Below are 57,671 nucleotides of genomic sequence, written 5' to 3' on the forward strand. Positions count from 1 at the left end.
AATGCGCATGAAGCAGCATCTTTCAGTACGCTGACGCTTTCTATGTCTGCCGGATTAAGATCGGTGATCCATCCCGTATAGGGCATACCGTCTACCACGTAAAGCGGCTTATTGCTTCCGTTCACCGAACTGTATCCCCGGATACGAACTTCCGCTTCGATACCAGGCTGCCCCACTCCGTCAATTATCTGTAGCCCCGGTACCGCTCCGTTGAGCACGGAGATAACAGAACCGACCGGACGCATTTCGATTTGCTTACTGTCCACTACGGAAACAGCCCCGGTAATTGATCTTTTGAGGGCAGTGCCATACGCCACCTGCACTACTACTTCATCCAGTTCGTTCACGTTCGGACGCAACCGGATTTCCATCATATTATGCCGGGCAGACACTTCGATAGTTTGGTATCCTATGTAAGAAATAACCAGCATTTGCTGTCCGGGGAGGGTTTGTTGGAGGGTAAACTTTCCATCCAGATCTGAAATACAGCCTTGCCGACTGCCTTTCACTGTGACGAAAGCACCTGTCAATGGTTCCCGGCTTTCCTCATCAATGATGATTCCTGTTATATTTTTTGTTTGGGCAAAAGCTAGGTTAATGGATAGAAGCATGTAAATACATATCACTCCTATCTTTATTAAAGTATCTTCTGTCCGTCCTTTAATAATTGTCATAAGTTGTATATCTTGACGTATTTGTTGATTTTGCTTGCTTATTTAAACATTTACAAAACTAATATATTATAATTAGTGTTATAATACATTGCCTCCATTTATGCAATTTTAACGGTGTAGACTGCTAATTATTAGCTGAATTGACAAATTAGATGCTTTTTCTTGTTCCATATTTTATATTATTTGCTCTTGCGGCTCGAGAGATAGAGGCTTCTTTCTTTTTTTCATTGCATTAAGTAGAAATCTCTCCCAAAACGTATTATAGTTCGTTAAAAAAGTATACATTGCACGGATTCTGGACATTTTTGGTGGATAATTGGAACAAAATTGCAAGGTAAACCCGTTTTCTTTTGCTATTTTTGCATCGTGTACGTAAACGAAGTGCACGTAGAATAGAGAACTTATTCAATAACTATAAATAAATAAGGTATGAAAACGAACTATGAAATTCGCTATGCTGCGCATCCGGAAGATGCAAAAAGTTATGATACAACAAGAATTCGCAGAGATTTCTTAATCGAAAAGATATTTGTCCCCAATGAAGTAAATATGGTATATTCCATGTACGACCGTATGGTGGTAGGTGGTGCGCTTCCGGTAGGAGAGGTGCTGACGCTCGAAGCGATTGATCCGCTGAAAGCTCCGTTCTTCCTCACCCGTCGCGAAATGGGTATCTACAATGTTGGCGGTCCCGGTATTGTGAAAGCAGGCGACGCAGAGTTCGAACTGGACTATAAAGAAGCTCTTTATCTGGGTTCGGGCGACCGCGTAGTGACTTTCGAAAGCAAAGACACTGCTCATCCTGCTAAATTCTACTTCAACTCACTGACTGCACACCGCAACTATCCCGACCGCAAGGTGACGAAAGCCGATGCCGTAGTAGCTGAAATGGGTTCTTTGGAAGGTTCCAATCACCGCAACATCAATAAGATGCTGGTGAATCAGGTGTTGCCTACCTGCCAGTTGCAGATGGGTATGACGGAACTCGCTCCGGGAAGTGTGTGGAACACGATGCCGGCACACGTACACAGCCGTCGTATGGAAGCCTACTTCTATTTCGAAATTCCCGAAGATCATGCTATCTGCCACTTCATGGGTGAGGTAGGCGAGACGCGTCACGTATGGATGAAAGGCGATCAGGCCGTTCTTTCACCCGAATGGTCAATCCACTCGGCTGCTGCTACCCACAACTATACCTTTATCTGGGGAATGGGTGGCGAGAACCTCGACTACGGCGATCAGGACTTCTCGTTAATTACAGATTTGAAATAACAACTACAATAGTTTTCCTAATTTAATAACAAAAAGAATTATGAATCAGTTTTTGAATTTTTCTTTGGAAGGTAAAGTAGCTCTCGTTACAGGTGCTTCTTATGGTATCGGATTTGCTATTGCTTCTGCATTTGCAGAACAAGGTGCTAAAGTTTGTTTTAACGACATCAATCAAGAGTTGGTAGACAAAGGTATGGCTGCTTATGCTGCAAAAGGTATCAAAGCTCACGGTTACGTATGCGACGTGACAGACGAACCGGCTGTTCAGGCGATGGTTGCTACGATTGCAAAAGAAGTAGGTACAATTGATATCCTTGTAAATAACGCAGGTATTATCCGTCGTGTTCCTATGCACGAGATGGATGCTGCTGATTTCCGTCGTGTAATTGACATCGACTTGAATGCTCCGTTCATCGTTGCTAAGGCTGTTTTGCCGGCTATGATGGAAAAACGTGCAGGTAAGATCATCAACATCTGTTCTATGATGTCTGAATTGGGTCGTGAAACTGTATCTGCTTACGCTGCCGCTAAGGGTGGTTTGAAGATGCTGACTCGCAATATCTGTTCTGAATATGGTGAATACAACATCCAGTGTAATGGTATCGGCCCGGGTTACATCGCTACTCCGCAAACTGCTCCTCTTCGTGAGAAACAAGCAGACGGAAGCCGCCACCCATTCGATTCATTCATCTGCGCTAAGACTCCTGCCGGTCGTTGGTTGGATCCTGAAGAACTGACAGGTCCTGCCGTGTTCCTTGCTTCTGAAGCTTCTAACGCTGTTAACGGTCACATTCTCTACGTAGATGGTGGTATTCTTGCTTATATCGGAAAACAACCGAAATAATAGCTGATAGAAGAAATTCCGGTAAGGTGATAGAATGGCAAAGAGCATCCTCTTTTCATCTGTCACCTTATTTTTTATTATTCCCTTTGCAGGAGCTATATGGCCGATTTATTGGACATATATGCCCAACGTGTTGAACATATAGCTCCAACATGCCGAATATAATAGCCTCTGATTTGCAAAGTATATGTTATTCATTCAATGTAGACTAATTATGAGAAAGATATTAATTCTGTTTGCTGTAGCCTTGATTGGTTTTGCTTCTTGTGCCGACAGCAAGCAGTCAATGACAGTCACAGTGACCAATTCTTTGGCTCTTGAACGGGCAGGGGAGATGGTTGAAGTGCCGATGAGCGATGTGGTCGCTAAATTGAAACTGGCGGATACGGCACAGATTGTGGTGCTTGACGTCGACGGTCAGCAAGTGCCTTATCAGGTGACGTATGATGAGAAGGTGGTCTTCCCCGTTACGGTAGGGGCAAACAGTGCGGTTACTTATACCATTCAACCGGGCACACCGGCACCTTTTGATGTCATTGCTTGCGGTAAATACTACCCCGAACGTCTGGACGACGTAGCCTGGGAGAATGATCTTGGCGGATTCCGTGCTTATGGTCCTGCTTTGCAGGCTCGTGGAGAACGTGGTTTTGGCTATGATCTTTTTACGAAGTATAATACTACGGAGCCGATTTTGGAATCTCTGTATGCTGAAGAACTTAATCCTGAAAAGCGTGCCAAGATAGCCGAACTGAAAAAGACAGATCCGAAAGCCGCTTCCGAATTGCAGAATGCCATCTCTTACCATATCGATCATGGATACGGTATGGATTGCTATGCCGTAGGTCCCACGTTGGGCGCCGGCGTTGCCGCTTTGATGGCAGGTGACACTATTATCTATCCTTATTGCTATCGCACACAGGAAATCCTTGATAATGGTCCGCTGCGTTTCACGGTGAAGCTGGAGTTTAATCCGTTGGTGGTCCGTGGAGATTCTAATGTGGTGGAAACACGTGTCATCTCTTTGGATGCAGGTTCTTATCTCAATAAAACTGTTGTTTCATATACCAATTTGAAAGAAGCAATGCCGGTAACTACGGGACTTGTGTTGCGTGAACCGGATGGTGCGGTTGTGGCAGATGCTGCAAATGGCTATATCACTTACGTAGATCCTACAACTGACCGTAGTGGTGCAAACGGTAAGATATTTGTGGGTGCTGCATTCCCTGCACAGGTGAAAGAGGCGAAAGTGGTTCTTCTTTCCGAAAAGGAAAAGAAAGATCGTGGTGGAGCCGACGGTCATGTGCTGGCTATCAGCGAATATGAGCCTGGTTCTGAATATACTTATTACTGGGGATCTGCCTGGGATAAGGCGGCTATCAAGACTCCGGATGCCTGGAATAAATATATGGCTGAATATGCGCAGAAATTGCGTACTCCGTTGGCGGTGGCATATTAATTAATGTGCTGAATTGCTTATACAGTCAAAAAAGAAGGATTGTCGAGGTGTGACGAAACGCCCTCTTTAATTTCTTTTACTCACTGAATACGCGATTCATTATTGAATATCATGCGTCTTTTCTAATAGATGAAGCAAAGGTTTCTTTTTATCAAAGGAACCTTTGCTTATTTTTATCTTTCTGAAAAAGAAAGAGAATTAAGAATGTGTCTTTCTGGAAAAGAAAGATAATGTCCTTGAGCTATCTTGTAAAAGCGTGTTGTTCGTAATATTCGTATGTCGTTCCGTCTTCTTTCTCTTTCTCACGAAGTTCATAGACTAATTCATTCTCTGTCATTGTGGTCACTGTCCACACTTCTGTGTAATTATCCTCTTCAGTGTCGATGAGAGTCAGCTTATTACCGGAGTAGCTCCATGTACCGTGATAATAATTAGTACTTCTGGAGGAGTTGTAGACATCTTTTTCTACATACGTACCATCTTCCTTTAACTCTATGGAATAACGGTTGGTTCCATTTACAAAATCTTCTTTAGAGTCACTTACCTTTTCACCATCTTCCCATTCTTGTGAAAGATAATACACTCCATTCCATGTTCCTAACAATAAATCGCGTGAACCGACAGCGTCATCGTCGTCATCGCCACAGGAATAAATGCTGAACGACAGTAATACTGCAACTATGCAAACGGTTGCTTTCCAGATTGTTTTCATAATAAATTGTTTTAATTGTTTGATTTTGAGATGATTTGTTTTTATGGGATTATTTGATAATCGTTTCCACATGTCCATTCTTGAAGAATAGGTAGAACGAGCTGGAATACATCCATTGCACTTCTCCATTTGATTCTTGAATAGTCTGCGGTTTGCCGAAGGCCAGCAGACATTCATCTTCCGTCATGCCTTTCACCGGCTTGTTGATACTGATTTCATTCCAGTGAGTGATTGGTGAAAGTTGGTTCGTTACGATGAAGTCGAACATTTTATTCAATACTTGCGATTCCACCTGTACGAAGTCATCCATGATTTCTTTGTGAGATGCTTTCTTGTCCGGTTGCAGCTTCTCCATGGGAGTGATTTTTTTCATTATCACTGCTGATGATTCTATCCGTATATTGGAAAGATAGTAGACCAGCTTGCCGTCTTTTACTTGAAACAGGGCTTTGCAATAGTAAGTATTCTTCTGATTTGAATCTGCTTGCGAGGCAAGTATCAGATCGCAACTGAAGTTTTTAGCCCGTACGTTTACCTCTGTGATCCCTTCCCGTAGCTGCGGACAGACATTTTTGACGGTCCATAACAGTGCATTAGCGTAGATGTTCTCGTCATGCATGCTGCTGAAAGGGGTAAATCCGCTGACCACATATTTATTGCCGTCTGCACTGACGGGATAGCTCTTTTTCTGTTCGGTGAAAGTCTGTGCTATCAGCGGGATAACTCCCGTCAGCAGATACATGATTGCCAGAAATTGTCGTTTGGTCATCATATTCCGTTATTTTTAAGAAAACAGCATCCACGGCCCTTTTTGCGAAGAGAAAAGATCGTGGACGCTGAATAAATAATATGGTTTATTGAGGTTTGGTTGTCCTTAGAAGGTAATACCTAGACGAATCATAAAGTTACTGGTCTTGAATCCGTCGGCATCGCTGAATGTATCTATGAATCCGCGCTGATAGGTGAGATCCAGGTTGAAACGGTCGTACCAGACTCCTACACCGATATTCATACCGGCATCGAAATGATTGTAGTCAACTTCCATGTAATCTGCGTAATCTCCCCAACTGATGCTCTCTCCGTCTGCTTTCATTTTGCTCGTGTAATCGTAGCTGGCAAAGACTCCTACATGCGGGTCGATATGAACATTGTCCGCCACTGCAAATTTCCATCCGAATGTGAACGGAGAGTATTGTATATTATGAGCCATGCACTTCGTGTCTTCCACTTTGAAACCACGGGAGCCGAGTCCAAATTCCATTCCCCAGTATCCTCCTGTGCTGCCTAAAGGCTTCTGGTAGCCAAATGTTGCGTTATATCCGATGTTTGAGTCAGCTCCTTCGGCTCCGTCACCGGAGAAGTTCATGATATTCAAACCTGCACGCAAGAACCATTGTGTGCTGCTGGCTTGCTTCTCTGTTTTGACGATTGCACTTCTGGATGATACGATTTGCGCTTGAGTTCCTACGCACAATAAGAGTGCGGCAATCATTGATAGTACTTTTTTCATTGTTATTTATGTTTTAGTGATTAATTCTTATTCTTAACGACAGGTGCTATCTGGCTTTTTCCATCCGTGGGTGATAACTTCTGCAGACGTATCCATTCATAATCGTCCTGGGTGGCAGGATGCCAGTTGACAAAGATGCCGGGATAACCTACTACTGTAACCGTGTATCCCCCTGTTTTTTCATTATCTTCCACTTTGAAAGTGGCTCCCATGATGACATCGCAGTTGTATTTGATGGTGGACAGATACGTCCCCCATGCACGGATGTTGTCAAGTTCTCCTTTCATGGCGATCTCCACTTCCTCTTTGCTTAGTGTCCATTCATCCTTGATTCGTCCCTTATCTTCCAGTATTTTCACCTCGACAACTGTGGGTTTGACACAAACTTCAGTAACTGCATCGCCTGCACGTGCCTGTGCATCACGAAACTTGAAGACCGTCTTTTGCGCATGGGCTCCGACGGCACAACCGACAACCAGAGCAATAATCAGAAATAGTTTTTTCGTTTTCATGTCCTTTTGTGATTATATGTTAATATGCCTGCAAAGGTATGCGAAAGGAGTATACTACCGGGTGAAAGCATAGTTCCAAGAACGATACGGAATTGTATCCTATTTGGATACACTGGGGAAGTTTCCGGTATTGATGCTGTCGGAAAGATCGCGGAAAAAATCATGGCCGAGGATGCAGGAGATGCGCCAGAGCAGGTGGATGTCGATATTCTCTTTTCGGAATATCTTGTAAACATTGGGGCGTGTGCAGCATAGTTGGGTAGCGAACCAGGTGACGGTGCGTCCCTGTTCGTGAAGCGTGCGTTCAATAAGTTGTCCCGCATGAATCATGTGCCTATTCTGCTTATGTGTGTCCCCCAGACTCCCGTTGGGCGGACAATTCAATCTATTGTTGACAGGAATATATAGAAAAGGCGTGGGAATCTCTCACCTTCGTCCGTTCCGTGTTCAAGGCCTTCGCAATGCCAACTATCGGGAACGAACAACGCAGAAAGCCCACGCCGATATGTACAACACCCGTAGCCTCCCTTTGTTTTCCAAAGTGAGGCACGGATGTATATAAATACACATCAGGAGGACGTCTTTGTTGCTGTTAGTCATTCCGATAGGTCAAAGTTTGCGAAGTTCTGAACACAAATGACAAACGCTTGTAAACGTCTTCTCAATATAAACGTCTCTCCCTCGCCACCCGGAGGCTTTCTGCGGAAGAGACCGTTGCAAATGTATAAAAAAATACGGTTGGAAATGGTAATGTGAATCAGAAACTTTTTGAATGCAGGTTGTTTTGCCCTCTTTTTGCCCTTTACCAGGCGAAATGCGGTTGCACTGGCATCTTGTAAGAAAGAGGAGGGATCTTTCAATTTTGGGCACGAAACGGGCTTTAAACTACAAAAGCCGGGGCATAATACCTCGGCTTATATTTTTTTTCTTATCAGGGAGCTTTTTTATTCATCAGAAACCTTTTCTTTCTTATCAGGAAGCTCTGCTCTTTTCGAAGTTTCTGTTTTTTCAAAGATTATAACACCTTGAATTCATAACCTTCCTCTTTCAGGAACTCGATGGCACGGGGAAGTGCGTATTGCAGGTTACCGTTGTTCCATGACTTCAGCGAATCGTGGAAAGTGATGATAGAACCGTTTCGCGCATAGCGTTTCACGTTGTTCAGCACTTGTTCCGGGCGCATCCGCTTACTGTAATCGCGGGTCACGAGATCCCACATAATGATGCGGTAATGATAGCGCAACGTATAATACTGCCTGAATCCCATGTGTCCGTGTGGTGGACGGAAGAGATCGGAATGAATAATATCATCTACCTTTCTGGCATTTGCCAGGTAATCCGGATTGGAATATTCAAATCCACGGATGTGGTTGAAAGTATGGTTACCGATGCGGTGTCCGTGCTCTACCACCATCCGGTATTCATCCGGGTGTTTGCGTATATTGTCGCCTACCATGAAAAAGGTAGCTTTAATATGATGCTTTTCCAGTATTTCCAGTACCCAGGGAGTTACTTCGGGGATGGGGCCGTCGTCGAAAGTCAGATAGACTGCCCGCTCATTCGGGTCCATCCGGAAGATAGCTTGTGGATACAACGCCCGGAAAAGCCAAGGTGGTTGTTCTATAAACATGAGAGTCTGTGTTTTGAAGTATTAGGAAATAAGTATTAAGTATTATACCTTACGGAAAACATGCCGGAAGCTACGTTAATACTTAATACTTATTACTTCATACCTAAATTATTTCCCTTTCATTCTCGTCACGTACTCGTTGTATAGCTGATCGAGTTGCGTAGAGTAATGTTTTGCGAGTTCTTCTGATTTGTATTTTTCCATTAGGCGGACTTCCGCGTCAAGCAAACTGGCGTTGTACACGAAGTTTTCGCTGGCAATGGCAAGCTGGTTATCGTTCAGGCTAAGATACCAGATCATGTATTCGAGCGACTTGTTGGCAAGCTCGTCGATAATCTTGTTGGCTTTCTCGTTCTGTCCCAGTTGATAATAAGACTCTGCCATTTGGAAGGCGCCATTTGCCCAGTCATACGGTACGTTGATTGCCGGAATCATCTTTTCGGCGTAATCGAGTGCAGCGAGTGCCTTGTCCTTCTTACCTTCTTTGATAAGCTGTCCTACGAGCTGCGTGAAGATACGGCGGTGCGTGTAGCACATACGCATCACGTTCTCGTCGATGTAGATACCCGGCTTGTCGATACCGCCGAACTTGAACTTGTTCATCAGGTTGTCGTACATCTTTTCACTGTCGATCTTGCTGTCCAGTTTGTCCGTATCGAACGGAGTGAAGCGGTAGGCGAGACCCTCCTGTGTGAAGTGGTTGCCCATGCCCAGATGGTTTTCGCTTCCTACGGTGATTGCCATATAGATAGGACGTTCCCAGTTAGCGTTGGCAAGCATTTCGAGCATCATCAGCTCACTCTTGTAGAGGGCGCGTTTCGGGTTGCCGTTGGCGTCTCTAAGGGTGATTGTCATGTATTCGGGGATAGAGTCGCCCAGAGCTTCCGGTATTTTCATGCCGGAGCGGCGTACGGCTTCCTTATCTATCTTCATGACGATGCTGTCCGTAGGGATGAGCGGAAGCTGTATCTCTTTTCCTGTCTTCTTGAGAAGTTCTTTCAATTGGTCGTTCTTGCCAAGCATCCAGCGGTTGATGATTTCCTTCAGTTCATAAGGATTCTCACCGAAGATGGAGTGAACGAGCGACAATATGGTAGTGTCTCCCTGTGCAGCCAGTTCGTTTGCCTGTTTGAAATAGCTGTCGATAAGAGCTTTCATTTCCGGACGGATAGAGATATATTCGTTTTGTCCTTCCACGTATTCCACACGGTCCCAAGTGATAGAGAGTGACGGAGAATCGTAGGCCGGACGTTTCATCTGGTCTATATACCAGTCTGTTTGCAGGTAACTTAAGTTACAGGTGCGGGCATCCGTACGGAAACCTTCCGTTTCCTGATTGTACCACAATGGGAAGGTATCGTTATCACCATTGGTGTAGATAATCGGGTTGCCTTCTTCCTGCAAAGTCATCAGGTAGTTCTGTCCGAAGTCGCGGGCAACGAAGCGTCCGCTGCGGTCGTGGTCATCCCATGTCTGTCCCGCCATCTGGATGGGGACGAACAAACAGAGCACTGAAGCCAGAACGGCTGCCGGAAGTTCCTGCATCTTGGCATAATCTCGCAACATGCGGATGATACCTGCCACTCCCATACCTACCCAGATGGCAAAGGCATAGAACGAACCGGCATACGCATAGTCTCGTTCACGGGGTTGTGCAGGAGTTTGGTTGAGGTAGAGCACGATAGCGATACCTGTCATAAAGAACAGGAAGAATACCACCCAGAATTGCTGGATACCTCGCTGGCTATGGTAAGCCTGCCAGAAGAGTCCGATTAAGCCGAGAATCAGCGGCAGACAGTAGAATACGTTGTGTCCTTTATTGTTTTTGAGATCTTGCGGAAGCAATTCCTGGTTACCTACCAGTAGGTTGTCGATAAACGGAATACCGGTGATCCAGTTGCCGTGCTCAATTTCTCCGCTACCCTGTATGTCATTCTGCCGTCCAGCAAAGTTCCACATGAAGTAACGCCAGTACATGAAGTTTAGCTGGTAGGAGAAGAAGAATTTGATATTTTCCCATTGGGTAGGCATGTTTACCATCACCATCTCTCCACACTGGTCGTAAGGAACGTCATATCCCTTGATGTCTACCCATTGTTTGTAGAGCGGTGCGTGTGACGAACTGTACATACGCGGGAAAAGCATATTCTGTGCATATTCGTATTCCACACGTCCGGGAAGTTCGATATAAGAGTCTTTTTCGTCGGGCGAAGTCTTTTCCTTGCGGACAAACTTACTTCCTGCTTCCGATTGGCGCGGAATACAATAGCCGTCTTTTATGTCAAGTGCCACTTTCGAAGAGAAAGCAGGGCCGTAGAAGAGCGGACGGGTTCCGTATTGTTCACGGCCGAGGTATTCGCCCAGGGTGAATATATCCTCCGGTGAGTTTTGGTCCATCGGAGTGTTGGCAGTAGAACGGATAACGATCAGTGCGTAAGAAGAATACCCGATTACGATCATCATGGTGCACAGTAATGCTGTGTTCATGGTGCGGGCGGTGATACGCCATCTCTCTTTGATTTTAGCCTGTACACTCGGAGCAAGATAAAGTCCCAATGCGGCGATAACCAAAATACCGATGATGATACTGCTGGCTCCGTGTCCGTAGAATGGGATACCCAGCAAAGCGATCGTCAGGATAAAGGAGATAGCCATGCGCGCTTTGTTTTTTTCGGTGTAACTTTCGTATACACCCCAAATCAGAGCGGCCGCAAGCAGAATGATATAAACCACTACGCCCGAATTGAATGACATTCCGAGTCCGTTGACGAACAACAACTCGAACCAGCCGCCTACTTTCACAATACCCGGTACGATGCCGTAAAGCACGGCTGCAACGAGTACCATTGAGCCGAATAACGCAATTAACGAACCTTTGGCGGTAGCGTTTGGAGTTTTCTTGTAATAGTATACCAGTACGATGGCGGGCAGACAAAGCAAGTTCAGCAAGTGAACACCGATACTCAATCCCGTCAGATAGGCGATGAGGATAATCCAACGGTCGCTGTGCGGCTGGTCGGCTACGTCTTCCCATTTCAGAATCAACCAGAAAACAACAGCGGTAAACAGGGAGGAGAAGGCATATACTTCACCTTCCACGGCCGAGAACCAGAATGTGTCACTGAATGTATAAACCAGTGCACCGATCAGTCCGCTACCCATCACTGTGATAAGCTGTCCTTTGGTGATATTGTTTTCGTCAGTGATAATCAGTTTGCGTACCAGGTGGGTGATGCTCCAGAAAAGGAACAGGATACAGGCGCCACTCATGAGGGCACTCATGTAATTCACCATTTTAGCAACAGTTGTTACGTCGGAAGCAAATTGAGAAAACAGATTCGCCACTAGCATGAAGAAAGGCGCGCCGGGCGGGTGTCCGACTTCCAGTTTATAGCCGGTGGTTATGAACTCCGGGCAATCCCAGAAACTTGCGGTCGGTTCTATTGTCAGGCAGTAGACGGTTGCCGCAATGATGAATGTAAGCCAACCCATAAGGTTGTTTACGGTTCTGTACTGTTTCATTAGCACTATCGTAGTTTATTCGTTAAAAACAAATTATGAGGTCGCAAAGATAGTGATTTGTAAGGATAATGAGGAAGAAAGTAAGAAATATTAAGTAACAAAGGGGTGATTTACTATCTCTTTCACTCTTCCGGAAGGCAGCAGAGAGGGAAGATACATTTTAAAACAAGGAAGCCGTATATCTATATAGAGTCTATGGCAACTTTAATGATGGTGATTATGCTCTCCTAAAACCCGGTGAGGCAATGTACCGTGTCCCAATAGCTCGATAGGGCAGTTGAAGTTCCTTTCCAGCCATTCGGTAGTAACGCCTGTATCCGGATGGTAATCCAGCGTTTCGTTGACACAGGCGATGGATTTTACCTGTTGCAATACAGTGCCGATGTCGTGACTGACAAGGATAATGGCACATTCTTTATTGATTTCAGCCAATAACTCATAAAGGCGTGCTTCGAAACGCTTGTCGATATACGTGCTGGGTTCATCGAGAATCAATACCGCAGGGTCGGAGATGATGGCACGTCCCAACAGGGCACGTTGCAGCTGCCCGCCGCTTAATTGCCCGATAGAACGGTGTTCGAGTCCTTCAAGCCCCATGCGGGAAATAATCTGTTTACCTTTCTCTTTCTGTTCGGGAGTAAATCGTGAAGTGAGCGATTTTTGTATGCTTAATCCGGATAGGATCACTTCTTCCACGGAAATAGGGAACTTCCGGTCTATACTGTTGTATTGAGGCAGATAACCCAGGAAAGTAGAAGTGGTTTTAGTAGATGCTTTTTCAGGAGTATGGAATATAATTTCCCCTCCGGTTGGCTTCAACAGACCGAGGATGCACTTTATAAGCGTCGTTTTGCCGCCTCCGTTCGGACCTATAATACCTAGAAAATCCCGTTCGTAGATGCTTAGATTAACATCGTGGAGAACAGTGCGACCGTCATATCCGGCGGAAAGATTCTTTATTTCGATTATTGGTTTCATCGTTGGAAATGGCTTGATGGGTTCTTTCTTTATACATTTATTTTGTTGCAGCCTGTGGCGCGAGGGCTTTGGCTACATTCAGCATTTCTTCTTCCCAGTCGTAACTTAGCGGATTGATAGGGATCACTTTCGTTCCGGTTTGCTGCGCGATGGTTTCCGCATTGCGTTTGTCAAATTCCGGTTGAACAAAGATTACACGTACATCTTCTGCCTGACACAGGTCTATCAAGGCTTTCAGATGGGCGGGAGAAGGTTCTTTGCCCCCTTCTTCGATGGAAATCTGATGCAATCCGTAGTCGCGGGCGAAGTAGGAGAGAGCCGGATGATAAATCATGAAGGCTTTGGCTGCTTCGGGAGCGGAGAGTTGACGGCGAATCAGGCTGTCGGTGTGCTGGATACGCTGGCAGAGCGAATCGTAGCGGTTTCTATAGTATACCTCATTTGTCTTATCCAGTTGGCTAAGGGCTTTGTAGGTGTTTCCTGCAATGATTAAAGCATTACCGGTGGAATTCCATACGTGCGGCTCTACAGCATGGATATGCCCGTCGTGGCTGTTATGTCCGTGGTCGTGGTCATCATTGTTGAGTATGAGGTCGATTCCTTTGGAGGTGTCGAACACTTGAATATGGGGGGTATTGTTCATTAAGCGATCCATCCAGGTCTGTTCGAAGCCGATGTATCCGATGCGGAAATAGGCTTTGCTGTCTCCCAGAGACACGAGTTGTTGGGGGACAGGATCATAGGTTTCCGGGCTGGAACCTTTGGGGACCATGCTGACTACTTTAAATTTATCTCCGGCAATAGCTTCCGTGAAATAACGTTGCGGTTCCAGGGTGACGGTAATCACCGGTTTTGCTTCGTCATCGTTGCTTGCTTGGGAAGAGCGTCCTGTGCAGGCTGCCATTAGGAGGCAGGCACTAAGGAGGAAGAGGGTTCTCATATCTTTTAGTTGTTTTTTCATGACTTCTTCTATTTCGGGGGTTCTTTTTTATCTTGTTTCTATTCTTATTTTCGGGCCCGTAATATTTCCCGTTTACCACCCGGAGGTCCGGGCAGACGTTCTACTGTGAATCCGGCTGTCTGTAACATCCGGCGGACGACACCTTTGGCGCAGTAAGTGGTCAGGATGCCGTCTCTATCTAATAAAACGTAGAGGCGGTTGAATAGTTCTTGCGACCACATTTCCGGTTGCTTTTCCGGTGCAAAGGCATCGAAGTAAATGAGGTTAAATGAAAGATTCAGGGCAGGTGATTCGGCGTTGGTTACGCTATCATTGATATTGCTCATTGTTCGTTCTCTGTTCTCAACCCATTTGTTTACGTCTGTCTCTACTTTCCGTAGGGTGAAGTGTGGAGTGAGTTGCACGTCTTTCTCCCAAGGTGATGTATGAAGTTGCTTAAACAATTCGATAGCCGGTTGCTGCCGGGCGGTCGTCGTTAATTGTTCATCATTGGAGATATATCCTAATTGCTCTATCGTCTGCCATTCCAGTGGATAGAGTTCCAATCCTGTATAGTGTATATTCCGTCTGCTTCTTTCTGCTTCTTCAAGGGTGAGCCAGGCGTTTAGCCCTGTCCCGAAGCCGATCTCAAGAATATGTGGAGTAGTGGCGGAAGAGGCTTTAAGTCCCATATCGATGAAAATATGTTGAGACTCCGTGCGTGCCCCTTTCGTTGAATGATAATGTTCATTCAATTCCGGAACAAACAGGGTAGCGCTCCCGTCGTCGGTTTTCTCAATAATCCTTTCCATCATACAATCTCTAATGCTTACTGTCTAACGTCTAATACTTTTTACCTGATATTTAAAATCCTTATCCTGCTATAGCGTCCCAGGCACTTTCGAGTGCATACAGGAGAAGAATATAACGTATCAGTTTGCCGACAAACATGGAAACTATGGTGAGCCATGTGTTGCTTCGCATAAATCCCAGTGCAATGGCTATCACTTCCCCAATGGCGGGAAGAAAGGTGAAGAAGGCCATCAATGCTCCTTTCCCTTGCAGGAATTTCACCATTTTGTCTACTTTCTCTTTCTTTACCTTGAAATATTTCTCGATCCAACTGATTTTGCCCAGACGTCCCATGTAGTAGCAAGTCATTCCGCCTACTGTGTTGCCCAGAGTGGCGGAGATCAGACAGGCTATCGGGGGCAGACCGAGTTTCACCAGTGCCACCAGTACCAGTTCGGAACTGAAAGGCACGATGCTCCCAGCCAGTAAAGCCGAGATGAATAATCCCGGGAGTCCCCATTCTATGAGGAGTTGTATCGTTGAATCTATAAAAGCGTCCATATATTAAAAGCGAATAAGAGGATGAGACCGACCAATGAAATGATGAAAAACACATTCGAACTTTTACTATTGGTCAGTACAAAGAAATGTCCGATCAGGATGCTGTTGCTTATGATAAGCAAAGGCAATAGGGCACTGCAATATATCGGTTGCAGGGCAATCAGCAGGAACAGGAAAATCGTCAGGTCTATCAGGAATTGGAGATAGGCGCGTGTGCGTATCTTATCCTCAAATCCGGCGGCGATGCAATGGACGGCACTGACGATGAACATCACCAACAGATAGCCGAGTATTGCCAGTTCCCAAGGCTGGAGGATTTGCAGGTTGAAGAATTCCCCGATAGTCAGTAGCTGATTGAAAGGGCGATAGAACAACTCCATCTCATTGTAGAAGAAGGCGTGTCCGAACAGCATCCAGTATGGCAGCATCCATCCGAGCAGCGCACCGCAGAAACTACGCGGAGTGAGCGACTGGAAACGGTAGGCTTCGAGCAACCAAAGCACCGAGAGGATGGTGAACTGTGGGAACAGAATACTTCCCGCTCCGATAAAGAAGAAGGAGTAGAATAAATAACCCGCAGCTTGTGTTTGCTGATAGCTTTTAAACAGAAAATAAATGGAAATGAGAAAGCCCAGGGCAACAATATCTCCTGTATATAGGTAATGCATTTTCGGGCAGACGGTGACCAGCAGGAAATAGATAGCCGTCTGCATGGAAGCCCTCATACGGATAATGCTGAACTGATTGTTCAGCTCTATCAGAAAGTAACCGATGGTTGCATAAATCAGGAAGCTGACAATCCGGTCTGCCCACCCCGGAAGCAGAAAATCGCGGGCGGGTTGCCAAGCAGAAGGGCTGCCTTCGAGTACGGTTGAGGCTATGGAACCGGGAAATAAAAAGTAAGTCAACACCCAGCATAGGGCGCAGATAAAGATAACGGCAGGCAGGGTCCACCGTCCTGCCGTCACTTGACTTTGTAGTCTTTTATTTCTCATGAGTTTATTACTTGTTATCTCTTGATACTATAGGTACATTCGGTTGATATTCCGGATATTAATATCCTGCATGCTTGATGTTAACAACCATCCTGTCAGCTGTTAATACCTGATTCCTTAAGTATTAACAATTGTCGTCTAAACTATTAATACTTGATAACTCAACTATTAATGCTTGACAAGTCAATGATGTTCAACGCTATGCGGAATAGGGCTACTTGCGTGCGAAACTTGAATTACAAATCGAATCCGATATCGCGGCGGAAATACTTCTTGTCGAAGTCGATCATGTCTGCCACTTTGTAGCTCTGTGCCAGTGCCTCTTCTTTCGTTGCACCGTAAGAGCAAACGGCAATCACACGTCCTCCGTTCGTCACTACTTGTCCGTCTTTCATGGCTGTTCCGGCATGGAAAATGATGCTGTCGGTAGCGGCAGCCTGTTCCAGTCCGCTGATAGGGAATCCTTTTTCGTAGGCTTCGGGATAACCACCGCTGACAAGGATGACACAGCCGGCTGAACGTGGGTCCATCACCAGTGTTTTTTCGTTCAGGTTGCCTGCGGCAGTACCTTCAAGCAGTTCTACGAAGTCGCTCTGGATACGGAGCATCACGCTTTCTGTTTCCGGGTCGCCCATGCGGACGTTGTATTCGATCACCATCGGTTCACCTTTCACCTTGATAAGGCCGAGGAAGATGAAGCCTTTGTAAGTGATGTTTTCTTCTTTCAGGCCGTTGATGGTCGGTTCGATGATGCGTGTGCGTACTTTCTCCATAAATACTTCATCGGCAAACGGAACGGGGGTTACGCTACCCATACCGCCTGTATTTAGTCCTTTATCGCCTTCACCGATGCGTTTGTAGTCTTTGGCTACGGGGAGGACTTTATAGTGTTCTCCGTCTGTCAGTACGAATACAGAGCACTCGATACCGCTTAGGAACTCTTCGATTACAACGGTTGCCGATGCAGAGCCGAACATGCCACCCAGCATTTCTTTCAGTTCTACTTTAGCTTCGTCCAGTGTAGGGAGGATAAGTACTCCTTTTCCGGCACAAAGACCATCAGCCTTCAATACGTATGGAGCTTCCAGCGTTTCGAGGAAAGCGAGACCTTCTTCGAGGTTTGCCGAAGTGATGCTTTTGTAGCGGGCTGTCGGGATGTTGTGGCGCATCATGAAGCCTTTGGCAAACTCCTTGCTTCCTTCCAGTTCTGCTCCTTGAGCCGAAGGACCGATAACGGCAATATGCTTTAGCTCCGGACGGTTCTGGAAGTAGTCGTAGATTCCTTCTACCAACGGATCTTCGGGGCCTACTACTACCATTTGAATGTTCTCTTTCAGAGCGAAAGCGCTGATGGCTTCAAAATCGGTTGCTTTGATGTTGACATTCTCGCCTACGGCAGTTGTTCCGGCATTTCCCGGAGCAATGTACAGTTTTTCAACTTTCGGACTTTGGGCAATTTTCCATGCCAGTGCATGTTCGCGGCCGCCCGAGCCAAGTAATAATATCTTCATCTTTGTGCTATTATAAGTTATACTGTTATATATGATTCGTATAGATGCGGTGGACTTCACAGGTTTTATAAGTTCTGCTCAAAGTACCGGGTGATTTTCTCGTGCAGATGTACACGGTCGCGGCCTGCTACGTTGTGCTTGTGGCACGGGTAGATAAACAGGTCGGGATAAGTGCGGGCATCTACACAGGCTTTCATGAACGACAGGGTGTGTTGTGGCACGCAGGTGTCGTCGTGGTCGTCGTGAATAATCAATAGGTGACCTTTCAGTTGGCCGGCAAGGTTTTTCAGATTACATTCTTTGTAGCCTTCCGGATTGCTTTTTGGTGTATCCATATAGCGTTCGCCGTACATCACTTCATAATAACCCCAGTCGATTACCGGACCTCCGGCAACGCCTACTTTGAATATCTCCGGGTAACGGAGCATCAGGGCGGTAGTCATGTGACCTCCAAAACTCCATCCGTGTACGCCGATGCGCTCGCTGTCTACGTAGGGGAGGGATTTCAGGAATTCAACGCCTTTCACCTGATCTTTGCCTTCTTCGATACCGAGATGGCGGAAGGTGGCATTTTCAAATGTTAGTCCGCGGTTGCTGCTACCGCGATTGTCGATGGTGAACATGATATAGCCTTTGCTTGCCATGTATGTGTCCCATCCGCGTGCGCCGTTCTGCCATCCTCCGGTGACGCATTGCGCGTGAGGGCCTCCGTAGACATATACGATTACGGGATATTTCTTAGCCGGATCGAAGTTTGCCGGCTTCATCAGGCGGTAATGCAGGTCGGTAGTGCCGTCTGCCGCTTTGATTGTTCCGGTTTCGATGCTTGGCATCTGGTATCCGTCGTAAGGATTTTCGGCTGTCAGCAAGTTGGCTGTTTCTTTGAAGTTTTTGGTGTCTACCAGGTTGATGACGCGGGGTTGGTCTTTGGTGGAATAACGGTCGATAAGGTATGTACCAGAGGCGCTAAGTGTTCCGCTATGTTCGCTTTCCTTGCAGTTCTCAAACGGCTGGCTTATCTTTCCATTACTTACGTTTACTGCAAAATGGCCGCTTCTCAAGCCTTCTACGGCAGTGAAGATGACCTCTTTACGCTTTGTGTTGAATCCCAGGATTTCGCTGACCAGCCAGTTGCCTTTGGTTAGCTGTTTTACTTTACCGGCCTGGAAATAACTACCGCCGTTGGCACTATTATAGGTTTCACCTTTCATGTTTGCTGCATTTGTCTCAAAGAGATAAAGGTGATTGTAGCCGTCACGCTGACTTTGATAGATGAACTTGGTAGGGTCCCATGGCAAAAATACGATGGGGTTTTGCGGTTCAACGTATTTAGGGTGCATTTCTTCATAGAGAACTCCCATGGGTTCTCCTGTCTCTGCGTTGTACTGGCAGAGTTTGGCATGATTCTGGTCGCGGTTTACTTCGATCAGGTAGAGGCTCTTTTCATCCGGTGCCCAGCTGATGTTAGTGAAATAACGGTCTGTCGGATCGCCTGCATTCAGATAAATGCTTTTACCGGTAGCAGGGTTGTAAATGCCTACTTTTACCTGATGGCTCGTCATTCCTGCCATCGGATAGCGTACGTTATTTACTTCGCCTACACGTGCAGTGATGTCTACAAGCGGGTATTGTGTCACCATGCTTTCATCCATACGGTAGAAAGCGAGCAGGTTGCCTTTCGGACTCCAGAAAGTTCCTTTGTTGATACCGAATTCATTGCGGTGCACTGTTTGTCCGCAAACGATGCCTTCGGGTTCATTGGTTACTGCTTTCTCATTCACATATAGATTGTTATCTATCGTGTAAGCCACATTTCCACTGGCTGCGCAATAGTCTTCATTATTTGCCCCGTCCTTTGGTTTGAAAGTGCTGACAACCTGATTGTTCTTGAAATCATATACAATGAACTTTCCTGCTATCGTGAATAGCATTTGTGGCTTGTCTGTCCATGGAAAACGGACGGAATACAGGTGTGATAATTTTCCTGCCTTGTTTTCTTCAAGCACTTTGTTGATTTGCTCGCGAGTGATAACCATTGTTTCTTTCCCGGTTTTGGGTTGAATTGAATAAAGGGTATCTACTCCTGGCTTGATACATTCGTCGCCCCACCATTGCAGCCCGTACAGGTTTTCTGCATAGAGGTAACTCTCGCCGCCCGGAATCAGTTCTTCCAGCGTCGGTTTTTTGGTTTCTTGTGCCATAACATTGAATCCGATTGGTAGTGCCAACAATAACAGAATGGCTCTTTTTCCAATTTTACTCATTGCTCTTTTCTTTATTATTTGTTTTTAAATCCTTCTATTTTTACTCTGTCCAAAGGAGTCTGCTTTATTTGAATGGCAGCACTCAATTTGGCGAAAGCGGTGAATAGGTCGTCAAATTGCTTCTCGTAGCTTTCTCTGTCGGAGGATATGTCCTCTTCCAAATATTCAATCCTTTTCCTCAATTCTTCCAATTCCTGTTTTGGAGCGTGGGAGAGCAGGTATTGGCGCATGTGGACAAAGGCTCGCATGATGTTGATGTTGACTTCGATGGCTTTAGGGCTTCGAAGTACTCCGGAGAGCATGGCGACACCTTGTTCGGTAAAAGCAAAAGGTGCATATCGGTTACCGCCCTTGTTTGAGGTTGCAATTTGCAACCTCAAACTGATTTCCAGATAGTTAACTTCCTCGTTTGATAATTGGAACATGAAATCGGCTGGAAATCGTTCTATATTTCTTCTTACCATTTGCTTGAGATATTTTGTTTCAATCTCATACATTTCCGCCAAATCAAAGTCAAGCATAACTTTCTGCCCTCTGATCTCATATATCTTGTTTTCTACTATGATTAAATCATTCATATTTCGTTTAACTGGCAGCTTACTGTCTATGACTGTTGATTAATATGGTTATTTTTGGGTTCAAGATCGCAATTTGCGACCTTGAACTATTTATTCTGTGAGTTAATGATTGCTGAAATAAGTCATTAACTATTGAATCTTAGCCTATTCCCCTTCCTTCTTCGGAATCCTCGGCTCCCGGTTCCCTTTAAACTCTCTCGGGCCTCTCGAATCTCTTCCTCCGCGGAATTCTCCCTGTGGCTTTCTATCTCTGTCGCCACCTTTGAAGTCGCCACCTTCTCTGCGCGGCTTGTATTCTCCTTCTCTGCGTGGCTTGTATTCTCCCTCTCTGCGAGGTCTGGACTCACCATCCCGGCGTGGTTTTAATTCACCTTCGCGACGTGGCTTAAACTCTTTTCTTTCTCTGAATCTTGGAGCCTGTTCACTTTCACCCTCTTTCTTCTCTTCGCCCTCTTCCTGGCTCTTGAACTCTTTATATTTTCCGTCAAAAATCTCATATTTGCGGAATTCACACTCCAACGGTCCATTGAACAAAGGAACCTTCTGGCTTGCCTTCAAGCCAATCTGGTCGAAACACTCTTCCCGATAAGAAAGCACCCATGCTTCGTTTCCTACAAATGCATGTTTCAGACGTTCGCCGATCATCTGGTAAAGACCGAGCAAATCATTCGTAGAGATACGTTCCCCATAAGGAGGATTGGTGATGATGATTGATTTCTCTTTCGGCTGTTCGAACTGCTGGAACGGTTGCAATTTTAGCACGATATCTTTCGATACACCGGCAGCTTTTATATTGTGAGTTGCAATCTCATTCGCTTTCGGATTGTTGTCATACCCATAAATCTTATGAGTAAACTCACGCTCCTGACTGTCGTCATTGTAAATCTCATCAAACATATCCGCATCGAAATCCACCCATTTCTCGAAAGCAAACCCTTTACGGAATACTCCCGGAGCGATATTTTTAGCAATCAGTGCGGCTTCTACAGGGATAGTACCCGAACCACACATCGGATCGATCAGATCACATTCTCCACGCCATCCGGTCATTAAAATCATGCCGGCAGCCAATACCTCATTCAACGGAGCTTCTACCGCTTCCTGGCGATAACCGCGACGGTGAAGTGATTCTCCGGACGAGTCCAACGACAAGGTACAGGTAGTCTGTGCAATATGAATGTTCAGAAGTACATCCGGGTTGTTGATGCGTACCGACGGACGTTTACCCGTTTTCTCGCGGAAGTAGTCCACAATCGCATCTTTCACCTTGTACGAAACGAATTTCGAATGGCGGAACTCCTCACTGAATACTACTGCATCGATAGCAAATGTCTTGTTCACATCGAGATATTCTTCCCATGGAATAGCCTGTATTTGATTGTAAACCTCGTCAGCATCTTTGGCCGTAAAGTTCTTGATGGGTTTCAGGATACGGATGGCGGTACGTAGACAGAAATTAGCCTTGTACATCATACGTTTATCTCCTGTAAATGAAACCATACGACGTCCTATTTGAATGTCGTTGGCTCCTAATGCTGTCAGTTCTTCTGCAAGTATCTCTTCCAGTCCCTGGAAAGTCTTGGCTATCATCTCGAATTGTTCGCTCATATAGATTCTTTTGATTTTATTTTTTTGCTTTAGTTTGTACGATTCTTGCTCCTGCGGGCACGTTTTCCGTTACCCAGATATTACCGCCTACGGTTGCATCACGCCCGATGGTGATTCTTCCCAGAATAGTGGCGTTGGAATAAACAATTACATTGTCTTCCAGGATCGGATGGCGGGGGATTCCCTTGATAGGTTTTCCGTCGGCATCCAGCGGGAAACTCTTGGCTCCCAGCGTGACACCCTGATATAGTTTGACGTTGTTTCCGATGATACTCGTGGCGCCGATTACGACACCCGTACCATGGTCGATGGTGAAGTGAGTGCCAATCTTTGCGGCCGGATGGATATCAATTCCCGTTTCGCTATGCGCCATCTCCGTGATGATACGGGGAATCAGAGGAACACCCAGTTCCAGCAATTCATGCGCGATACGGTAATTGCTGATCGCTTTAATGGCCGGATAACAGAATATGACCTCTCCATAGCTTTCGGCAGCCGGGTCACCGTTGTAGGCGGCTTCCACATCCGTTGCCAGTATCCTCCTCATGGCGGGTAACTTACTGATGAATTTAGCAGCAAGACGTGCAGCTTCTTCTCGTTTGGAGTCGGAGCAGACGTTGCATTTCCCCTCTATGGAAGTGCTAAAACATAATCCGGCCAGGATTTGCTCACAAAGTAAATCAAACAATTTTTCAATGTTTACACCGATGTGATAATTGATGGTCCGGCTGTTAATAGTAGAATTTCCGTAATATCCGGGGAAAAGAATGGAGCGTGAAAGCTCAATAATTTCATACAAGACTTTTGCAGAGGGCAGTGGTTCGCCATCTTTGTGCTGATGAAACAGTCCTTTATAAGATTCGCTTTCCGATAGCTCATCGACTGCCTGTGTCAAAATGTGGGTGAAGTTCAGTGGACTCATTAGGTCAGTTGCTCATATTTATATGGGCACAAAGGTATTAAAAAAATAATAAAATTCGCTGGGATTCAGGATAAATAATGTATTTTTGTCACATTCAAAACATGACATGAATAAGGGGACTGATGAATCAGAAGACTGCTATGAAACTATTTGGACTGTTGGGGCTGTTGATGTTGTTGAGTTGCGGATATGCTGATAGACACCGCAATAGCTCTTCATGCGAACAGGCGTTGGTTGATTCTCTGGAAGTTCGTGTACAGGATTCTTTGTTTTCCAATGTGCATTATTCCCGCTCACAACTGCTTGAGGCACTGACGCAGACGCAAGATTCCCTGGTTTATTATCGTCTGCTCGCCCTTTACGGGAAAACATTTTTTGTCTCTTCCGATTTTGATTCTATACTCTATTACAACCGCCGGGTAAAAGAATTTTCCCGCAATGCTTCCCAATCTTCTGAATCTCTCCAGTCTCCACGATGGAATGATGTATTGTCCGATGTCTATAATATCGAAGGCAACGTATGGATGCAACTGAACCGCCCTGATTCTGCAATTATCGACTATAAGAAAGCCTATGGATATCGCCTGAAAGGAAAAAAACTACACCTGCTTCCGGATATTTGTATCAATATAGCTGATGCCTATCTGCATCGCAGTGACTTGGCGCACACTGCTTCGTATTACCGGCGCGCCCTGTTTCTCTGTGATTCTTTGAACTTGTCTGAGCACACGAAATTTCCTGTCTACTACGGATTGGGGCAGACTTACATGGAACTGCGCGATTTCGATTTATCCAATCATTACTATGAATTGGCCGGGCAGTTCTTCGATGAAATGAACGTGAGCGAGCAATGGACCTATCTCAACAATCGCGGCAACCATTATTATTACCGGAAAAACTATCAGGAGGCTTTGAAATATATGCGCAGGGCCAATGCACTCGTATCTTCTTATCCGCAGATGGTGTTTGAACAGAACTTTATCAAAGTAAACCTGGGAGAATTGTACTTGCTGACTGACAAACTGGACTCCGCACAGATCTGCCTGGACGAAAGTTATCGTTTCTTCTCCGATATACAGCATAACTCGGCTGTTCATTACATTGAAACCCAGATGATTGAACTGGCATTGAAGAAAGGTAATATAGCCCAAGCGAAGACTATGATCGCCCGGACTGCTCCTGTGGGGCATCTTGACGCCAATATGTTGACTATACGCAATCAGTATCTGCAACATTATTTTGAGCATACCGGTGATTATCGCCGTGCCTATGAATACCTGAAACGTGATTGCCATCTGGACGATTCCATCCGGAGCGAACGGATACAGATGCGTGTTGCCGAATTGGATATGCGTTACCGGCAGGATACGATAGTGCTTCGTAAGGAAATGAAGATTCAGCGACAGGCGGCAGAGATGAGAGTGCTCAAGTTGAACGTATCTATCTGGGTACTTGTCTGCGTGTTGCTTGTGGCAGGGGTAGTGGTAGTTGTCTGGTATATGCGTAAAAAGAGGGAGTTTCTTCGCCAGCGTTTCTTCCAGCAAATCAACCGTGTCCGCATGGAGAATTTGAGAAGCCGGATTTCTCCTCATTTTACTTTTAATGTACTGGGACGTGAGATCAATCAGTTTAACGGCTCGGAAGAGGTGAAACATAATCTGATGGAACTGGTGAAATATCTCCGTCGTAGCCTCGAACTTACCGAGAAATTGAGCGTATCTTTGCAAGACGAACTGGATTTCGTCCGTACATACATCGAACTGGAACGTGGGCGTGTCGGAGAAGATTTTGTCGCAACAATCACGGTGGAGGACGGTTTAGATGCAACCCGCATCATGATTCCATCTATGATTGTGCAAGTTCCGGTGGAGAATGCTATTAAACATGGACTGGCGGGAAAGGACGGAAAAAAGGAGCTAATGGTATATGTTTCCCGTGAAACAAATGGGATTCGCATAACGGTTACCGACAACGGACGCGGGTATCTCCCGCAGGTAGTTTCCGCCACACGGGGTACTGGTACAGGATTGAAAGTGTTGTATCAGACCATTCAATTACTGAATACAAAGAACAAGAGTGATAAAATACGTTTTAATATAACCAACAGAAGCGATGGACAAACCGGTACGGAAGTGTCGGTATATATCCCGTTTCGTTTTTCTTATGATTTATGATGGAGACAGAAGAAAAGTATAAGGTAGTCATCGTTGACGATGAACGTACAGCGATTGATGCTTTGCGCCGAGAGTTGGAGCCCTATCGTGAATTTGAAGTAAAAGGAATCGCAGGGAATGGTGCAAAAGGTAAAAAGATGATTATGGAGTTGCATCCGGACTTATTGTTTCTTGATGTGGAACTTCCGGATACGTTGGGACTCAATCTATTAAGTGAAATCAGGGAGGATATTTTGTGGGATATGAAGGTTGTGTTTTACACCTCTTATGACAAATACTTGCTTCAGGCGTTGCGTGAGTCGGCTTTCGACTTCCTGCTGAAGCCTTTTGAAGCAGAAGACCTGAAAGTAATTATGGACCGTTACCGGAAGGCTATGACCTCTACTTCGCTTCCTCTTTTGCCTTCTTTTGCTTCTTCTATCAGTGCATTGATGCCCCAGCAAGGCATGTTTATGATTAGTACAGTGACAGGCTTCAAACTCTTGCGACTGGAAGAAATCGGCTTTTTTGAATATCTGAAAGACAAACGTCAATGGCAGGTGGTCTTGTTTAATCAAACTTGTCTGAATTTGAAGCGAAATACAAAAGCAGAAGATATTATCAGTTATTCACAAGCTTTTGTACAGATTAGCCAATCTGCTATTGTAAATGTTAATTATCTGGCAATGATTGATGGTAAATGCTGTCAACTTTATCCGCCTTTTCATGATAAGAACGATCTGATTATTTCCCGAAGTTATCTAAAAGAACTACAAGAGCGTTTCTTTGTTTTGTAATGTGGACCTCATAGATTGAAATACGCCACTTCTTCAGCAGAAGCGGCGTATCTTTTTGTTAGAATATTAGAATGAGAGAGAGTTTATGTTACATATTTGTATTATCCATCGTAACGGTCATTTCGGGTACCAGTACGTAGGCTTGTTTTTTAGCGTTCCATTTATAATAATTCGTAGTAACGGTCTTGCCTTCATAAGTATAATTGATGCGTAGGTCTTTTTCCCATGCGTCCTTGCTATTGTTCCATTTCAAGGCTTCGCTTTCAATCATACGTTTGTTGTCATCGTACTTGTAGTTGTACTTCATGTAGTTGGCAAGTGTATTTCCGTCCATTTTGTAAACGGTTTGTCCCACTGTCATGCCATTCTCTTCGATTGGATTATAAATCAATTGATTATCGTAGCTACGTGCAGAAGTAGCAAGCGATACAACAAGAAGAGCTGCAGATAAAACGAACATTTTTAAAGATACTTTTGCTTTCATGGCTATTTAAGTTTTTGGGTTATACTTTCATTTGTCTACCAAATGCATTGATTTTACGCTGCAAATCTACATATTAATTTGGTATTTATGCGTTTTAGAAGATAAAAGATTGTCAAAATGTCAAGAGTGGGGGGGGTAGGTGGTAACTAGCTTTTTGCCAATATTGGTGACAAAAAAATATCCGGCAGTCAATCTGCCGGATATAGAATGAATCACTTCGTTGAAAAAGGAATCTTTTTTCTAGCTTTCTGGATACAGAGTTAAATAATGTTATTACTCATACTTGCTTTTATTTTGTAAGCGGAGGCCCCGGATAAGGTGGAGTCTCCCAGCGCAATTAGTATCTAAAAGATAGCAATTCCTTATTGAGGTAGTCTTTATTCACTTGATGGTTTAATGTGCCTCAAGCCAGTTTTTGCCCCATCCGCAATCTGCTTTCAAGGGGACGTGCATGCGGTATGCTTTCTCCATTTCTTCGATGACGATTTCTTCTACACGCTCTTTTTCATTGACAGGAACGCTGAAATTTAATTCGTCATGTACTTGCAGGATCATTTTGGCTTGTATTCCTTCGGCCTGAAACCGTTGATAGATACGTGCCATTGCTACTTTTATAATATCTGCCGCACTTCCCTGGATAGGGGCGTTGATGGCATTTCGTTCGGCATATCCGCGTACAACGGCATTCCGGGAATTGATGTCCGGTAAGAAGCGCTTCCGATGGAAGATTGTTTCCACATAGCCTTTTTCCTGGGCCACCTGAATGCTTTTATCCATATATGCTTTCACTCCCGGATAAGTTTCAAAGTAACCGTCGATTAACTCTTTGGCTTCTTTACGATCTACATTCATTCGTTCGGCAAGACCAAATACGGATATGCCATAGATGATACCGAAGTTGGCAGTCTTGGCTTTACGGCGCATGTCGGAACCTACGTCTTTCAGGTCGGTCTTATAAATTTTGGCAGCAGTGGCCGCATGAATATCGTGATTGCTAAGGAAAGCATCAATCATATTCTTATCCTCGCTAAGGTGTGCCATGATGCGCAACTCAATTTGCGAATAGTCGGCAGAGAAGAAGAGGCAGCCTTCATCGGGGATGAAAGCCTTGCGGATTTCTTTTCCGTTCTCGTCGCGGATAGGGATATTTTGTAAATTCGGATTGCTTGAACTAAGGCGTCCTGTAGCGGTTACAGTCTGGTTGAAAGAGGTGTGTACCCTTCCTGTACGTGGATTGATGAGCTGGGGGAGTGCGTCGATATACGTGCCCAATAGCTTTTTCAGTCCGCGATGTTCCAGAATCTTTTCTACTACCGGATGTTTGTGCCGGAGGCTTTCGAGCACTTCTTCCGAGGTGACGTACTGGCCGGTCTTAGTCTTTTTTGCCTTCTCTACGATTTTCAGTTTGTCAAATAGTACCTCACCGACTTGCTTGGGCGAAGCGATGTTGAAAGTTTCACCGGCTAATTCGTAAATCTCTTTTTCGATTTGCTCCATCTGGGCGGTGAAATGGGCGGACGATTGCTTCAATGCTTCCGTATCCAGCAATACTCCGTTTCGTTCTATATTAACTAATACGGGAACTAGTGGCATTTCTATATCATAGAACAAACGTTCTGCATCATTTTCTTTCAGTTCTTTCTCCAATACATTTTTCAGTTTCAGAGTTACGTCTGCATCTTCGCAGGCATATAGATATACATCTTTCGGGTCGAGATCGCGCATGTTCTTCTGATTCTTTCCTTTGGGACCTATCAGTTCGTCAATGTGGATAGTCTGATAGTGCAGGTAAATTTCCGCAAGATAATCCATGCCATGACGAAGTTCCGGTTGAAGAACATAATGAGCGATCATCGTATCGAAAAGTGGACCTTTTACTGTTGCGCCATAATTTTGAAGAACAATCATGTCGTACTTGATATTTTGTCCGACTTTTAACGAATTCTCATTTTCGAAGACCGGACGGAACTCATTTACGATTTTTAACGCTTCGTCTTGGTCCGATGGTACGGGAACATAAAAAGCTTCATTCTCTGCAATCGAAAAGCTCATTCCGACTAATTCGGCATCCATTGGTTCGGTTCCGGTGGTTTCCGTATCTAACGAGAGAATTTTCGATGTAAGTAACTTTTGAATAATTTCCTGCCTTTTCTCCTCTGTATCAATAAGTTGATAGCTATAAGTGAGCGATTCTAACGTCTCTAGGTTCGATTTTTTTGCTTCACCCGGTTCATCGGGCGTGAAATTCGCAAATAAATCGCCTTGCATTCCGCCTCCTTCTTCGGGAAAAAGTGGAAGAGGAGAGGGGGCGCTTTTCCCAGTGGCAACTTTGCTTCCGGTGGCAGAGGTTATTCCGTTTCCGGAAATATCTTTTTTGAGCACCCGGTCAATGAGTGTTCTAAATTCTAATTCCTCGAAAATGCTACGAAGTGAATTTTCGTCTGCTTCTTCGCGGACAAGAGCATCCATTTCAAGTTGGATGGGGACATCGATTTTAATGGTGGCGAGAAATTTCGAGAACGTAATCATTTCCCGGTTAGTTTCCACTTTTGTTTTCAATGCTCCTTTCAGTTGGTCGGTATGTTCCAATAGGTTTTCGATGCTTCCGAATTCGGAGATTAGTTTTTGAGCAGTCTTTTCTCCTACTCCGGGACATCCGGGGATGTTATCCGAAGAGTCGCCCATCAGTCCGAGCATATCGATCACCTGTACCGGAGACTGAATGTCAAACTTGGCTTTCACTTCCTCAACGCCCATCACTTCGAAACCTCCTGTGTGTTTAGGGCGATACATAAATACTTTGTCACTTACCAGCTGCCCGTAATCTTTGTCGGGAGTCATCATATAGGTAGTGATACCCTGGCGACCGGCTTCGGTAGCGAGTGTACCTATCACATCATCGGCTTCGTAGCCTGCCACTTCCAGAATGGGGATGCGGTAGGCGCGTATAATATCCTTTATAATAGGTACGGAAAGACGAATTGCTTCCGGAGTTTCTTCGCGTTGTGCTTTATATTGTTCAAAAGCCTCGTGGCGGAAGGTAGGACCTGCGGGGTCGAAGGCTACTCCTATATGAGTGGGATTCTCTTTTTTCAGTACTTCTTCGAGGGTGTTCACAAAACCCAGTATGGCTGAAGTGTTGAATCCTTTGGAATTGATTCTTGGGTTCTTAATAAAGGCGTAATACGCCCGATATATCAATGCATAAGCGTCTAAAAGAAATAATTTATTACCTGAATCCATAGATTTAATTAATTATTCATGGTAAAAGTACAAAAAAATACGGTATTAAGCGTTTTATTATTACTTTTGTGCTCAAATTGTGTAATAAATGGACAGTATCTCACTTATCAGAACTCCGATTGAAGCGGAACTGGGCGACTTCAAAGAACTTTTTGATAGTTCTCTCTCCAGTTCAAATGCATTGCTCGATAGCGTCGTATCTCACATACGGCAGAGGAATGGTAAGATGATGCGGCCTATTCTTGTTTTACTCGTGGCACGTCTTTATGGAGCTATATGTCCTTCCACTCTTCATGCGGCTGTTTCACTGGAACTCCTTCATACGGCCAGCCTGGTACATGATGACGTAGTGGATGAAAGTTCCGAACGTCGTGGACAGCTCTCGGTAAATGCTATCTTTAATAATAAAGTAGCGGTGCTGACGGGTGACTATTTATTGGCAACCAGCCTCGTACACGCCGAACTGACAAACAGTCATCGTATTATTCAGCTGGTGTCCACTCTTGGACAGGATCTTGCTGACGGTGAGTTGCTTCAGCTTTCAAATGTAAGTAATCACAGTTTTTCCGAGGAAGTCTATTTTGATGTAATCCGCAAGAAAACTGCTGCTCTTTTTGCTGCCTGCACAAAGGCTGCCGCTTTCTCGGTAGGTGTGGGTGAGGGGGAAGCTGAACTTGCCCGTTTGCTGGGCGAATATATTGGTATCTGTTTCCAGATAAAAGATGATATTTTCGATTACTTTGATAATAAGGAAATTGGTAAACCTACGGGTAATGATATGCTTGAAGGTAAACTGACATTACCCGCTTTGTATGTGCTGAATACGACGAAAAACGAGGAAGCGCAAGAAATTGCAATCAAAGTAAAGGAGGGTACGGCTACTCTCGATGAAATAGCTCATTTGATTTCGTTTATTAAAGAAAACGGAGGTATTGAATATGCGGTTCAGACTATGAATGTCTATAAGCAAAAAGCCTTCAATCTATTGGCTTCTTTGCCGGATTCCGATATCTGTGCAGCTCTCCGGGCTTATCTGGATTACGTAGTAGACCGCGAAAAATAGTTACTTCCGGTATTTTGCCAGAAGTGAATAGCACAATAATAACCGGTCCCAATCTTCTATCTTTTCCGATTTCATCGCTTTTCCTAAAAGGAAACTCTTGTCTATTTCTTCCGCTGTATGAAGATCTAAAGAGCATAATTTGGCGGCTTGCTCTATGTAGTCCCAGGCTTTCTCTTTGGTGATGTGACCACATGCTTGGGAGGCGCGCGCCAGGCTCACAAGCAGTCCCATATCCCATCCGATAATGCCTTTTTCCAAGTCATTTATCCATATAATAGGGTCCCTTCTTTCCTCTGTATATTTCACAAATTTGTATAGATTCTTTCCTTGACGGATAAAGCGTTCCACTCCGAAAAAACGCTTTTGAATGATGTTTTCGAACTCGTTGATGTTCTCTGTAGAGAGTAAATAGGGGAGCATAATCTGGTAGGAGACTCTGTCGCCTTCGTTGATAAGGAACTGGAATAGTCCGGTGGCGGACTCATTATCGGTGCAGTGAAACTCCTCTGTTAGCAGTTTGGATAGCTTTTGCGGATGGATTCCGGTCTCTATGGAGTTGAGATAGAAGCCTTGCAGTCCGGCTTCCATATAACCGATGCGTAGCCCCTTCTTTTTCTCTGCTCCGAGGATGAGGTTCAGAGGGTTGTGATTGAATCTTAAGGTTCTTGTATATGCGTCCATCCTAATACCTCCAAAGGTTCATGAAAAGCGTGAGAACTGTTGCCATGTATTTTCCTGAGGCTTCGGCAAGCCGTTATGAGTATACAAGCAACAGTCCCACGCTCCATTCGATATATAACAAAAGTATATACATGAAGGTGCGTGAGACCCGTTTGCTTATTACCATTCATAACTTTGAATTTTGCCGAATTCCAGGAATTGGTAATAAATGAAACGTTCTCTAATATAACTAATTAGCTATATTTTCATCGCTAAACCTTTTACAAAGATAAGTATTTTTCTGAATTCTCCTGTAACTATCTTTAGATTTTCTTAAATAAAAAATACCGCGTCGGTTCCCGGAGTACGGGAATCGCGCGGTAAGGCGTATTTGATTGCTAATGTAGCCTTTAGCTTAGAAGAACTTGATTTCTTCCCCTTTGATGTCAGAAAGAAGGAGGTTGGCTAAGCGGCTGGTTCCCAGGCGGAACAGTTGATTATCCAGCCATTCTTCACCCAATAGCTCTTTTACAATTGTGTAGTAAATAATCGCATCATTAACGGTATTGATGCCACCTGCCGGTTTGAATCCAATCTTGATTCCGGTCTTCTGGTGGTATTCTTTGATGGCTTCACACATCACGTAAGCGGCTTCCGGAGTAGCGGCAGGCTGTTGCTTACCAGTGGAAGTCTTGATGAAATCTGCGCCCGAATACATGGATAGGATAGAGGCTTTCTTGATGTTGGAAGCACTCTTTAGTGCACCAGTTTCGAGGATCACTTTGAGGTGGCGTTCCTTGCAAACTTCCTTTAATTCCTGTATTTCTTCACACATTCCTTCGTAGTCTCCGCTTAGGAATTTGCCGATGGAAATGACAATATCTATTTCATCTGCACCTTCTGCGATTGCTAATGCTGTTTCTGCCACTTTTACTTCAATAAATGTCTGTGAAGAGGGGAAACCTCCTGATACACAGGCTATATTGACTCTGTCTACCTCCAGCGTATTCTTAACGATGGCTGCAAAATTGGGGTATACACAGATTGCTGCAACATTTTTCAGATCAGGATATTCGTCGTCAAACTGATTGACTTTTTCGGTAAAGTGCATCACACTTTTGTCACTGTCTGTACTATTCAAAGTAGTCAGATCAATACAGTTGAACAGGAACTTCTTAACATCTTCCGTGTTGTTTTCCGGCACTTTTTTCTCAATCAATTCAGCTACGCGAGCTTGAATATCTGCATCGCTCAGATTGGTATTATACTTTGCCAATGCGGCATTGTACTTGTTGGGCTGTGAGTTATTCTCTTCCATGATCTTTCAGTTTTGGGTTGTTGATATGTCTTTTATTATCTCGTTTCGTTTTCTTATCCATGCTTTTCTGGAAAGCAGTGGTTATGTCTACACCTGTCTGGTTGGCAATGCAGAGAAGCACCCATAAAACGTCTGCTATCTCTTCATCTATATTATCTTTCTCTCCCTCTTTAAAGGATTGATCTCCATATTTGCGGGCCATGACACGCGCCAGTTCTCCTACCTCTTCCGTGAGAACTGCCATATTGGTCAACTCGCTGAAGTAGCGGACGCCGTATGTTTTCACCCATTGGTCCACTTGTTTCTGTGCTTCTTCCAGAGTCATAATTGTTGATGGTTGGTTATTATTCTTTGTTTTTTGTATCCATGCATATAGTAACGGGACCGTCGTTTAAAAGTTCAACTTTCATGTCTGCCCCAAAGATGCCTGTGCCTATTTCTTTTCCCAATGCACCGCTTAAATCTTTGCAGAATTGTTCGTAGAGTGGGATAGAGACATCTGGCTTGGCAGCTTTGATATAGGAGGGGCGATTTCCCTTCTTGGTAGAAGCGTGTAACGTGAACTGGCTGATAACCAGAATCTCACCTCCATCTTCTAAGATAGATTTGTTCATTACACCATTCTCATCATCGAAGATACGTAGATTTACAATCTTCTTGCAGAGCCAGTCGATATCTTCCTGCCCGTCTGCTTCTTCAATACCGACTAATATCAGCATCCCTTTCCCAATGGACGACTTGCAGTGTCCTTCAATGGTTACTGACGCATGGCTTACCCGTTGTATGACTATTCTCATTGTTATTTATTCTATTTCATGATTAGGAAAGGCAAATTTACAAAATTCAGAAGAGAAAACGGTGTGTTGATGGGAAAATATTGTGAATTCGCTCCGTAGTCAATAGGACCATTCGTTATTGTTTGTTGTCAATTCGCTATCTTGGGTGCCGCCTTGGCTGACGTATTTCCTTATTGTTGTTCGTTATTCAAACCTTCTTTTACAGTCTTGGCTTTCGCTTCTCCAATCACAGCGGCAATCTCCTCAAAAGAGGCTTCTTTGATCCGTTTTACGCTCTTAAATTCTTTCAGAAGCGCTGTTTTTGTCTTTTCTCCAATCCCTTTGATATTGTCTAATGCCGATGCTATCTGCCGTTTGCTGCGTTTATCACGATGGAAACTGATGGCAAAGCGGTGCACCTCATCCTGAATCTGTGTCAGCAAACGGAATAACGGGCTTTGCTGTTTGATACCGATAGTCTGCGGAGGAAATCCAAAAAGCAGTTCCGATGTGCGATGGCGATTGTCCTTTGCCAGTCCGGCAATCGGGATTGTTAAGTTCAGCTCATCTTCAACCACCTCTCTAACGACCTCCATTTGGCCCTTTCCACCATCGGTGATAATCAGGTCGGGTAGAGGGGTGTTTTCTTCAATAGCGCGCTGATAACGTCTTCTGACGACCTCTTTCATGGATGCATAGTCGTCAGGTCCTACAACCGTCTTTATATTGTATTTCCGATAATCCTTCTTTGAGGGTTTAGCCTTTTTAAAGACAACGCAAGCGGCCACGGCATCAGAACCCTGTATGTTTGAGTTGTCAAAGCATTCAATTTGCAAAGGCGGTCTGTCCAGATGCAGCTCTTGCTGTATCTCTTTCATTAATCGCATACTTCTTTGCTCCGGATTCAGCTTTTCCGCCTGTTTTAGACGGTCGGCTTTGTATTGCTTCACGTTTAGAATCGAAAGATCCAGCAATTTCTTTTTATCTCCCCGCTGTGGAACGGTAAATACGATGTTGTTTAGCTCCAAATCAAGTTCAAAAGGCACTATAATCTCTCTGGATTGACTCTTATAGCGTTCCCGCATTTCGATAATACCCAGTGTCAAAAGCTCCTCTTTTGATTCATTCAGCTTCTTTTTATATTCGAATGTAAACGCCTGGTTAATGGCGCCGTTTGTAATATGCAGATAGTTGATGAAAGCGGAATTGGACTCGTCCTCTTCAATAGAAAATACATCTATGTTGTGCAATACAGCGCTTACTACCTCCGATTTGGAACGGTAGTTTTCTATCAGAAGATATTTCTCTTTCACCTTCTGTGCTTCTTCAAACTTCATCTCACCGGCTAATGTCTGCATCCTTTCCAGTAGCATACGGCTGATTTCTTGTGTATTTCCTTTCAGGATCTCTTTGATTTCATCAATGTTTTTGAGATAATCCTCCTGTGATTGTAGCCCGATGCATGGTCCTGCGCAGTTCTTTATATGATATTCCAGGCATACGTTAAACTTACCAGCCCGTATATTCTCCGGAGTTAGGTTTAAACTGCAAGTTCGCAAAGGATATAAATGCTTTATCAGATCCAGTACCGCATACATGGATGGTATGTGACTATACGGTCCATAATACGAAGAACCGTTCCTGATAATCTTCCTTGTTCTGAAAACTCTGGGAAAATACTCGTTTTGTACGCAAATAGAAGGGTATGTCTTGTCATCCTTTAATAGAACGTTGTAGCGCGGCTTATATTTCTTTATCAGATTATTCTCCAGCAATAACGCATCTTCTTCCGTGTTGACTACAATATAACGAATATCGGCGATTTTGCTGACCAGCACTCGTGTCTTTCCCGGTTCATGCTCTTTGCTGAAGTAGGAGTAGACTCTTTTCTTTAGATTTTTAGCCTTTCCAACGTATATAATTGTGCCCTCCGTGTTCAAGTATTGGTAAATACCCGGTTTCTCGGGAAGGTTGGCTACAATCCCTTTCAAATATTCATTGGCTCTGCTTTCTGGTTCTGTATTCATAATTGTTAGGTACGAAAGATCGCTAGCTGCTTACTTTTGACACATTCTCTGCAAATAGAGGCAAATCCTTTATAAAGACAATACCGATTCTACTTCTACGTCATCTCCGAACAAAGATTTTCCATTCAGTTCTTTCAATTCGATGATGAAGTTTACATATACCTTTTTAGGCTTTAGTCTTTTCACCAATTCGCAAGCTGCTTTCATGGTGCCTCCTGTTGCCAGCAAATCATCATGTAGTAGAATTACGTCGTTTTCGTCCAGTGCATCTTTGTGAATTTGCACCGTGTCTTTGCCATACTCCTTATCGTAGCTTTCTTCAATCGTTTCTGCTGGGAGTTTGCCCGGCTTGCGGATTGGAATAAAACCGGCGTTCAGACGGGTTGCCAGAATCGGTCCCATAATAAAGCCTCTTGATTCTATACCCACTACTTTGGTGATTCCTTTATCCTTATACATATCGAACATGATATTGGATAATTCCTGCAAGCACCATGGATCTTTGAATAGAGTAGTGACGTCGTAGAACAGGATTCCGGGAATCGGAAAATCGGGTACTTCCCGAATGCTTTTGATTAGTGTTTCTTTGCTCATAATCATTGAATTATATCGTTTCTTTAAATGCTTTGTTTCACGTGAAACGTTGCCGCTTATCGTCCCGAAAGCACCAGCAGCACGTTGATGTCGCTAGGAGAGACTCCCGGAATTCTGCTCGCTTGCGCGATTGTTTCCGGATTTATCTTTGCCAGCTTTTGCCGAGCTTCGGTGGAAAGGGATTGAATGGTGGAATAGTCAAATTTTCCTTTAATCTTGATACTCTCCAATCGTGCTAGTTTTTCAGCTATCATTCTCTCTCTATCAATATATCCTTGATACTTGATTAGGATTTCGGCAGCTTCGAGAATCTCTTCTTTCCGGTCTTGATCCGAACTCGTCGCTTTTTCCAGTTCGCGTTGAAACGCCGGAACATATTCTGCTATATTTTCTATTGTCACTTGCGGGCGGTTCAGAATCTCTATCAACTTACAACCTTGACGTAGGGGCGTTGTCCCTATCTTTTCGAGAGCATTGTTGATTAGTGCCGGTTTCATCGAATAGTTGCGCGCGAAAGAAATGATTTGTTCCACGGCTTCTTTCTTGCCTCTTACTAACTGATATCGATCTTCTTTTGCCAACCCAAGCTTAAATGCTTTCTCTGTTAAGCGCATATCGGCATCATCCATGCGAAGCAGAATGCGGTATTCCGCACGCGAGGTAAACATACGGTAAGGTTCATCCACACCTTTGGTAACCAAATCGTCGATTAATACGCCAATATATGCTTCATCGCGAGCCAAAGTAAATGCTTCTCCGCCGTGGCAGTTAATGTGTGCATTGATACCGGCTATCAATCCTTGTCCTCCTGCTTCCTCGTATCCGGTGGTTCCGTTTACTTGTCCGGCAAAGAACAAGTTTTTTATAATCTTCGATTCCAACGTATGTTTTAATTGAGTCGGATCGAAATAGTCATATTCGATAGCGTATCCCGGGCGATAGATAACCAGATCTTTGAAAGCCGGGATTTGTTTTAATGCTGCAATTTGTATTTCCATCGGAAGCGAAGAAGAGAATCCGTTAAGATATAACTCTTGTGTCGTTTCTCCTTCCGGTTCGAGAAATAACTGGTGCTGATCTTTATCCGGGAAAGTGACAATCTTGGTTTCGATGCTCGGACAATAGCGTGGCCCGATACTTTGAATCTGTCCGTTGAACAGGGGAGAATCCGGCAAACCTTCACGCAGAATCCGGTGTACTTCTTCATTAGTGTAGCATGTCCAGCATTGAAGTTGCTTTAAGTGGTGCGTGCTAGTATTCATGAATGAGAACTTGTGGAAGTCCGATTCGCCGTCTTGTGTTTCCATCTGGTCAAAATGAACACTACGTGCGTCAATTCGTACCGGAGTACCGGTTTTCATTCTTCCGTAGGTGATACCGTGGCGGGCGATGGATTCGGTCAACTGATAGGAAGCCGGTTCGGCCATTCTTCCTCCCGGTAATTTATGACGTCCTACATGCATCAGTCCGTTGAGGAAAGTTCCTGCGGTGAGCACAATGCATTTCGCTTTGAAGGTGACGCCCCATGCGGTGACCAATCCAGTGACCTCACCGTTTTCTACGAGCAGTTCACATACGGTATCTTGCCAGATATGAAGGTTGGGTGTATTTTCCAGTTTCTCTCGCCAGGACCAAATGAACTTAGCCCGGTCGCATTGGGCGCGGGGGCTCCACATGGCTGGACCTTTCGAGCGGTTTAGAATTCGGAATTGAATGGCAGTCTCATCTGTCACTAATCCCATCTGTCCACCCAATGCATCTATTTCACGTACAATTTGTCCTTTGGCGATTCCTCCTACAGCCGGATTGCAACTCATCTGTCCAATCTTGTTCATGTCCATAGTGATGAGACAAGTTTTGGAACCTAAATTAGCAGCGGCTGCCGCTGCTTCACAACCAGCATGTCCGGCACCAATTACAATTACGTCGTACTTAAAATCCATTCCTATCTTATTTATTATCAAACGCTGCAAAGTTACAGAAAAGTTGTGAGACTTGTATCTTCAAGCTGTTTTTGCTTCTGAAAATCCGAGGAGGAATCCGGCTTAACTGAAAAAAACGCCGTAATTTCGGGTTAGAAATATGCAGATTGTTCGAAAATAGACCGCTTATTGGCTTTTGTGATTGTATATTTTGGGATGGAATGGCAATAGTTTGTCTTTTCAATCCCTTGTTTTGCTTTCTTTTTGTTAGTTGTGTGCTTGCTCAATTATGAGTGCAACTAGAGAGTAAAAGGAAAGATTTGTTGAAAATGCGGATTGTTGTGAAAATAAACGTGAGGTTTACACTCAAAATCTACCCTACGTCTTGACATAAGTCAAAAAAATAAGTCTGAATGTAATTTTTTGTATGATGGCTTTTGCTGTTTTCGCAAACAGCTATACCTTTGCAGTGTAGTTGTGAAACTACTTATATTTTAGGTATTAGAAAAAGGTAATAATTAAAAGGTATTAGTTTATAAAACTAAGGTATTAGATTTTAAGATTAGTTTTTAGGAAAAAGATTGTTTTGATTAGGTATTAGGAAAAAGACGTTTTCAGGTAAAGAGTAAATGAAAGATGAAGAAAAAGAAGAATCCCATTTATGGGGATTCTTTAAAGGTGGAGCGGAATGATTCGCTCTTTTTTTGTGCCCTTTGTTCATTCTCTTCACATTGAGATAAGTCTCAATTTATCAGTCTTTTTACGTGATTCGTTGAGTGAAAATACCTCTTTCACATCCTTCACAGTCACTACCGTGAAGGATGTGCCGCATCTCTGGATACGCCATAATAACCGGGAGCAGGCACATACATCGGCTGATTGCGCAAACCGATATTCACCAGCTTTCCTTCTCCACGCAAACGTACCAAATGCGTTTTGGCCGTAGTACGTGCCAAACCACACACTTCCTGAAAATCACGGCGGGTCATCATCTGATGTTCGGCAAAATATTCTTTCAACAGCATATCAATCTCCACCTCTGACACCTTCTCCGAATGACGGACATACTTGGACTGATTGGCGCGGACACCCACAAAATGTCCTTTCAGATTACTGTCAGGGCGAAATCGGACAGTTTTGAAAGCCACCTTATTAGTCTTATGCGGAGTGCTACGAGTCACTTTCCCCGTAGCAGCCAAAGTGGGATAAAAATAGCCGATCCCCTCGATATGTACTTCTTTTCCCTCTCGCAACGACTCGCCGAGAATCTTCGATAAGTTATCAAGCACATTCTTTACATCGCCCACAGTCAACGAACTGTAGTCATGAATCTTGTAACAAAGAGTATCCGTATCCACTTTTCCATTCATAAAGATACGCGGATGCAACGCCGCTTCTTCTTCCGAAGAAGCATTAGGATTTTCATACCAATCAAACACAATAGCCATTACTTCTTATCAATTTAAATGTGTAACTTCATCATAGGACAACTTTAATCGGCTATTCGGACGATTGGAATCGGCTGTTCAGTCAACTATTGTCAGCCAACCGGACAACTCCAGTCGGCTTTTCCTAAACAAGCACTAAAGATACGACAAAGTAACGATATATCAGCATAGGAAAGCTTGTTTTTCGTTTCAGAAGAAAATAAATATTTTCTTAGTTAAATACTTGCAAACCCCATATTTCATGTTATACCTTAGCAGCATCAACCGGTCGAAAAAACAACATTTATTCATTTAAAAAACAAGAAAAATATGAAGACATTAGAATATAACTCGAAACGTTTGGCAAAAAGAATACAAGCATTGATGAAAGAATCGTCAAACGTCATCGTTTCACCGAACACTTCAAAGAACGTACCGAAAATGCAAGAAATAGATGAACAGGAAGCATATAAACAAGAAGTACATAAACACCCCGTCCTTCTAACACGACAAGTGATTGACTTTTTGAAAGTACGATATGACTTCCGCTACAACTTACTCACCGAAGAAACCGAATTTCGCCCCTCCGGGCAACGAGAAATTCCTTTCTGCCGCATAGACAAGCGAGAACTGAATACTTTCTGCCTGGAAGCCCACAAAGAAGGAATCAACTGCTGGGACAAGGACCTTCAAAGATACATTTACTCTACCCTAGTGGAAAGCTACCACCCTTTCCGGCTTTATATGAACGAACTACCTGCCTGGGACGGAACGGATCGGTTGAAGCCCTTGGCGAAGCGAGTATCCGACACTCCTATATGGATAAAAAGCTTCCACACCTGGATGCTCGGACTTGCCGCCCAATGGCTGGGAGTGAATCAAACACAAGCAAACAGCGTAGCCCCGATACTTATCAGCGAAGAACAGGGACGCCATAAATCCACTTTCTGCCGTATGCTGATGCCGCCACAACTAGCCCGTTATTATTCGGATAATCTGAAACTAACCGCACAAGGCAATCCCGAACGTCTCCTAGCCGAGATGGGGTTACTAAACATGGACGAATTTGATAAATTCGGAGCACAAAAGATGCCGTTACTTAAAAATCTGATGCAAATGTCCAGCCTCAACATCTGCAAAGCCTATCAGAAAAATTTCCGGTCGCTGCCTCGTATCGCCTCTTTCATCGGAACAAGTAACCGGACTGACTTACTGTGCGATCCGACAGGCAGCCGCAGATTCATCTGCATTGAAGCGGAGCATGATATTGACTGTACCGGAATTGAACATTCACAAATCTACGCCCAACTGAAAGAGGAATTGCTTGCAGGTGCCCGTCACTGGTTCAACAAGGAGGAAGAACATGCTTTGCAACGTCATAATAGCGCATACTATCATGTCAACCCCATAGAAGACATTGTGTGCAACATATACGCGCCTGCCATGTTGGATGAACCGGATTGTCTGTCACTCTCCGCCGCTATCATTCATCAAGAATTGAAAAAGAGGTTTCCGGCTGTACTTCGTAATTGTACTCCTATCCAATTGGCGCAGATTCTGACTGCAACGGGTATCAGTCGACAGCATACGAGATTGGGCAATGTGTATTTGGTGAAGAAAGTGAAGGGCTGTGAAGAGTGAGAATGATACTACCTGTTCACATAAGATATCTGTGAATAAGATGGTTACGCCTCTGTGACGACTGTGAATGACAGCATATATCATAGCAATCAGAAAGTAGTAAACAATCAAGTCCCGAACATATTTTGATTGGTAATGATTTTATTGCAAATAATGTTATTACTAATCGAAGTATTTCTTATTTTTATATTCCTCTTTAAAGCTTGCGCCTTTTGTGCCCTGTTGCGTTTTATTTTTTATTTTGTAAGTCGGCAAGGTCTGCGTTTCTGAAAAAAAACAATATATTTGCATTCATAAATATCGCAAAAGTAAGTAGTTACGGTGATTTTTATAAATTTTGTTCTCTTTTTTCGCAGGAAAAGTGACAGTATGAACGATAAAATTGACATCATAGTAGCGGGAGTAAACCGGAAGGATAAAAAGATGTGGGGCGATTTCTACGATCGTTTTTATACTGCTTTATGTGTTTATGTTTCCAAGATATTGCCAGTCCCCGATGCGGTGGAAGATTTGGTACAGGAAGTTTTTATTTCTGTATGGGAGGGGAAGCGTACCTTTTCTGATATTAAAGAACTTACCAATTATCTTTATCGTGCCTGCTATAATAATGCCTTATTATATATACGTAATAATCAAATTCATGATACTATTTTAAGTTCTTTGGCGGAAGAAGAAAGTATGGTGGACGAAGATACGATTTATGCACTGACAGTAAAAGAAGAAATTATCCGGCAACTCTATTGCTATATCGAAGAACTTCCTGCCGAACAACGTCGGATTATTTTAATGAGAATTGAGGGACATACATGGGAAGAGATAGCGGAACGTCTGGAGATAAGTATCAATACTGTCAAAACCCAAAAGACTCGCAGCTATAAATTCCTCCGTGAAAGGTTGGGGGATTCCATTCATTCCATAATTCTTTTTTTATTTTTCTAAAAATAAAAAAACATTCTGATACTTCTTTGTCTTTTTATTGATTGATTAAAATTTATTCTATTTGTTAAAATCAAATCTTTTTCTTCTATATAATGACATTATGATATATTTCTACCTCTAAATTCTGATTCATTATTCTTTTATCTCAAAAAAATGTCATCTTTTTGTCACCCGTTTTTATGAGTTGTGTATATCTATAATAAAGATGAATTAAACAATTGTTTAATTAAAAAAACGCAATAAGATGAAGAAGTTCGAAAATGTATATCAAGACGCTGCTTTAATGAGAAAGGTTCTTTTGGGGGAGGCTGATGAAGTGGAACAAAAAGATCTTGAGAAACGGTTGGCAGAATGTCCGGACTTACGAAATGTATACGAGCAGTTACAGAGCGGGGAGACTTTGAAAGTCGCCTTTGGAGAATATCAAAAATATTCGTCAAAGAAAGCTTATCAGTCTTTTCTTCAGAGTATCGGGCAGATGGAATCGAAAGGCCGGAAGAGTCGTTCTCGTCGGGTGGGGTGGTACGCTGCTGCGGCTGTCGTTACTTTAGCCGTTGCTCTTTCTTTCTATATGTCGAATTATATCTCATCGGAAAAAGAAGGGAAAACTTTGATTCAGCCGGGAACGCAGCAGGCACAATTGACTTTGTCCGATGGCAGCGTGATTGATGTGCATAGAAAAGAAGTAAGCGTAGTAGTAGATGGCGTTCAAGTAAAATATAAGAAAGGAGTGCTGTCTTATCAGCCTACCGTCACGACACAACATGAGGAGAAAAACATTGAAGAACAATCTGGCAAATCAAATGAACTGGTAATACCGCGTGGAGGTGAAAATACTGTAATCCTTGCAGATGGAACGACAGTACATTTGAATGCCGGTTCTAAATTGACCTATCCGGTACGTTTTGCCGGTAAACGTCGAATTGTGCGTTTGGAGGGTGAAGCTTATTTTGATGTAGCAGGAGATGAGAATCATCCATTTGTGGTACAAACTCATCTCGGGGAAATAACTGTACTTGGTACTGAATTCAACGTGAATGCTTATGCCGATACCCCTGTTTGTTATACAACCCTAGTACATGGAAAAGTGAAATTCTCTACATTAAATGCGGAAACGGTTACTCTCTCACCGGGTGAACAAGCTGTTGTATTTGCCAATAGTTCAACGAAACGCAAGGTGGATTTGGAAGAATATGTTGGTTGGGTAGATGGTATGTACATCTTTAATGACCGTCCCTTGGGCGATATAATGAAGACATTCGAACGCTGGTACGACATACAGGTTTATTACGAAACCCCTAACCTGCGCGACATTACCTATAGTGGTAACTTGAAACGCTACGGAACAATAAATTCATTCCTGGATGCACTGGAACTGACAGGAGACCTTACTTATAAAATCAGTGGCAGGAATATATTGATATATGACAAAGTGGAAGAACAGGAATGGAAAAGATAGAATATTAGAATAGTTAGAATATTAGGTACACAAAAGTTTAATTATTAATTTATGAGAGAAAAACGATGGCTGCTATGTTTTCTAGTGGCAATGTGCTGTACGTTTAGTGCATGGGCATTACCGTCACAAGACAAGACGGTGACTTTGAAACTGCACAATGTCTCTATAGAGACTGTCCTGGATGCAGTGAAAAAACAGACAGGTGTGAATATGTTATATAATTCACAAATGTTCAAGGGTGTTCCTTCGGTATCACTTGATGTGAAGAACGAGAGATGGGATACAACTCTTAAATTAGTGTTGAATCCTCAAGGGTTTGACTATGTGATGAAAGACGGTATTGTTGTCATTCGAAAACAAAAGCGTGAAAACCGTGTCCGTGGTATGGTGACAGACTCACATGGAGAGCCGATTCCCGGAGCTAGTATTATTGTTAAAGGTACTCGTACAGGTACTTCTACCAATATTGAAGGTGAATTTACTTTGGACGTAAAAAGTGATAAGGTGGTGTTGGAAGTTTCTTTTATAGGTATGAAGAAGCAAACTGTCCAAGTGGATGCTACTCGTCGGAAAACGGTTGAAATTACATTGGTGGATGATGTCAAAACATTGGAAGATGTGGTTGTGACCGGATATAGCAATGTACGTAAATCCAGTTTTACGGGTAGTTCGACTCAGATTTCGGGTGATGACTTGCGTAAGGTGTCACAGACAAATATAATTGGGGCGATCCAGTCATTCGATCCCTCTTTCCGTTTGGTAGATAACGTACAATTTGGTTCTGACCCGAATGCTTTACCAGAAATGTATATTCGTGGACGTTCCGGTTTTGGCGTTAAAGAACTGGATAAAGATCAGCTTTCAAAATCAAATTTGGAGAATAATCCTAATTTACCAACTTTTATCATGGACGGTTTTGAAGTAAGCATTGAGAAGGTATATGACTTGGATCCTACCCGTATTGAGAGTTTGACGGTTTTGAAAGATGCTGCTGCTACTGCTATGTATGGTTCACGTGCTGCTAATGGAGTGGTGGTAATTACTACTGTTGCTCCGAAAGCAGGAGAGGTTCGTGTCTCTTATAACTTTACAGGAACGTTGGAAATGCCCGATTTACGGGATTATAATTTGGCAAATGCATCGGAGAAGCTGGAAATAGAGCGTCTCGCAGGATTATTTGATAAAGGACAAGCTAACATTCCATCGACTGCGGTAGGGATGAACAACTATTATAAGAAATACGCTTTAATTCAAAAAGGAGTAGATACGGATTGGATGTCTATTCCACTTCAAAATTCTTTCAATCATAAGCACAGTATTTACTTAGAGGGAGGAACACCTAATTTGCGTTATGGTGTGGACGGTTCATTTAATATAGCAGATGGTGTGATGAAGGGTACAGAACGTAATCGCTATAGTGCAGGCTTCTCTTTGGATTATCGCATCAAGAATTTGCAAGTAAGAAACTATGTATCTTTCGGGCATACGAAATCGAAAGAATCTCCGTATGGTTCGTTTAGTGATTTTAGCGGACTACAGCCTTATGACTCTCCTTATAAAGATGATGGAACACTCCGGGAGAAACTCACATATTCGAAAATTAGCGGACGTGACAATAATAATCCGCTATATGAAGCAACTTTGGGTAATTATAATTGGAACTCTTATGATGAGGTTATTGATAATTTGAGCTTTAACTGGTACCTGAATGATTACTGGACGGTTAAAGGGCAGTTCAGTGTAACGAAGAAATATTCCAAATCAGAGAAGTTTATTGATCCGCTTTCAAGTAAGACTAGTGTTACAGGTTCAAAAGATAATAATCTTGCCGGTGATTTGTATACGACGAATGGAGAAAGTTTGGATTGGAATTCCAATGCTTTTTTATACTATACACGTAGCTTTAACAAGCAGCACAATTTGAATGTTTCAGCAGGTTGGGAAGCAGCTTCAGGTACCACTGAGAGTACCAATGCTCATTATCGTGGATTTCCGTCGGGTGAGTTTCACTCTCTGAATTATGCGGCGGAAGTATATAAGAAACCTACTCGTACTGAGAATACCACACGAAGGGTTAGCGTATTAGCTTCTGCCAATTATACGTGGAATGATATTTATTTGGTAGACGCTTCTGTACGTTTCGACGGTTCGTCAGAGTTTGGGGCGAATCAGAAGTGGGCTCCTTTCTTCTCTGGAGGTTTGGGTGTTAATATTCATAACTATGATTTCTTCAAAAGTAACGGATATATCAATAAGTTAAAATTACGTGCTTCTTATGGGCGTACCGGTAAAGTTAATTTCCCGGCTTATGCTGCAACGACGATGTATGAAACTTTATTTGATGAATGGTATATAACAGGTTATGGGGCTGTATTGAAAGCTTTAGGTAATAAAGATTTGACTTGGGAAAAGACGGATAAGCTGAGTGTTGGTATCGAAACAAAAACGTTCCATGATCGCCTGACTGTTGATTTCGAGTATTACTATAATAAGACAATTGACTTGGTGAATGATGTCACTCTTTCCCAAACTTCCGGTTTCTCTACTTACAAAGATAATATGGGACAAGTTGCCAACAAAGGCGTAGAATTAAAACTTCGTGCGGATATTTATCGTGACAGAAACTGGAATGTGGCGTTATGGGGAAATATGGCGCACAATAAGAATGAGATTCTGAAGATTTCCGACTCTCAGAAAGCATATAATGAGAGAGTGGCCGCTTATTATAAAAATGAAGCACTTTATCAAGAAACATTAGGGCTGTCTCATGGTGCGGAATATTCGGTACCACTGCCACAGTATGAGGAAGGAGCTTCTCTGACTTCAATTTGGGCTGTACGTTCATTGGGCATTGATCCTACTACGGGTAAAGAGATCTTTTTGAACCGTGATGGCTCTATAGCTGATAAGTGGAATGCTGCGCAGGAGGTTGTAGTTGGAAATACAGAACCTAAATGTAGTGGTGCTTTCGGGTTGAACCTGTCGTATAAGAATTGGACTCTGTTTGCTTCATTTCTTTATGAGTGGGGTGGACAGGAATACAATCAAACATTGGTCAACAATGTGGAAAATGCGGACTTAGTGAACAAGAATGTCGATTTACGCGTATTGACGGACAGATGGAAAAAACCGGGTGACATAGCTCAGTTTAAAGATATTAAAGACCGGGGGATGACTACTTTGCCAACATCACGTTTCGTGCAGGATAAAGCATTGGTTCGATTGAATTCATTGAATGTCAGCTATGATTTTAACCGTGACTGGATAAAAAAACATCTCCGCATGAATCTGCTTCGTCTGGAAGCTTCTACGAGCGACTTGATAAACTGGTCCTCTATTAAACAGGAACGCGGATTGAGCTATCCGAGATCTTGGAAAGTGGAATTCTCATTAAAAGCACAGTTCTAAAAAAAGAAGAAAAAATGAAAAAGATATATACAATAATATTTGTGTCATGTCTAGCAGCTATCTCGTTCAGTTCTTGTAGTGACTGGCTGGACGTGAGACCTGCGGATGAGATAAAGGAAGAATATTTGTTTGAGACAGGAAATGGTTATCGTACAGCTCTGAACGGTATATACCGGAAGTTGGCGACTTTCGATTTGTACGGTAGCAATCTGAGCTGGGGGTTGATAGATGGCTGGGGACAGGTATATGACTTGGACAAAGCCCCCGACAGCGGTGGTGGTAAAGCTATGAAGAAATTATCGAAGTTTTTGTATAAGAACTCTGAACTTACTCCTACAACAGATGCTATGTGGAGCGCAGCGTGGAATATCATAGCCAATTGTAATAACCTTGCACAGCAGGTGGCAGAGGAAGATACAATGCTGTTCTACAAACGTACGCAGGAGAAAAATATGATTTTAGGAGAAGCTATTGCCTTACGGGCGTATATGCATTTTGATTTGTTACGTATATATGCGCCGTCTTTGGCTATGAATCCGGGAGATAGGCTTTTTATTCCTTATGTGGACAAATATCCATCTTATTTATCCGATCGACAAACAGTCGGTTACTGTTTGGAACGCATCATCGCTGATTTAGTAGAAGCGCAAAAGATTTTGAAGGATGTGGATAAGTCATCAGAGTTTACTTCGGGTAATCGTTTTACTAAGTCTCCTTCCGGAGAAGAACGTTTTGTGTGGTACAGAGGATTCCATCTTAATTATCATGCCGTAACTGCGGAGTTGGCTCGTGTTTACTTATATGCAGGACAATCGGAAAAGGCCTATGAAACAGCGAAGTTACTAATAGATATTAATGCTGATAAAGGTTATTATAAGGCAGTAACAAGTAGTTATAGTGGACCTATGAATATAGAGAATGGGAATATAAAGATGTATGAAGACATTATATTTGCATTATATTCTACAGATCAGACTGATTGGGATTTGGAGATTAATCATGCAAGTGATAATGCTACCAAACCGGATGATGAAAAGTATCTGGCTTTGAGTGATGCTGTGATAACGAAATTCTTCGGTACCGAAAGCGATAAAGACTGGCGTCTTAAGTATCAGTTAGGACCGAATACTTCTTCTTTTTATCGTTCATTGAAGTATAAAAAACAAGATGAAGGTTCTGGTTTTGGTAAAGTGAATAGTACAATGGTGCCTATGATTCGTATGTCTGAAGTATATTATATAGCTGCAGAGGCTATTTATGATACAGATAAGGAATTGGCCAAGACATATCTTAAAACTGTGAAACAAGGGAGAGGTATTAGTTCTCCTGACCTTAGCAAATCGGGTACGAAGCAAGACTTTATTAATCTGATTGTTGATGACGCCCGTCGCGAGTTTATTGGCGAAGGACAGACTTTCTTTTTATACAAGCGTTTGAAACGGAACTTGGAAGGGTCGGATGAAAAGCAGTCCGTAGAATATCCGGCGATTGAAGATAATTTGGTGATGCCATTGCCTGATTCGGAAAACAATATTTAAATTTTGAAAGATTGAAGATATATGAAAAGAATAAGTTTTTATATAGTCATTGTATTGTTGGGAGTCTCCTTCTTTACTTCTTGTGAGGAGCAAGGATTACTGACCCATACAAATGATGTGTCATATATTGCATTTGAGAAAAATATGACAACAGATACAACAGGTGTATCTTTTAAGTTTTACAATGAAGGTGAAAATGCTAAGATATTATTAGGAGTTACCATTTCTGGAAAAGTACAGGATAAGGATTTGGAGTTTACGGTCAGTGTAGATCCGGAACGAACGACTTTGCCTGCTACCCAATATGAATTGCCAGAGAAGTGCGTAATTAAAGCAGGAGAACTAACCGGAGAAATATTGGTGGTTCTGAAGTATTACGAAAAATTGGATACGAAAGCTGAACTGCTGACGTTGCAAGTGAATGACGGTGGTGAGGTTCGTCAAGGTCCGAGTGTCTATTCACGTGCTATTATTTCCGTATCTAATTTGTTGTTTGCACCTGAGTGGTGGACTAGAAACGACGGTGATGTGAATAATCCCTACAACATTGTTGAAGAATGGTATTTGGGGAGGTATTCGGAAAAGAAATATTTAATGTTTTTGGAAGAATTGAAAAAAGACGGGGTGGTATTTGACGGAAAAGATATGTTTATATTGCGTAAATATGCACTGCGTCTGAAAAATAGAATTAAAGATTATAATACTCAACATCCGGATGAACCCATGAGTGATGAGTATGGTAAAATGGAAATTCCTGTTGCCGGATAATTAAAAAACGGAAGAAGTATGAAAAAGATAACAGTTTATATTTTATTACTACTTTTATTGAGTAGCATTTGCAGTTGCCTGGATGATAAAAACAATTATGATTATACACCGATTAATGAACTGAAAGGCACTATTAGTAATATTGAAAAAAACTATAGTGTTGGGATAGATGAAGACTTAGTTATAACACCTACGTTTGAGTTTACAATTGATAAAACAGATCCGGATGTGAGTTACGAATGGAGACTAGACGGAGAATTGTTGAATGTAAAAGCACCTTCGTATACTTTCAATTCTCATAAGATCGGATTGTTTGAACTCACATTTTCCGTCATCGACAATAAAACAGGGGTTAAGTACTCTGCTTCAACAGACATTTTGGTTCGTTCTCCTTATCAGAGAGGATGGGTGGTTTTGTCTGACGTAGATGGAAAGTCAACACTTTCATTTATCAAGATTAAGACCTTGTATGGTGTGTCAGAAACTGTGAATATCTGGGGTGAGAAAGTGGTACGTGATTCTATCGCATATCATTCTGTCGAAAAGTATTTAGTCAAAGATTTAGGAACCAACCCCAAAGGTGTTTTTGAGCATTTGGGTTATCCTAGTACTTTCGGACAGGTAGAGACTGTATATGATGAACTGGTAGTGATGCAAGATCGTTGGGTGGAGCTGAACGGTAATACTTTGGAGCGTGAAGTATATACAGAGGATGAGTTCTATGGGGATTTGCCGGTGGGAGGCTTCAAACCTGTAGAAGCTGCCATGTCTTACTCTGCAAAATTTATTCGTGATGAAAATGGATATATTTATATGCATACGAAGCCGGTTGCAAATGATTTTCATGCTGGAGCCTATATGTCTATTCCACTGTGGAATTATACTAAATTCAGTGCTTTATATCCTGTACAGAAGTTTAAGGACAGAAATATGGATGCGGTTCTGGCTCTCCGTGAAGAGGATAACTCATTGGTAATTATTCGAAATGGAGGTGGGGTGAAGAATAGTTCCAATGATCCGACATTTTATGATAATACGGTGAAGGATACCGGAGAAATAGTTGAATTTGAAGGAGAGGATGCTAAGAACTTTCAGAATATGCGTGATGAAAGTATTGTAACAATGAAAACTGCGTCAGTTAATGTGAATGGCGACATGATGCAAGCATGGGTTGCCTTGATGAAGGGTAACGATATGTCTTATCAATTGCGCTATTTCAGAATGAAGAATAAAAAATGGGATATATATGATTATTATGAAAATGACTTGACGTCATTGAAAAATAAAGAGTATACAGATATGGCTGTATTTGAACAAAAGCAGTATGTTGTTATTGCAATGGGGAATGAATTGTGGTATTGCCAATATGTGAAAGGTGTGGCATCTGCTCCAAAATTGATTCATACATTTGACAAGAAGGTGATTGCTCTTTCATCTAATGATATATATTTGTATCCAAAATATGGAGTTTACAACGGTCAGTTAGGGGTTGCCTTGGAAGACGGAAGTTTCTTTATATATGGGGTGGAAGAGAAGGACAAGCAAGAATCAGGATTGGTTAATGATGTAAAAATAAAACAATTATACCCGAATGAGGAAAGTGAGAAGGAGGGAGATAATAATTTTGGAAAAATAGTGGATGTACTATATAAAATAGGAAATGCTAACCAGATTGTTCAGTATGACCTTTAAAATAACTTGATCTATATAGATTATGCGGGGAATCGCATTGAGTCTTGAATACTTTATGTGATTCTCCTTTGTTTATTTGAATATGAGAAAAAGAATATTATTTATAGTTTTATTTGCTTGGTCAGGCATTCTGCATGCTTTTTCCCAACAGCAGGCCAACTATGAATTGGCAAATGAATTTCAGGCTTTCGGTTTAGGGGGTAATTTTACTGCTAATAGTCTAAATCTCTGGCCGAATGAAATTAATGGAACAGATAAGTTTTGGTTTGAATTTCATACGACTGTCGGGAAGGATTACTATTTTGTAGATCCTGAACGTCGGTTAAAAGAACCATTGTTTGATAAAGGGAAACTGGCATCGGGAATTGCACAGATTACTAGGGGGGTAGTGGACAGGAATAAACTGGAGTTGAGTGATATCAAATTTTCTGAAAACCTGGCTTCTTTTTCTTTTTCTTATAAAGGTAGGAACTATGAATATAATCGCCTGACACACCAGATTGTAGAGAAAAAGAAAGAAAAGAGTCGGTCATTATTTGATCGTTACTCATGGATGAAATATTCGCCAGACAGAAAATATCTTGTGTATGTGAAGAAACACAATCTGTATGTGAAAGGTAATGGGGAGATGGGAATGGATACGACGGAAGTGCAGTTGACCACTGATGGAGTTCGGTATTATTCTTATGCGCATGATGGAGGAACGGACGAAGAAGGAGAAGTCATGTCTGATATCTGTTGGTGCCCCGATTCAAGGCATCTTTATTTAGTACGCGAAGATGAACGTCTGCTTAGAGATTTTTGGGTGATAAATTCGTTGGATGACAGGCCTTCCCTGACTACTTATCGTTATGAATTCCCTGGTGATAAGAATGTAACCCAAAATGAACTGGTTATAGTTGACGTGATTGGGCGTACCGTAAAAAAAACAGACATAAGTAAGTGGCCGGATCAATACATAAATCCTTTGTGTGTGACAAAGGATAGTAAATACCTCTTTTTTGAACGTACGAAACGTACATGGGACGAAGTGGATTTGTGTTCTGTCAACCTCTCTACAATGGAGGTGAAAGAAATAATTCATGAAGTTGACAAACCGTATCGTGATCCGCATGCTCGTAGTGTCGCTATTTTGAATGATGGTAAAGATATTCTTTTTCGTTCGGAGCGTACGGGATGGGGGCATTACTATCATTATGATGGTAATGGAAAGTTGAAGAATGTGATGACTTCCGGTGAGTGGGTGGCAGGTCAGATAGCTTCTATTGATACTTTGGGGCGAACAGTATATCTATATGGATATGGCAGGGAAAAAGATATTGCCCCATCTTATTACATGCTCTATAAAGTGCATATTGATAGGGAAGGAGTAACTCCATTAAGTACGGAAGACGGTCAGCATCAGGTTAAATTCCTGAAGTCTAATAGATACTATATTGACACTTATTCAAGAGTGGATATGGAACCTAAAATCATGTTGAAAGATAACAAGGGACAAGGGATTCTTGAATTGGCAAAGCCGGATATTGAATTAGCCTACAAAGCCGGATGGAAAAAACCGGAACGTTTTGTTGTGAAGGCTGCTGATAATATAACCGATTTACATGGAGTAATGTGGAAACCGGCAGACTTTGATTCTACTAAGGTATATCCGATTATTTCTGTGGTATATCCGGGGCCTTACTTTGGTCAAGTTCCTACTTCATTTACCTTAGAAGACAGATGTTGTACCCGTTTGGCGCAGTTAGGTTTTATCGTAATTGCTGTGTCTCACAGAGGAGATACTCCTATGCGTGGAAAGGCATACCATCGGTTTGGTTATGGTAATATGCGTGATTATCCATTAGCTGATGACAAATATGCTATTGAGCAGTTAGCTCGGAGGTATTCATTTATTAATGGTAAAAAAGTCGGTATCTACGGTCATTCCGGTGGAGGATTTATGGCTGCTGCAGCCATCTGTACTTATCCGGACTTTTATAAAGCTGCTGTCTCCTGTTCCGGAAATCATGATAACAATATCTATAATCGTGGGTGGGGAGAATGCTATAACGGTGTGAAGGAAGTGGAAAAAGTAGTAAAAGATAGTTTGGGTAATGAGACAAAAGAGTATGGATACAAGTTCAATGTGAAGCCGAATACGGAGATTGCCAAGAATTTGAAAGGACATTTAATGCTCGTCACCGGTGATATGGACAAGAACGTGAACCCTGCTCATACTTATCGCATGGCGCAGGCATTGATTGAAGCCGGCAAGGATTTTGATATGCTGGTGATTCCGGGTGCCGGCCATGGATATGGTTCTGCTGATAAGTATTTTGAGAAGAAGATGTACCGTTTCTTTGCCAAGCATTTGCTGGGTGATACTCGTGCAGACTATTGGGGAGATATTAACCGTAACAAATAAGACAATAGATAAGATTTTATGAAAAACTCTCTCTTTAGATATGTGTGCCTGGTGGTTGCATTGTTGATATGTAGCTTTGCCGATGCACAGCAGAAAGCGAATTATAAGTTAGCGGAAAAGTTCCGTCTGTTAGAACAGAATCCTATAATAAAGTATTCAACAGAAGTCAAGCCAACGTTTATTAATGGTACGGACTGTTTTTATTATTCGTTTACTACACGTGAAGGAAAGAAGTATTATTATGTAAATCCGAAGAAAAAGGAAAAACGTCTTCTGTTTGATACGGCTGAATTATTGAGTAAAATTGCAGTATATACCAAGAAAGCCTATTCTTCGGCAGATCCATATTTGTCTTTCACTTTCATGAAGGATAACGAAACGATTCGTATTGATTTTGACCGTGGACTTTATACGTACAATATTCATACGAAAGCACTGAAGCAGCTTAATGAGAAACCATCTTATGGAAATAGTGATCCGTATTGGATGAAGTATTCTCCAGATAGTCTTTATTTTCTTTATGCCAGCAAGGATAATTTGTATTTTGTTGGGAATCAAAAGAAAGGGCAAGATACCATTCCTGTACAACTGACAACGGACGGTGAGCCGAATTATACATTTAACCGTGAAGATGAGGGTAAGCTGGAAGGACGCTTCGGAGCCGAATCTACTCATTGGATTCCAGGTAGCCATCGTTTTTATGCTGTTCGTGAGGATAACAGGAAAGTGCGTGATTTATGGTTAATCAATTCGTTGTCTACTCCATATCCGACACTGAAAACTTATAAAGCCGAACTGGCAGGCGATAAACATGTCACCCAATATGAATTGTTGATTGGAGATGTCGATACCCGTGAAGTGAAGAAAATCGATATTAATCGCTGGCCTGATCAGTATATTGACATATTGTATATTTCAAAGGACGGGAAGCGTTTGTATTTCCAACGTTATAACCGTCCATGGAACCAGTCGGATATTTGCGAGGTAGACGTAGAAACCGGAAAAGTGCGCGTAGTGATTCATGAAGAAAACAAACCATATCTCGATTATCAGATGCGTAATGTTTCTTTCCTGAATGACGGGAAAGAAATCCTTTTCCGTTCCGAACGTAATGGTTGGGGACACTATTACCTGTATGACACAGCAACGGGAAACTTAAAGAACCAACTGACCGATGGAATATGGGTAGCTGGTCCGGTTACCAAGATTGATACTATCGGGCGTAAGATGTATTTCTATGGTTATGGTCGTGAGAAAGGCATTGACCCTTATTATTACATTCTTTATGAAGCTCAACTGGATCGTCCGAATGCTGTTCGTCTGTTAACTCCGGAGAATGCGTCACATGATGTCAGTATCTCTCCGTCTTACCGATATATGGTAGATTCTTATTCTACTGTTTCGCAGGAACCGGTGAATGTGGTTCGTAACCGGAATGGAAAGGTGATTATGACGTTGGAAAAGCCCGATTTGCAGCCTGTCTATGAGATGGGATGGAAAGCACCGGAACGCTTTAAGGTAAAAGCTGCCGATGGAGTGACCGATTTGTATGGCGTGATGTGGAAACCTGCCGACTTTGACTCGACAAAGGTTTATCCTATCATTTCGAATGTTTATCCGGGACCGTTCTTCGAATATGTGCCGACACGTTTCACGATTAATGATGTTTATAATACCCGTTTGGCTCAACTGGGGTTCATTGTAATCACTGTGGGGCACAGAGGTGGCACTCCGATGCGCGGAAAGGCTTATCATACCTATGGATACAACAATATGCGTGATTATCCGTTGGCGGATGATAAATATGCTATTGAGCAACTGGCTGCCCGTTATCCGTTTATTGATGCCACCAAAGTCGGTATTTACGGCCATTCCGGTGGAGGGTTTATGTCGGCGGCTGCCATTTGTACTTATCCTGATTTCTATTCGGCTGCTGTTTCATCGGCAGGTAATCATGACAATCGTATTTATAATAAAGGCTTTGTTGAGATTCATTTCGGTGTAGATGAGAAGGTGAAAACGACTAAAGATAGTTTGGGAGTAGAAAGTACGATGTATGATTATAGTGTCCGTGTACGTCCGAATCAAGAGTTGGTAAAGAATTACAAGCACGGCTTGTTGCTGTTTACCGGTGCGATGGATAAAACTGTGAATCCTGCTAACACATTGCGTCTGGTGGATGCATTGATTAAGGCTGATAAGGATTTCGAAATGTTTGTATTGCCGAAATGTACACATGGATTCTTCGGTGAGTCTGAGGATTTCTTCGAGCATAAGATGTGGCGTCACTTTGCCCGCTTGTTATTGCATGACAACTCGGCTGATTCTGATGTCGATTTGAATAAGGATATGATTAAAGATGACAGGAGAAGATAAGATGAACCGGATATTTGTATATATAGGGATTATAGCAGGATTGTTGCTGGGGGGAAGCTTGTCTGTTGAGGCTCAAAAGAAACCGTTGGATATAGAAGCATGTACATCTTGGAAACGTATTGATGCACCGGATATTTCACCGACAGGCAGATGGGTGACTTACCGTATATCGTTGATGGAATATAATCCGGCTAGCAAGGAAGAAAAAAAACTGCATTTATTCGATTCCCGTACGCGGAAGGAAATATTGCTGAATGGCGATATAGAGCGTCTGGAGTTTTATAATAACGACCAGGGAGCTTTTTATCGGTTGGCAGACTCGGCAGGAGTAATGAAAACATTTTTGTTGTCATTGCCTTCGGGAGTAAAGACCGAATGGAAACATAAAGAGGCTTTTCGTCCTGTGGAAGGGACCCCTTACTCAATCTCTGTAACTAATGTGTCGAAAGATACGGTAAATCATGTTCCGGCTTTTAACAGGCTGGTGGTACGTCATCTGAAGACAGAAGTTGCTTTTCATATTGACAGTATCGGCTATCATACATTATATGACGGAGGACGTTCTATTCTTTTCATTCGTAAAAAGTCAGACAGGAACGAGCTATGCTATGGCCCTTTAGCTGGTCCATATAAGACTCTTTATCAGAGTTCTGTAAAGAGTGAACCCTCTTCTTATAGTTTTAATGAAAAAGAGATGATCGGGGAGTTTAGCGTAAATGATTCTTTGTGGTATGCTTTTTCATTAAAGAAGCCGGGTTGTAACTTGCTTTTTGACCGGAAAGAAATTGTTTTGCCTGATGGTATGTCTGTCGGACGTATTGACTTGTCTAAAAGCCATAATTTTTTGATACTTGAACTTCGGGACTCACAGCAGATTTCCCGTAGAAGGGAAGAATCGGAGAAGAAACCGGACAAGAGTTTTGAATTAGAGTTGTGGACGTGGAACGAAATGGAAGTTCCGACTTTACAAAGGGGCGGACGTTATAGGCAGGATAAGTCGGTGACGTATATTTATGATATTTTTTCTAAGAAGCTCACAGAAGTTGCTCCATTTACCGTAGATTTACTCTTACCATCGGGAGCAGAGAATTTGAACTATGTGCTTTACACAGATGAATCTCCTTATAAGATGCAGCGTGAGTGGTTGGATCGGTTGCCGTTCGATATATATTCAGTGAATGTGCATACAGGTGCAAAACGGTTGATCGGACGTAGTTATCGTACAGCTCCCAAATGGTCGGTAAATGGCAAGTGGGCAGTAATGTATGATCCGATTGCTCAAGTCTGGAATAAGTTTGATGGTGCTACCGGTAAGGTTGTTAATATATCTGATGCTATCGGTTATCCAATGTTCATGGAAAGTTATGATAAACCGGCTCCTGCTCCCGCTTATGGAATAGCAGGGTGGACGGCTGACGGGAATAATGTGTTTCTGTACGATGCATATGACTGGTGGAAGATTGATTTGACAGGAGAACGTCAGCCGGAGTGCCTGACTAAAGGATATGGTCGCAAGCATGGCAAATCTATTCGTAAAATGACGAGTAATATAGATAAGGATGTTTTTCAGAAAGACGAAAAAGTCATAGTTAGCCTTTGGGATAAAGACACGATGGATGAGGGTGTCTATCAGCTTGATATGAAAGGCCGTCTGAGAAAATTGATGGAGGGGAATTATGTATATACTATACATCGTTT

At 42.9% G+C, this 57,671-nt stretch carries 45 protein-coding genes (2 of these 45 cut by a window edge); 17 read left to right on the top strand and 28 right to left on the bottom strand.

What is annotated here, in order from left to right; translation table 11 throughout:
• Positions 1-674: the 5' portion of a SusC/RagA family TonB-linked outer membrane protein gene (locus DXA54_RS10645; protein WP_120079442.1), read on the bottom strand. It extends 2,680 nt beyond the left edge of the window; 674 of the gene's 3,354 nt are visible here — the first part of the coding sequence; the start codon lies at positions 672-674; its stop codon lies beyond the left edge, outside the window.
• A 429-nt stretch (positions 675-1,103) separates the two neighbouring features.
• Between DXA54_RS10645 and kduI the strand changes: the two genes are divergently transcribed.
• The 3 genes from kduI to DXA54_RS10665 all read left to right on the top strand — a co-directional run bounded on the left by kduI (position 1,104) and on the right by DXA54_RS10665 (position 4,246).
• A complete protein-coding gene (gene kduI / locus DXA54_RS10655; protein WP_120079444.1) occupies positions 1,104-1,946 on the top strand; it encodes a 5-dehydro-4-deoxy-D-glucuronate isomerase in 843 nt (280 codons plus the stop codon).
• Between the two features lie 40 nt (positions 1,947-1,986).
• On the top strand, positions 1,987-2,790 hold the full coding sequence (locus DXA54_RS10660; RefSeq protein WP_004307808.1) for a gluconate 5-dehydrogenase: 804 nt from the start codon (positions 1,987-1,989) through the stop codon (positions 2,788-2,790).
• A 214-nt stretch (positions 2,791-3,004) separates the two neighbouring features.
• Positions 3,005-4,246 (top strand): DUF4861 domain-containing protein, encoded by a 1,242-nt coding sequence (locus DXA54_RS10665; protein ID WP_008647016.1) that lies wholly within the window; start codon positions 3,005-3,007, stop codon positions 4,244-4,246.
• A 241-nt stretch (positions 4,247-4,487) separates the two neighbouring features.
• Here the strand turns inward: DXA54_RS10665 and DXA54_RS10670 are convergent, their stop codons facing one another.
• The 5 genes from DXA54_RS10670 to DXA54_RS10695 all read right to left on the bottom strand — a co-directional run bounded on the left by DXA54_RS10670 (position 4,488) and on the right by DXA54_RS10695 (position 7,310).
• Positions 4,488-4,958 carry a lipocalin family protein gene (locus tag DXA54_RS10670; protein WP_032849540.1) on the bottom strand — a complete coding sequence of 157 codons (471 nt, stop codon included), beginning with the start codon at positions 4,956-4,958 and terminating at the stop codon, positions 4,488-4,490.
• A gap of 49 nt (positions 4,959-5,007) precedes the next feature.
• On the bottom strand, positions 5,008-5,727 hold the full coding sequence (locus tag DXA54_RS10675; protein WP_369746128.1) for a hypothetical protein: 720 nt from the start codon (positions 5,725-5,727) through the stop codon (positions 5,008-5,010).
• A 105-nt stretch (positions 5,728-5,832) separates the two neighbouring features.
• Complete coding sequence (locus DXA54_RS10680; protein WP_120079446.1) at positions 5,833-6,468, bottom strand: outer membrane beta-barrel protein; 636 nt, start codon at positions 6,466-6,468, stop codon at positions 5,833-5,835.
• A gap of 20 nt (positions 6,469-6,488) precedes the next feature.
• A complete protein-coding gene (locus DXA54_RS28195) occupies positions 6,489-6,980 on the bottom strand; it encodes a hypothetical protein (protein WP_004307812.1) in 492 nt (163 codons plus the stop codon).
• 99 nt (positions 6,981-7,079) lie between these two features.
• Positions 7,080-7,310: a hypothetical protein gene (locus DXA54_RS10695; RefSeq protein WP_004296881.1), complete on the bottom strand. Its 231-nt coding sequence runs from the start codon at positions 7,308-7,310 to the stop codon at positions 7,080-7,082.
• 19 nt (positions 7,311-7,329) lie between these two features.
• Between DXA54_RS10695 and DXA54_RS28200 the strand changes: the two genes are divergently transcribed.
• Positions 7,330-7,542, top strand: coding sequence for a hypothetical protein (locus DXA54_RS28200; protein ID WP_128858092.1), 213 nt, complete (start codon positions 7,330-7,332; stop codon positions 7,540-7,542).
• A gap of 453 nt (positions 7,543-7,995) precedes the next feature.
• Here the strand turns inward: DXA54_RS28200 and DXA54_RS10710 are convergent, their stop codons facing one another.
• The 12 genes from DXA54_RS10710 to DXA54_RS10765 all read right to left on the bottom strand — a co-directional run bounded on the left by DXA54_RS10710 (position 7,996) and on the right by DXA54_RS10765 (position 23,281).
• Complete coding sequence (locus DXA54_RS10710; RefSeq protein WP_004296883.1) at positions 7,996-8,610, bottom strand: polysaccharide deacetylase family protein; 615 nt, start codon at positions 8,608-8,610, stop codon at positions 7,996-7,998.
• A gap of 108 nt (positions 8,611-8,718) precedes the next feature.
• Entirely contained in the window at positions 8,719-12,132 is a 3,414-nt protein-coding gene (locus DXA54_RS10715) for a DUF2723 domain-containing protein (protein ID WP_120079448.1), read from the bottom strand.
• Between the two features lie 204 nt (positions 12,133-12,336).
• Positions 12,337-13,110, bottom strand: coding sequence for a metal ABC transporter ATP-binding protein (locus DXA54_RS10720; RefSeq protein ID WP_004307814.1), 774 nt, complete (start codon positions 13,108-13,110; stop codon positions 12,337-12,339).
• A 37-nt stretch (positions 13,111-13,147) separates the two neighbouring features.
• Positions 13,148-14,071: a metal ABC transporter solute-binding protein, Zn/Mn family gene (locus tag DXA54_RS10725; RefSeq protein WP_004307815.1), complete on the bottom strand. Its 924-nt coding sequence runs from the start codon at positions 14,069-14,071 to the stop codon at positions 13,148-13,150.
• 44 nt (positions 14,072-14,115) lie between these two features.
• Positions 14,116-14,862, bottom strand: a complete 747-nt coding sequence (gene mnmD / locus DXA54_RS10730) for a tRNA (5-methylaminomethyl-2-thiouridine)(34)-methyltransferase MnmD (protein ID WP_032851885.1) — start codon at positions 14,860-14,862, stop codon at positions 14,116-14,118.
• 61 nt (positions 14,863-14,923) lie between these two features.
• Positions 14,924-15,403 carry a YqaA family protein gene (locus tag DXA54_RS10735; protein WP_004296698.1) on the bottom strand — a complete coding sequence of 160 codons (480 nt, stop codon included), beginning with the start codon at positions 15,401-15,403 and terminating at the stop codon, positions 14,924-14,926.
• A complete protein-coding gene (locus DXA54_RS10740; protein WP_004296699.1) occupies positions 15,388-16,398 on the bottom strand; it encodes a hypothetical protein in 1,011 nt (336 codons plus the stop codon). The genes DXA54_RS10735 and DXA54_RS10740 overlap by 16 nt, the downstream gene beginning before the upstream one ends.
• A 236-nt stretch (positions 16,399-16,634) precedes the next feature.
• Positions 16,635-17,909 carry a phosphoribosylamine--glycine ligase gene (gene purD / locus DXA54_RS10745; protein ID WP_004296700.1) on the bottom strand — a complete coding sequence of 425 codons (1,275 nt, stop codon included), beginning with the start codon at positions 17,907-17,909 and terminating at the stop codon, positions 16,635-16,637.
• A 65-nt stretch (positions 17,910-17,974) separates the two neighbouring features.
• Positions 17,975-20,173, bottom strand: a complete 2,199-nt coding sequence (locus DXA54_RS10750) for a S9 family peptidase (RefSeq protein WP_120079450.1) — start codon at positions 20,171-20,173, stop codon at positions 17,975-17,977.
• 14 nt (positions 20,174-20,187) lie between these two features.
• Entirely contained in the window at positions 20,188-20,751 is a 564-nt protein-coding gene (locus tag DXA54_RS10755; protein ID WP_004302950.1) for an ORF6N domain-containing protein, read from the bottom strand.
• A 144-nt stretch (positions 20,752-20,895) separates the two neighbouring features.
• Positions 20,896-22,359 (bottom strand): class I SAM-dependent RNA methyltransferase, encoded by a 1,464-nt coding sequence (locus tag DXA54_RS10760; RefSeq protein ID WP_120079452.1) that lies wholly within the window; start codon positions 22,357-22,359, stop codon positions 20,896-20,898.
• 16 nt (positions 22,360-22,375) lie between these two features.
• The gene (locus DXA54_RS10765; protein WP_004296704.1) at positions 22,376-23,281 is read right to left on the bottom strand and encodes a serine O-acetyltransferase; all 906 of its coding nucleotides are present in this window, start codon (positions 23,279-23,281) and stop codon (positions 22,376-22,378) included.
• Between the two features lie 122 nt (positions 23,282-23,403).
• Between DXA54_RS10765 and DXA54_RS10770 the strand changes: the two genes are divergently transcribed.
• Positions 23,404-25,455: a histidine kinase gene (locus tag DXA54_RS10770; protein WP_120079454.1), complete on the top strand. Its 2,052-nt coding sequence runs from the start codon at positions 23,404-23,406 to the stop codon at positions 25,453-25,455.
• Entirely contained in the window at positions 25,452-26,231 is a 780-nt protein-coding gene (locus tag DXA54_RS10775) for a LytR/AlgR family response regulator transcription factor (RefSeq protein WP_004296706.1), read from the top strand. Before DXA54_RS10770 ends, DXA54_RS10775 begins: the two co-directional genes overlap by 4 nt.
• 88 nt (positions 26,232-26,319) lie before the next feature.
• On the opposite strand, the gene DXA54_RS10780 is transcribed toward DXA54_RS10775, so the two are convergent.
• Positions 26,320-26,715: a DUF3836 domain-containing protein gene (locus DXA54_RS10780; protein WP_004296707.1), complete on the bottom strand. Its 396-nt coding sequence runs from the start codon at positions 26,713-26,715 to the stop codon at positions 26,320-26,322.
• A gap of 393 nt (positions 26,716-27,108) precedes the next feature.
• The gene (gene polA, locus DXA54_RS10785; protein WP_120079456.1) at positions 27,109-29,958 is read right to left on the bottom strand and encodes a DNA polymerase I; all 2,850 of its coding nucleotides are present in this window, start codon (positions 29,956-29,958) and stop codon (positions 27,109-27,111) included.
• A gap of 88 nt (positions 29,959-30,046) precedes the next feature.
• Here polA and DXA54_RS10790 point away from each other — a divergent pair, with 88 nt between their 5' ends.
• The gene (locus tag DXA54_RS10790; protein WP_004296710.1) at positions 30,047-31,021 is read left to right on the top strand and encodes a polyprenyl synthetase family protein; all 975 of its coding nucleotides are present in this window, start codon (positions 30,047-30,049) and stop codon (positions 31,019-31,021) included.
• Here DXA54_RS10790 and DXA54_RS10795 read toward each other — a convergent pair whose 3' ends face one another.
• The 8 genes from DXA54_RS10795 to DXA54_RS10835 all read right to left on the bottom strand — a co-directional run bounded on the left by DXA54_RS10795 (position 31,022) and on the right by DXA54_RS10835 (position 39,766).
• Positions 31,022-31,702: a DUF1266 domain-containing protein gene (locus DXA54_RS10795; RefSeq protein ID WP_004296711.1), complete on the bottom strand. Its 681-nt coding sequence runs from the start codon at positions 31,700-31,702 to the stop codon at positions 31,022-31,024.
• 394 nt (positions 31,703-32,096) lie between these two features.
• Complete coding sequence (deoC, locus tag DXA54_RS10805) at positions 32,097-32,999, bottom strand: deoxyribose-phosphate aldolase (protein ID WP_120079458.1); 903 nt, start codon at positions 32,997-32,999, stop codon at positions 32,097-32,099.
• Positions 32,986-33,324, bottom strand: coding sequence for a nucleotide pyrophosphohydrolase (locus DXA54_RS10810; RefSeq protein WP_004296714.1), 339 nt, complete (start codon positions 33,322-33,324; stop codon positions 32,986-32,988). The genes deoC and DXA54_RS10810 overlap by 14 nt, the downstream gene beginning before the upstream one ends.
• A gap of 19 nt (positions 33,325-33,343) precedes the next feature.
• The gene (gene dtd / locus DXA54_RS10815) at positions 33,344-33,796 is read right to left on the bottom strand and encodes a D-aminoacyl-tRNA deacylase (protein ID WP_008023798.1); all 453 of its coding nucleotides are present in this window, start codon (positions 33,794-33,796) and stop codon (positions 33,344-33,346) included.
• 170 nt (positions 33,797-33,966) lie between these two features.
• Positions 33,967-35,802, bottom strand: coding sequence for an excinuclease ABC subunit UvrC (gene uvrC, locus DXA54_RS10820; RefSeq protein WP_120079460.1), 1,836 nt, complete (start codon positions 35,800-35,802; stop codon positions 33,967-33,969).
• Positions 35,803-35,871: 69 nt separating this feature from the next.
• Complete coding sequence (locus tag DXA54_RS10825; RefSeq protein ID WP_004296718.1) at positions 35,872-36,402, bottom strand: adenine phosphoribosyltransferase; 531 nt, start codon at positions 36,400-36,402, stop codon at positions 35,872-35,874.
• Between the two features lie 50 nt (positions 36,403-36,452).
• A complete protein-coding gene (gene mnmG, locus DXA54_RS10830; protein ID WP_032842845.1) occupies positions 36,453-38,339 on the bottom strand; it encodes a tRNA uridine-5-carboxymethylaminomethyl(34) synthesis enzyme MnmG in 1,887 nt (628 codons plus the stop codon).
• A 788-nt stretch (positions 38,340-39,127) separates the two neighbouring features.
• The gene (locus DXA54_RS10835) at positions 39,128-39,766 is read right to left on the bottom strand and encodes an HU family DNA-binding protein (RefSeq protein WP_004298017.1); all 639 of its coding nucleotides are present in this window, start codon (positions 39,764-39,766) and stop codon (positions 39,128-39,130) included.
• Positions 39,767-40,075: 309 nt separating this feature from the next.
• Between DXA54_RS10835 and DXA54_RS10840 the strand changes: the two genes are divergently transcribed.
• The 10 genes from DXA54_RS10840 to DXA54_RS10885 form a co-directional block, all read left to right on the top strand.
• Positions 40,076-41,386 (top strand): VapE domain-containing protein, encoded by a 1,311-nt coding sequence (locus DXA54_RS10840; protein ID WP_004298019.1) that lies wholly within the window; start codon positions 40,076-40,078, stop codon positions 41,384-41,386.
• A gap of 369 nt (positions 41,387-41,755) precedes the next feature.
• A complete protein-coding gene (locus DXA54_RS10845) occupies positions 41,756-42,325 on the top strand; it encodes an RNA polymerase sigma-70 factor (protein ID WP_004298021.1) in 570 nt (189 codons plus the stop codon).
• 244 nt (positions 42,326-42,569) lie between these two features.
• Positions 42,570-43,784: a FecR family protein gene (locus DXA54_RS10850; protein ID WP_004298022.1), complete on the top strand. Its 1,215-nt coding sequence runs from the start codon at positions 42,570-42,572 to the stop codon at positions 43,782-43,784.
• 51 nt (positions 43,785-43,835) lie between these two features.
• Positions 43,836-47,192, top strand: a complete 3,357-nt coding sequence (locus DXA54_RS10855; protein ID WP_004298023.1) for a SusC/RagA family TonB-linked outer membrane protein — start codon at positions 43,836-43,838, stop codon at positions 47,190-47,192.
• Positions 47,193-47,206: 14 nt separating this feature from the next.
• Positions 47,207-48,730 carry a RagB/SusD family nutrient uptake outer membrane protein gene (locus tag DXA54_RS10860; RefSeq protein ID WP_120079488.1) on the top strand — a complete coding sequence of 508 codons (1,524 nt, stop codon included), beginning with the start codon at positions 47,207-47,209 and terminating at the stop codon, positions 48,728-48,730.
• A 21-nt stretch (positions 48,731-48,751) separates the two neighbouring features.
• Complete coding sequence (locus DXA54_RS10865) at positions 48,752-49,498, top strand: DUF4843 domain-containing protein (RefSeq protein ID WP_004298027.1); 747 nt, start codon at positions 48,752-48,754, stop codon at positions 49,496-49,498.
• Positions 49,499-49,516: 18 nt separating this feature from the next.
• Positions 49,517-51,190: a PKD-like family lipoprotein gene (locus tag DXA54_RS10870; protein ID WP_022199979.1), complete on the top strand. Its 1,674-nt coding sequence runs from the start codon at positions 49,517-49,519 to the stop codon at positions 51,188-51,190.
• An 82-nt stretch (positions 51,191-51,272) separates the two neighbouring features.
• The gene (locus tag DXA54_RS10875) at positions 51,273-53,597 is read left to right on the top strand and encodes a S9 family peptidase (RefSeq protein WP_117512370.1); all 2,325 of its coding nucleotides are present in this window, start codon (positions 51,273-51,275) and stop codon (positions 53,595-53,597) included.
• Positions 53,598-53,615: 18 nt separating this feature from the next.
• On the top strand, positions 53,616-55,973 hold the full coding sequence (locus DXA54_RS10880; RefSeq protein ID WP_008998256.1) for a S9 family peptidase: 2,358 nt from the start codon (positions 53,616-53,618) through the stop codon (positions 55,971-55,973).
• On the top strand, positions 55,957-57,671 hold the 5' portion of the coding sequence (locus tag DXA54_RS10885) for a prolyl oligopeptidase family serine peptidase (RefSeq protein ID WP_004298032.1). Its footprint extends 1,003 nt past the window's final position; only the first 1,715 of its 2,718 coding nucleotides appear in the window; the start codon lies at positions 55,957-55,959; its stop codon lies off the right edge, out of view. The genes DXA54_RS10880 and DXA54_RS10885 overlap by 17 nt, the downstream gene beginning before the upstream one ends.

Source organism: Bacteroides sp. OF03-11BH, assembly GCF_003604005.1.
Classification (GTDB): domain Bacteria; phylum Bacteroidota; class Bacteroidia; order Bacteroidales; family Bacteroidaceae; genus Bacteroides; species Bacteroides ovatus.

What these genes read in the sequence shown, in the direction of transcription:
- kduI (WP_120079444.1), top strand. Translation starts at nt 1,104, where the DNA reads ATGAAAACGAACTATGAAATTCGCTATGCTGCGCATCCGGAAGATGCA.
- DXA54_RS10660 (WP_004307808.1), top strand. Translation starts at nt 1,987, where the DNA reads ATGAATCAGTTTTTGAATTTTTCTTTGGAAGGTAAAGTAGCTCTCGTT.
- DXA54_RS10665 (WP_008647016.1), top strand. Translation starts at nt 3,005, where the DNA reads ATGAGAAAGATATTAATTCTGTTTGCTGTAGCCTTGATTGGTTTTGCT.
- DXA54_RS10670 (WP_032849540.1), bottom strand. Translation starts at nt 4,958, where the DNA reads ATGAAAACAATCTGGAAAGCAACCGTTTGCATAGTTGCAGTATTACTG.
- DXA54_RS10675 (WP_369746128.1), bottom strand. Translation starts at nt 5,727, where the DNA reads ATGACCAAACGACAATTTCTGGCAATCATGTATCTGCTGACGGGAGTT.
- DXA54_RS10680 (WP_120079446.1), bottom strand. Translation starts at nt 6,468, where the DNA reads ATGAAAAAAGTACTATCAATGATTGCCGCACTCTTATTGTGCGTAGGA.
- DXA54_RS28195 (WP_004307812.1), bottom strand. Translation starts at nt 6,980, where the DNA reads ATGAAAACGAAAAAACTATTTCTGATTATTGCTCTGGTTGTCGGTTGT.
- DXA54_RS10695 (WP_004296881.1), bottom strand. Translation starts at nt 7,310, where the DNA reads ATGATTCATGCGGGACAACTTATTGAACGCACGCTTCACGAACAGGGA.
- DXA54_RS10710 (WP_004296883.1), bottom strand. Translation starts at nt 8,610, where the DNA reads ATGTTTATAGAACAACCACCTTGGCTTTTCCGGGCGTTGTATCCACAA.
- DXA54_RS10715 (WP_120079448.1), bottom strand. Translation starts at nt 12,132, where the DNA reads ATGAAACAGTACAGAACCGTAAACAACCTTATGGGTTGGCTTACATTC.
- DXA54_RS10720 (WP_004307814.1), bottom strand. Translation starts at nt 13,110, where the DNA reads ATGAAACCAATAATCGAAATAAAGAATCTTTCCGCCGGATATGACGGT.
- DXA54_RS10725 (WP_004307815.1), bottom strand. Translation starts at nt 14,071, where the DNA reads ATGAAAAAACAACTAAAAGATATGAGAACCCTCTTCCTCCTTAGTGCC.
- mnmD (WP_032851885.1), bottom strand. Translation starts at nt 14,862, where the DNA reads ATGGAAAGGATTATTGAGAAAACCGACGACGGGAGCGCTACCCTGTTT.
- DXA54_RS10735 (WP_004296698.1), bottom strand. Translation starts at nt 15,403, where the DNA reads ATGGACGCTTTTATAGATTCAACGATACAACTCCTCATAGAATGGGGA.
- DXA54_RS10740 (WP_004296699.1), bottom strand. Translation starts at nt 16,398, where the DNA reads ATGAGAAATAAAAGACTACAAAGTCAAGTGACGGCAGGACGGTGGACC.
- purD (WP_004296700.1), bottom strand. Translation starts at nt 17,909, where the DNA reads ATGAAGATATTATTACTTGGCTCGGGCGGCCGCGAACATGCACTGGCA.
- DXA54_RS10750 (WP_120079450.1), bottom strand. Translation starts at nt 20,173, where the DNA reads ATGAGTAAAATTGGAAAAAGAGCCATTCTGTTATTGTTGGCACTACCA.
- DXA54_RS10755 (WP_004302950.1), bottom strand. Translation starts at nt 20,751, where the DNA reads ATGAATGATTTAATCATAGTAGAAAACAAGATATATGAGATCAGAGGG.
- DXA54_RS10760 (WP_120079452.1), bottom strand. Translation starts at nt 22,359, where the DNA reads ATGAGCGAACAATTCGAGATGATAGCCAAGACTTTCCAGGGACTGGAA.
- DXA54_RS10765 (WP_004296704.1), bottom strand. Translation starts at nt 23,281, where the DNA reads ATGAGTCCACTGAACTTCACCCACATTTTGACACAGGCAGTCGATGAG.
- DXA54_RS10770 (WP_120079454.1), top strand. Translation starts at nt 23,404, where the DNA reads ATGAATCAGAAGACTGCTATGAAACTATTTGGACTGTTGGGGCTGTTG.
- DXA54_RS10775 (WP_004296706.1), top strand. Translation starts at nt 25,452, where the DNA reads ATGATGGAGACAGAAGAAAAGTATAAGGTAGTCATCGTTGACGATGAA.
- DXA54_RS10780 (WP_004296707.1), bottom strand. Translation starts at nt 26,715, where the DNA reads ATGAAAGCAAAAGTATCTTTAAAAATGTTCGTTTTATCTGCAGCTCTT.
- polA (WP_120079456.1), bottom strand. Translation starts at nt 29,958, where the DNA reads ATGGATTCAGGTAATAAATTATTTCTTTTAGACGCTTATGCATTGATA.
- DXA54_RS10790 (WP_004296710.1), top strand. Translation starts at nt 30,047, where the DNA reads ATGGACAGTATCTCACTTATCAGAACTCCGATTGAAGCGGAACTGGGC.
- DXA54_RS10795 (WP_004296711.1), bottom strand. Translation starts at nt 31,702, where the DNA reads ATGGACGCATATACAAGAACCTTAAGATTCAATCACAACCCTCTGAAC.
- deoC (WP_120079458.1), bottom strand. Translation starts at nt 32,999, where the DNA reads ATGGAAGAGAATAACTCACAGCCCAACAAGTACAATGCCGCATTGGCA.
- DXA54_RS10810 (WP_004296714.1), bottom strand. Translation starts at nt 33,324, where the DNA reads ATGACTCTGGAAGAAGCACAGAAACAAGTGGACCAATGGGTGAAAACA.
- dtd (WP_008023798.1), bottom strand. Translation starts at nt 33,796, where the DNA reads ATGAGAATAGTCATACAACGGGTAAGCCATGCGTCAGTAACCATTGAA.
- uvrC (WP_120079460.1), bottom strand. Translation starts at nt 35,802, where the DNA reads ATGAATACAGAACCAGAAAGCAGAGCCAATGAATATTTGAAAGGGATT.
- DXA54_RS10825 (WP_004296718.1), bottom strand. Translation starts at nt 36,402, where the DNA reads ATGATTATGAGCAAAGAAACACTAATCAAAAGCATTCGGGAAGTACCC.
- mnmG (WP_032842845.1), bottom strand. Translation starts at nt 38,339, where the DNA reads ATGGATTTTAAGTACGACGTAATTGTAATTGGTGCCGGACATGCTGGT.
- DXA54_RS10835 (WP_004298017.1), bottom strand. Translation starts at nt 39,766, where the DNA reads ATGGCTATTGTGTTTGATTGGTATGAAAATCCTAATGCTTCTTCGGAA.
- DXA54_RS10840 (WP_004298019.1), top strand. Translation starts at nt 40,076, where the DNA reads ATGAAGACATTAGAATATAACTCGAAACGTTTGGCAAAAAGAATACAA.
- DXA54_RS10845 (WP_004298021.1), top strand. Translation starts at nt 41,756, where the DNA reads ATGAACGATAAAATTGACATCATAGTAGCGGGAGTAAACCGGAAGGAT.
- DXA54_RS10850 (WP_004298022.1), top strand. Translation starts at nt 42,570, where the DNA reads ATGAAGAAGTTCGAAAATGTATATCAAGACGCTGCTTTAATGAGAAAG.
- DXA54_RS10855 (WP_004298023.1), top strand. Translation starts at nt 43,836, where the DNA reads ATGAGAGAAAAACGATGGCTGCTATGTTTTCTAGTGGCAATGTGCTGT.
- DXA54_RS10860 (WP_120079488.1), top strand. Translation starts at nt 47,207, where the DNA reads ATGAAAAAGATATATACAATAATATTTGTGTCATGTCTAGCAGCTATC.
- DXA54_RS10865 (WP_004298027.1), top strand. Translation starts at nt 48,752, where the DNA reads ATGAAAAGAATAAGTTTTTATATAGTCATTGTATTGTTGGGAGTCTCC.
- DXA54_RS10870 (WP_022199979.1), top strand. Translation starts at nt 49,517, where the DNA reads ATGAAAAAGATAACAGTTTATATTTTATTACTACTTTTATTGAGTAGC.
- DXA54_RS10875 (WP_117512370.1), top strand. Translation starts at nt 51,273, where the DNA reads ATGAGAAAAAGAATATTATTTATAGTTTTATTTGCTTGGTCAGGCATT.
- DXA54_RS10880 (WP_008998256.1), top strand. Translation starts at nt 53,616, where the DNA reads ATGAAAAACTCTCTCTTTAGATATGTGTGCCTGGTGGTTGCATTGTTG.